This window comes from Chachezhania sediminis (genome assembly GCF_009765275.1).
Lineage (GTDB): Bacteria > Pseudomonadota > Alphaproteobacteria > Rhodobacterales > Rhodobacteraceae > Chachezhania > Chachezhania sediminis.
Map to the genome: position 1 here is coordinate 1 of NZ_VOPH01000006.1, position 57,671 is coordinate 57,671.

Annotated in this window: 46 protein-coding genes and 1 pseudogene (1 of these 47 running past the window's edge); 27 read left to right on the plus strand and 20 right to left on the minus strand. The window is 65.9% G+C overall.

Features of this window, described 5'->3' with window-relative positions; all coding sequences use genetic code 11:
- Positions 1-190 precede the first annotated feature (190 nt).
- The 5 genes and pseudogenes from FQK05_RS17595 to FQK05_RS17615 form a co-directional block, all read right to left on the minus strand.
- Positions 191-413 (minus strand): annotated as a pseudogene (locus FQK05_RS17595) (transposase); the annotation flags it as partial.
- 505 nt (positions 414-918) lie between these two features.
- On the minus strand, positions 919-1,659 hold the full coding sequence (locus FQK05_RS17600; RefSeq protein ID WP_158969280.1) for a LytR/AlgR family response regulator transcription factor: 741 nt from the start codon (positions 1,657-1,659) through the stop codon (positions 919-921).
- A complete protein-coding gene (locus FQK05_RS17605; protein ID WP_158969282.1) occupies positions 1,647-2,699 on the minus strand; it encodes a sensor histidine kinase in 1,053 nt (350 codons plus the stop codon). The genes FQK05_RS17600 and FQK05_RS17605 overlap by 13 nt, the downstream gene beginning before the upstream one ends.
- A 192-nt stretch (positions 2,700-2,891) precedes the next feature.
- Positions 2,892-9,773, minus strand: a complete 6,882-nt coding sequence (locus FQK05_RS17610) for an autotransporter outer membrane beta-barrel domain-containing protein (RefSeq protein WP_158969284.1) — start codon at positions 9,771-9,773, stop codon at positions 2,892-2,894.
- Between the two features lie 1,046 nt (positions 9,774-10,819).
- Entirely contained in the window at positions 10,820-11,740 is a 921-nt protein-coding gene (locus FQK05_RS17615) for an SMP-30/gluconolactonase/LRE family protein (protein WP_158969286.1), read from the minus strand.
- A 133-nt stretch (positions 11,741-11,873) separates the two neighbouring features.
- Between FQK05_RS17615 and FQK05_RS17620 the strand changes: the two genes are divergently transcribed.
- The 12 genes from FQK05_RS17620 to FQK05_RS17675 all read left to right on the plus strand — a co-directional run bounded on the left by FQK05_RS17620 (position 11,874) and on the right by FQK05_RS17675 (position 24,102).
- Entirely contained in the window at positions 11,874-12,638 is a 765-nt protein-coding gene (locus FQK05_RS17620; RefSeq protein WP_158969288.1) for an HpcH/HpaI aldolase family protein, read from the plus strand.
- Positions 12,635-13,114, plus strand: a complete 480-nt coding sequence (locus FQK05_RS17625) for a RidA family protein (protein ID WP_158969290.1) — start codon at positions 12,635-12,637, stop codon at positions 13,112-13,114. The genes FQK05_RS17620 and FQK05_RS17625 overlap by 4 nt, the downstream gene beginning before the upstream one ends.
- Complete coding sequence (locus tag FQK05_RS17630; protein WP_158969292.1) at positions 13,115-13,798, plus strand: GntR family transcriptional regulator; 684 nt, start codon at positions 13,115-13,117, stop codon at positions 13,796-13,798.
- 98 nt (positions 13,799-13,896) lie between these two features.
- Positions 13,897-14,838 (plus strand): ABC transporter permease, encoded by a 942-nt coding sequence (locus tag FQK05_RS17635; RefSeq protein ID WP_267902375.1) that lies wholly within the window; start codon positions 13,897-13,899, stop codon positions 14,836-14,838.
- Positions 14,838-15,734: an ABC transporter permease gene (locus tag FQK05_RS17640; RefSeq protein ID WP_158969294.1), complete on the plus strand. Its 897-nt coding sequence runs from the start codon at positions 14,838-14,840 to the stop codon at positions 15,732-15,734. The genes FQK05_RS17635 and FQK05_RS17640 overlap by 1 nt, the downstream gene beginning before the upstream one ends.
- Before the next feature lies 1 nt (position 15,735).
- Positions 15,736-16,713, plus strand: coding sequence for an ABC transporter ATP-binding protein (locus tag FQK05_RS17645; protein ID WP_158969296.1), 978 nt, complete (start codon positions 15,736-15,738; stop codon positions 16,711-16,713).
- The gene (locus FQK05_RS17650) at positions 16,710-17,684 is read left to right on the plus strand and encodes an ABC transporter ATP-binding protein (RefSeq protein WP_158969298.1); all 975 of its coding nucleotides are present in this window, start codon (positions 16,710-16,712) and stop codon (positions 17,682-17,684) included. The genes FQK05_RS17645 and FQK05_RS17650 overlap by 4 nt, the downstream gene beginning before the upstream one ends.
- 30 nt (positions 17,685-17,714) lie before the next feature.
- Entirely contained in the window at positions 17,715-19,301 is a 1,587-nt protein-coding gene (locus FQK05_RS17655) for an ABC transporter substrate-binding protein (protein WP_199252699.1), read from the plus strand.
- Positions 19,302-19,359: 58 nt separating this feature from the next.
- On the plus strand, positions 19,360-19,710 hold the full coding sequence (locus tag FQK05_RS17660; RefSeq protein WP_158969300.1) for a hypothetical protein: 351 nt from the start codon (positions 19,360-19,362) through the stop codon (positions 19,708-19,710).
- A 3-nt stretch (positions 19,711-19,713) separates the two neighbouring features.
- Positions 19,714-21,951, plus strand: coding sequence for a N,N-dimethylformamidase beta subunit family domain-containing protein (locus tag FQK05_RS17665; RefSeq protein ID WP_158969302.1), 2,238 nt, complete (start codon positions 19,714-19,716; stop codon positions 21,949-21,951).
- A 2-nt stretch (positions 21,952-21,953) separates the two neighbouring features.
- Positions 21,954-23,252: an amino acid deaminase gene (locus FQK05_RS17670; protein ID WP_158969304.1), complete on the plus strand. Its 1,299-nt coding sequence runs from the start codon at positions 21,954-21,956 to the stop codon at positions 23,250-23,252.
- A gap of 31 nt (positions 23,253-23,283) precedes the next feature.
- Entirely contained in the window at positions 23,284-24,102 is an 819-nt protein-coding gene (locus FQK05_RS17675) for an SDR family oxidoreductase (protein WP_158969306.1), read from the plus strand.
- On the opposite strand, the gene FQK05_RS17680 is transcribed toward FQK05_RS17675, so the two are convergent.
- From FQK05_RS17680 to poxB, 6 genes are all read right to left on the minus strand, one after another.
- On the minus strand, positions 24,099-24,818 hold the full coding sequence (locus tag FQK05_RS17680) for a GntR family transcriptional regulator (protein ID WP_158969308.1): 720 nt from the start codon (positions 24,816-24,818) through the stop codon (positions 24,099-24,101). The genes FQK05_RS17675 and FQK05_RS17680 overlap by 4 nt on opposite strands.
- Before the next feature lie 249 nt (positions 24,819-25,067).
- Entirely contained in the window at positions 25,068-26,555 is a 1,488-nt protein-coding gene (mqo, locus tag FQK05_RS17685; protein ID WP_158969310.1) for a malate dehydrogenase (quinone), read from the minus strand.
- 6 nt (positions 26,556-26,561) lie between these two features.
- A complete protein-coding gene (locus tag FQK05_RS17690; protein WP_199252700.1) occupies positions 26,562-26,948 on the minus strand; it encodes a cupin domain-containing protein in 387 nt (128 codons plus the stop codon).
- Positions 26,945-28,201 (minus strand): threonine/serine exporter family protein, encoded by a 1,257-nt coding sequence (locus FQK05_RS17695; RefSeq protein WP_158969312.1) that lies wholly within the window; start codon positions 28,199-28,201, stop codon positions 26,945-26,947. Before FQK05_RS17695 ends, FQK05_RS17690 begins: the two co-directional genes overlap by 4 nt.
- Positions 28,201-29,658: a class II fumarate hydratase gene (fumC, locus tag FQK05_RS17700; RefSeq protein ID WP_158969314.1), complete on the minus strand. Its 1,458-nt coding sequence runs from the start codon at positions 29,656-29,658 to the stop codon at positions 28,201-28,203. The genes FQK05_RS17695 and fumC overlap by 1 nt, the downstream gene beginning before the upstream one ends.
- 511 nt (positions 29,659-30,169) lie before the next feature.
- A complete protein-coding gene (gene poxB / locus FQK05_RS17705) occupies positions 30,170-31,915 on the minus strand; it encodes a ubiquinone-dependent pyruvate dehydrogenase (protein WP_158969316.1) in 1,746 nt (581 codons plus the stop codon).
- A gap of 431 nt (positions 31,916-32,346) precedes the next feature.
- On the opposite strand from poxB, the gene FQK05_RS17710 reads away from it, so the two are divergent.
- The 10 genes from FQK05_RS17710 (at position 32,347) to FQK05_RS17755 (ending at position 43,943) form a co-directional block, all read left to right on the plus strand.
- Entirely contained in the window at positions 32,347-33,741 is a 1,395-nt protein-coding gene (locus FQK05_RS17710) for a cytochrome ubiquinol oxidase subunit I (protein WP_158969318.1), read from the plus strand.
- 4 nt (positions 33,742-33,745) lie between these two features.
- The gene (gene cydB, locus FQK05_RS17715; protein ID WP_158969320.1) at positions 33,746-34,756 is read left to right on the plus strand and encodes a cytochrome d ubiquinol oxidase subunit II; all 1,011 of its coding nucleotides are present in this window, start codon (positions 33,746-33,748) and stop codon (positions 34,754-34,756) included.
- Between the two features lie 170 nt (positions 34,757-34,926).
- The gene (locus tag FQK05_RS17720) at positions 34,927-36,048 is read left to right on the plus strand and encodes a calcium:proton antiporter (RefSeq protein WP_158969322.1); all 1,122 of its coding nucleotides are present in this window, start codon (positions 34,927-34,929) and stop codon (positions 36,046-36,048) included.
- A gap of 128 nt (positions 36,049-36,176) precedes the next feature.
- Positions 36,177-37,205 carry a magnesium transporter gene (locus FQK05_RS17725; protein WP_158969324.1) on the plus strand — a complete coding sequence of 343 codons (1,029 nt, stop codon included), beginning with the start codon at positions 36,177-36,179 and terminating at the stop codon, positions 37,203-37,205.
- Positions 37,206-37,218: 13 nt separating this feature from the next.
- Complete coding sequence (locus FQK05_RS17730; protein ID WP_199252701.1) at positions 37,219-37,458, plus strand: YtcA family lipoprotein; 240 nt, start codon at positions 37,219-37,221, stop codon at positions 37,456-37,458.
- Between the two features lie 4 nt (positions 37,459-37,462).
- Positions 37,463-38,515, plus strand: coding sequence for a multidrug transporter subunit MdtN (gene mdtN, locus FQK05_RS17735; protein WP_158969326.1), 1,053 nt, complete (start codon positions 37,463-37,465; stop codon positions 38,513-38,515).
- Positions 38,502-40,283, plus strand: coding sequence for an FUSC family protein (locus tag FQK05_RS17740; RefSeq protein ID WP_158969328.1), 1,782 nt, complete (start codon positions 38,502-38,504; stop codon positions 40,281-40,283). The genes mdtN and FQK05_RS17740 overlap by 14 nt, the downstream gene beginning before the upstream one ends.
- Before the next feature lie 166 nt (positions 40,284-40,449).
- A complete protein-coding gene (locus tag FQK05_RS17745) occupies positions 40,450-41,565 on the plus strand; it encodes a linear amide C-N hydrolase (protein ID WP_158969330.1) in 1,116 nt (371 codons plus the stop codon).
- A 73-nt stretch (positions 41,566-41,638) separates the two neighbouring features.
- Positions 41,639-43,018 carry a glutamate decarboxylase gene (locus FQK05_RS17750; RefSeq protein ID WP_158969332.1) on the plus strand — a complete coding sequence of 460 codons (1,380 nt, stop codon included), beginning with the start codon at positions 41,639-41,641 and terminating at the stop codon, positions 43,016-43,018.
- Positions 43,019-43,076: 58 nt separating this feature from the next.
- The gene (locus FQK05_RS17755; RefSeq protein WP_233270559.1) at positions 43,077-43,943 is read left to right on the plus strand and encodes a hypothetical protein; all 867 of its coding nucleotides are present in this window, start codon (positions 43,077-43,079) and stop codon (positions 43,941-43,943) included.
- A 53-nt stretch (positions 43,944-43,996) separates the two neighbouring features.
- Here FQK05_RS17755 and FQK05_RS17760 read toward each other — a convergent pair whose 3' ends face one another.
- The 4 genes from FQK05_RS17760 to FQK05_RS17775 all read right to left on the minus strand — a co-directional run bounded on the left by FQK05_RS17760 (position 43,997) and on the right by FQK05_RS17775 (position 49,323).
- Entirely contained in the window at positions 43,997-45,334 is a 1,338-nt protein-coding gene (locus FQK05_RS17760) for a metal-dependent hydrolase family protein (protein WP_233270560.1), read from the minus strand.
- A 169-nt stretch (positions 45,335-45,503) separates the two neighbouring features.
- Positions 45,504-46,991 (minus strand): TolC family protein, encoded by a 1,488-nt coding sequence (locus FQK05_RS17765; RefSeq protein ID WP_158969336.1) that lies wholly within the window; start codon positions 46,989-46,991, stop codon positions 45,504-45,506.
- Between the two features lie 341 nt (positions 46,992-47,332).
- Entirely contained in the window at positions 47,333-48,667 is a 1,335-nt protein-coding gene (locus FQK05_RS17770; protein WP_158969338.1) for a sensor histidine kinase, read from the minus strand.
- Positions 48,664-49,323: a response regulator transcription factor gene (locus FQK05_RS17775; RefSeq protein ID WP_158969340.1), complete on the minus strand. Its 660-nt coding sequence runs from the start codon at positions 49,321-49,323 to the stop codon at positions 48,664-48,666. Before FQK05_RS17775 ends, FQK05_RS17770 begins: the two co-directional genes overlap by 4 nt.
- A gap of 147 nt (positions 49,324-49,470) precedes the next feature.
- Here FQK05_RS17775 and FQK05_RS17780 point away from each other — a divergent pair, with 147 nt between their 5' ends.
- The 5 genes from FQK05_RS17780 (at position 49,471) to FQK05_RS17800 (ending at position 54,083) form a co-directional block, all read left to right on the plus strand.
- A complete protein-coding gene (locus FQK05_RS17780; RefSeq protein WP_158969342.1) occupies positions 49,471-49,773 on the plus strand; it encodes a PepSY domain-containing protein in 303 nt (100 codons plus the stop codon).
- A 211-nt stretch (positions 49,774-49,984) separates the two neighbouring features.
- On the plus strand, positions 49,985-50,356 hold the full coding sequence (locus FQK05_RS17785; RefSeq protein WP_158969344.1) for a hypothetical protein: 372 nt from the start codon (positions 49,985-49,987) through the stop codon (positions 50,354-50,356).
- 67 nt (positions 50,357-50,423) lie between these two features.
- Entirely contained in the window at positions 50,424-50,894 is a 471-nt protein-coding gene (locus FQK05_RS17790) for a DUF2271 domain-containing protein (protein WP_158969346.1), read from the plus strand.
- Positions 50,895-50,905: 11 nt separating this feature from the next.
- Positions 50,906-53,113 (plus strand): PepSY domain-containing protein, encoded by a 2,208-nt coding sequence (locus tag FQK05_RS17795; protein WP_158969348.1) that lies wholly within the window; start codon positions 50,906-50,908, stop codon positions 53,111-53,113.
- On the plus strand, positions 53,094-54,083 hold the full coding sequence (locus FQK05_RS17800; RefSeq protein ID WP_158969350.1) for an FAD:protein FMN transferase: 990 nt from the start codon (positions 53,094-53,096) through the stop codon (positions 54,081-54,083). Before FQK05_RS17795 ends, FQK05_RS17800 begins: the two co-directional genes overlap by 20 nt.
- Before the next feature lie 327 nt (positions 54,084-54,410).
- Here FQK05_RS17800 and FQK05_RS17805 read toward each other — a convergent pair whose 3' ends face one another.
- The 5 genes from FQK05_RS17805 to FQK05_RS17825 all read right to left on the minus strand — a co-directional run.
- A complete protein-coding gene (locus FQK05_RS17805; RefSeq protein WP_158969352.1) occupies positions 54,411-55,274 on the minus strand; it encodes a transglutaminase family protein in 864 nt (287 codons plus the stop codon).
- Between the two features lie 9 nt (positions 55,275-55,283).
- Positions 55,284-55,496, minus strand: a complete 213-nt coding sequence (locus FQK05_RS17810; RefSeq protein ID WP_158969354.1) for a hypothetical protein — start codon at positions 55,494-55,496, stop codon at positions 55,284-55,286.
- The gene (locus tag FQK05_RS17815; RefSeq protein ID WP_158969356.1) at positions 55,493-55,921 is read right to left on the minus strand and encodes a hypothetical protein; all 429 of its coding nucleotides are present in this window, start codon (positions 55,919-55,921) and stop codon (positions 55,493-55,495) included. The genes FQK05_RS17810 and FQK05_RS17815 overlap by 4 nt, the downstream gene beginning before the upstream one ends.
- A 97-nt stretch (positions 55,922-56,018) precedes the next feature.
- On the minus strand, positions 56,019-56,855 hold the full coding sequence (locus tag FQK05_RS17820; RefSeq protein WP_158969358.1) for a transglutaminase-like domain-containing protein: 837 nt from the start codon (positions 56,853-56,855) through the stop codon (positions 56,019-56,021).
- Positions 56,856-56,927: 72 nt separating this feature from the next.
- Positions 56,928-57,671 carry the 3' portion of a hypothetical protein gene (locus FQK05_RS17825; protein WP_158969360.1) on the minus strand. The gene runs 51 nt beyond the window's last position, so only the last 744 of its 795 coding nucleotides appear in the window; the start codon falls outside the window, past its right edge — the gene reads right to left on this strand; the stop codon is at positions 56,928-56,930.

Sequence of the window (57,671 nt, forward strand, 5' to 3'; positions counted from 1 at the left end):
TGACCATCGCCCTGGGCTTCATCCTGCGCTTCGCCGTGGGCACGATCTGGGGCTATGAACCGCAGGTGCTGCAATCGCCCCTGAACTCGGGCGAGATCGACATCGGCAGCGCCGCGGTCGGCGTGATCGACCTGGCGATCATCGGGTCTACGCTGCTGCTGACCGGCATCTTCTACCTGTTCTTCCGCTTCACCCGGCTGCCGGAGCGCCATGCCGAACAGAACTTTCATGGACAGGCACGTCTGGACTGCCGCATCGCTGTAAGTCTTCTGGCGGCTACGCGTGCCGGTCGGCGCGGCTTCCCTGCTCATCTCGGGGTCGAACCAGATCGTCAGCGACCCCCGGAGTTTGAGCGCTTCGTTATAGGCCGGCCAGCTCCCGGTTTTGTAGTCCGGGGGAGTCGGCCTGCTGATGCAAACCAGCGACCACGCTGGATTCACGAGATGAATCCCCAACAGGATTTGTGCAACAAAGCGGCTCTCGACACCCAAGAAGTGAAGAGAGGGCTTTCTGTCCTGTCAGCCCGCAACCTGGCTGGAAGCACAGACGACATGGCGCATCAAAGCCCGAAGCACGGATGCGATATCCCACCACAAGCCCACCTCCGGGAGGCCTTGAACCTGATCGGCAGCGAGATTGAGAACCGGCCTCTCACAAGCTCGTTGTTCGCTCGGATCATGCGCGGTCGTATCATAGCAGCGATGCCGGGGGCGCGTGGTCGCGGCTTACCCGTGACGAACTTGTCCCATGATGCTTCCTTCCAAGCTTGGGAAGGGATCACACCATCAGACCGTGGGATCAAACACCTGTTCCGAGGGGCTGCATGAACCGCCGCGCTGAGGCGCCCGGGGCAATTCGGTGCGAGGCGGTTCAGACCTGGCCGTTTGGGGAAGGGCAGGGGGCGGGTCCGGTGTTCGGTCAGCCTATGCGCAGATGGGCAATCGCCTTTTTCAGCTTCTGGGTGGCCGCGCGCCCAAGGGAAACGGGATACCGGACGCCCCGAAGATGGACCTGCGAGCCGTCGCTGCCTTGTCCCTCGATCCGGACCATGTGGTCGAGGTTCAGGATGCACGACCGCCCCACCCGCATGAACGGCGGCGTGGGGAGGCGGTCCTCGAACTGGCCCAGCCGGCGGCAGACCAGGTGATCGCGTCCGTCGGTCCGCAGGATCCGGGTAAAGTCGCCGTCGGCGTCCAGCAGGCCGATCATGTCGAAAGGCACGATCGTGGTGTCCGACCCTTCGTGCACGAGAAGCCGGTTGGCCTCCACCTCGCCCGCGCCGGCAATGCGGCGCGGGCCTTGGCGCGCTGCCACATTGCGCACCCGCTCCATCGTCACGGCCAGGCGCTTGGGTTGGACGGGCTTGAGCAGGTAATCCAGGGCGCCGACCTCGAAGGCGCGAATGGCGTGGGACGGACAGCCCGTGACAAGGACCACCAACGGCGACGCGGCCGTATCTTTCAGCAGGTCGAACCCCAGCCCGTCGGTCAGGGCGACATCGAGGAAGACCAGATCAGGCTTCTGGTCGGCGATCAGGACCCTCGCTTCGCCAAGGCTTTCCGCGGTGCCGACCACCATGACATCGGGATAATCCGGCAGCAGCTGGCGCAGGCCCCGGATGGCGTGCGCTTCGTCGTCGACCAGGATCACGCGAAGCATGGGATGCCTTCGATCCGCAGGACGGCGACGACAAAACCGTCGCTGTGCCGGATCTCGAACCGGTGGCGGTCGGGGTAGTGGATATCGAGCCGTCGTTTCAGGTTGACCAGCCCAAGCCCCCCCGCCGGTGCGCCGGTCGTGCCGGGCTCTGGCCGCAGTCGGCCGCAATTCCTGACCGAGATCTCCAGCGCGTCGCCTACCAGCCGGGCCGAGAGATCGACCAGCAGACGCCCGTCGGCTCCGCGCTGCCCGTACTTTATGGCGTTCTCGACCAGTTCCTGAAGCATGAATCGCGGGACCTGCCTGTCCAACACCGCGTCGTCGCATTCCAGTCGGTAGTCCAGCCGCTTGTCATAGCGAAGGTATTGCAGCCGGAGGTAATCGCGCAGGTGGTCAATCTCGTCTGCCAGTGACCACAGGATCTGGCTGCCGTTGTACATCCTGTCCCGCAGGACATCCGCCGCGGCGTGGGTCATGTCGACGGCGGCACCTGCATCCTCTGGTATTTCGGTGGCAATCGCGTTCAGGGCGTTGAACAGGAAGTGCGGATCAAGCTGCGTCTGCAACCGCTGCAATTCTGCCCTAAGGGCAGCGGTCTGGGCTTCGGCGCTGCGCAGGCGTTCTGATTGTACGGCGGCATTTGCCGCCAGCCAGAAATAGGCGATGGTCCAGCCGGTGACGATCAGCCCGTAGAACAGGACCGTGGCGAACGGGACGTTGTATCCTTCGCGGTAAAAACTGTTGGTCACGACACGGACGATTTCGGCGGCCTGCATCTGGCCCAGGCCGGCGACAAGGCCGGCAATGCAGGCGATCAGCACGACGACCCAGATCCGTCCTGCGGGGATCGTCAACTTTTGGAAGCAAAGGTGCAGCACGCCGGTATAGGCATAGGCCAGCGTATCCAGGGTCAGGGTCAGGGCGACGATGGAATAGGGGGCTTCGTACAGGGCTGCACGCAGGGCCATGCCGAAAAGGCCAATGACCACCCAGACCACGGCGTTGTTCCGCCAGAACGCCGGAAACCTCGTGGAGTCCACGCGCAAGGTCATTGGTCAAATTCCCCCCGCGGCCTGCACAAAGCAGCAGCGGGTAATTCCCCAGCCCGCCGTTCTGCCGCTGCTTTCAGCTAGCCACGCCTTCAAGTCCTGTCAAGACTTCCGCGGCCACGGCGCTTTTACACGTCAGGCGAGCAATGCCCGGACTTGCAGACTGCCGGGGTCCGCGATCGGTCAGAAATTGTAGGCGATCCGCAACTCGATAGAATCCGACCGGTAATCCTGGCCGAAATCATGCTGATAGGTAAACTGTCCCTCGAAACGGTCCAGGCGGAGTACTTCCAGACCGAGTTCGAGCTGACCGATCAAATTCGGCACGTCGCTTTTCACCTGGAAGGATCCGGCATCGGCCGAAACGCCCTTGATGCGCGCTTGGGTTGTCCAGACATCATTGCTCATCCAGGCCATCCCGGCGCTTGCATAGGGCCGCAGCACCCAGTCGTCGGAATAGTTCACTCGGCCACCGACCTCGACCGCGGGCGCGAAACTCAGGATGGTTTCGGTCTGGTCGTCCACGGTCAGGGCCAGCCCGTCGGGGCCCTTTTCGCTGTAGCCGGGAATGCTGGTGCGGATCACGTCAAAATCCGCGCGGGGCCGCAGAAACCAGTTCGCGAAGGGCTGTTCGTATTGAAGCCGAAAACGCAGACCTGTCGTCGCCACATTGGTTTCGCTGCTCATGGTCTGGGTCTTGCCTAGGACGTTCACGGTCCGCAGATTGTCGTACTGGCCGTATCCGAAATGCGCGCCCAGGCCGAAATACCACTGGCCCTGCACCTTCTTCAGGGCGATGGCACCCTCCACCCGGTCCCCATGGCTGTTCGACAGTCCCGCATCGGGATGCACCGACGTGGTGACATAGGCGAGATTGGCCCCCAGGAACCAGTCGGGCGCGATTTCGCCCTGTCCGCCGATGCGATAGCCGTAATCCTTCAGGCTGTAGCCCTGGATCCCGTCGCGCGTGCCCTGCCGGGTGCTGCTGCCCTGCGCCTTGGCCCAGAAGCACGAAGTTTGCACGATCAAGGTACTGTCGCCTTCGAACACCGGGCAGCTGAAGGCGCTGTCCAGCCCCTTGCGCGCGGCCAGGGCCTGTTCCTGGGCCTGGAAGGCGGTCGTCTCGCCCGACAGCTGGGACAGGACCTGCTGGTAATCCGCGGCCGTTACGTCGGCGGCCGACAGTCCGCCATAAAGCGGTGCCAGCGCTCCTTCGCCGCCGCGGTCCCAGGTCAGCTGCAGATAATCCGCGACCGAAGCCTGGTTGGTGCTCAGCGTCGTGCCGGCCGGTTTGAAATCTGCATTGGGCGTTATCGCGACGGATGACTCTGCCGGGACGATGTCCCAGTCGAAGACGATCGAGCGTTCGACGGACAAGGCCCCCAGATTGTTGCCCGTCAATGTCCCGTCCTGGGCTTCGATGAACTTGTAGTCTCCGGGCATCAGCGCCGCGGCCAGGGGCGAGATCGTGCCGCCGAAGTCGACCTGCGCGTTCCCGTCCAGCCAGATCATGTCGGACGGTTGGTCCGTAAGCCGTGAGTCGATCTCGATGGCCAGGACGCTGTCGGCGTCAAGGATCAGGCCCTGCGCCCCCAGCGACAGGCTGGTGTAGGTCGGCGTTCCGGTCGTGTCTCCGATGGACCAGTACCCGCCATTCGTGAACGAGGCCGCCTGGATGTAGTTCCCGCTGAAAAGCTGACCGCTGCTTTCGTTGGTGAAATCGCCTTTCGGCCCCAGTTCGACCGATCCGCTCACGGTCCCGGAATTCACCAGGTCCACCGACCCGTCGGTCGCATAAATCGCCCGTCCGCCCACGCCGTCTTGGGTCGACACCAGGCCTCTGTCGCCGATCTTGATGATGTTGATTGGCGCGGCCGTCCCGTTCTGATCGTATCTCGTACCATCGGTGCCGCCCGACACCCAGAGGCCCGTCCCATCGGCCCCGGTCCCGCCGATGACGGTGCCATCGATCATCATCGAGATCTGGTTGGAATAGTCGATACCGCTGGCCGTGTCGGTGGCGACCGTGCTTTGGGCCAGAATACCAATGGAATTCATGCCATAAGTCACGATCCGGGACTCGGTGTTTTGCGTGACGAAGACGCTGCCGCCATACCCGGATGCCGATCCGGAGCCCTGGCTGCCCATGACCAGCTTGCCGTTGTTCTGGGTGAAACCGCTCCCCCCGGTGCCCGAGGACTGCGCGACCACGCCATGCGCATTGGTCCCGTATGTGGTGATGTCGCCATCGACGCCGATGGTCTGCGCACTGGGGACAGAGGGTGACTTCACTGCCGCGGTGGACAGTGCGCGGGACGCGACATTCTGCATATCGATATCCAGCGACGGGTCGCCGGCAAAGCCCCCGCCCGATGCGATGGACTGGGCCAGGATACCCCAGGCGCCGTCGCCGTGGGTCGTGATCGAGGCATCGGCTTTCAGGGCCAGCTCCAGCTCTTCCGTCGTGCTGGTGCCCGTGGTCGTCGTGGCGCTGCTGGACTGCAGGTTCTTGGAGCTGGCTGACATGAAGCCGCCGCTGCCGCCGATGGTCTGCGCCACGATCCCCATGGACCGGCTGCCGGTCGTCACGATGCTGCCGGCCGACTTTTCGACGATCACGGTGCCGCCACTGCCGCTTTCGGTCGACCCGGTGTTGCCGCCCAGGGTCACGGTGATGTCCGACAGGTCGGTCCAGTCCGCCACCGACACGCCGTTGTCCGTGGAACTGTCGCTGTCATCGCTGGACGACGTGTTGCCGTAGCAGGTGCTGGCCACGACATCGGTCGAGGCCGAGCTGGCCGAATTGGTGCATCCTGCGGTTCCCAGCCCGCCACCGCCGCCGATGCTCTGTGCAATGATCGCGGGGGCGTCGTCCCCCGCCGTCAGGATGGTCCCGGAATCCTGCACGTCCACGTTGCCGCCATTGCCGCGGTTGCCATCCGTCCCGTTGTCGACGACGCCGATATGGAACTTCGACGTGTTGTCCACCGTCCCTTCCGAGGCATAGCCGCCGCCGCCGCCGATGCTCTGCGCAAGGATTCCGAAGGCCCCGTAACCGGCGGTCGCGATCGTGCCGCCCTGGTTGTCGACGGTGACAGCTCCGCCGTTCGACCCGTTCCCGGCATCGCCGCCGATGGTGACATCGGCGCTTAGCGTGCCGGAGGATTTGTCGTCGTCTTTGCTGTCGCCGCCGTCATCGTCGTCGTCTTCGCCATCGTCTCCGTCCAGGGTAGAGGTAGCGGCCCCGGCATTGCCACCGCCGCCGCCGACGCTCTGCGCCTGGATCCCGATGGCCCGGTGCCCATAGGTCTGGATGCTGCCGGTGTTCGTGACCTCGACCGTTCCGCCGTCGGCGCCGTCGCCTCCGGACCCGCCGATGTTCAGCGTCGCCGAATAGCTGTAGTCGGACCAGCTTGAGCTGTCGGAGTCGTCCTTCGACGAGTCTTCGTCCTCATCGTCGTCATCGCTGCTGACCGCAGACGAGGCATCGGAGTCCCCGGCGATGCCGCCGCCGCCGCCGATGCTCTGTGCCAGAATGGCCACGGCATCGCTGCCGATGGTACGGTGCGTCCCGTCGGCATTTTCGACCACGCCGCCCGTCTGGATCGTCCCGGCATTGGTGATCGTCACAGTACCGCCCGTGTTCCCTGCTCCGCCGTCGCCACCCACGGTCATGTTCAGGCTGACCGCCAGGTTGTCGCCCTTGGCATCCGTCGTCCCGCCCGAGGCGAGGCCGCCGCCGCCGCCGATGGACTGGGCCAGGATCCCGAAAGAGGCAGAGCCCATCGTCACGATGCTGCTGCCGGCGCCGTTCGACAGGGTGATGCTGCCGCCGGACCCGCCGCCGCCGCCATTGCCGCCGACCGCGGCGGTCAGGCCGAAGGCCTTGCCGGCATCGTCGTTTTCTGACCCGCCGTTGACGGTCGCGTCGCCGGTCCCGCCGGTGCCGCCGCCCCCGCCTATGGATTGAAGCAGGATGCCCGTGGCGGTGTTACCGTAGGTGGCAATGACACCGGTGCAATCCGGGCATTCGTCCGAGATGCCGTTGGCGACGACGATGTCGCCGCCGTCGCCGGCCGCGCCGCCCGTGCCGCCGATGGCGACGCTGGCCTGGATCGTCGGCATCTCGCCGCTGACGGCATAGGAGGCGGCGGTGGAATCCCCGGCATTGCCGCCGCCTGCGCCGATCGACTGGGCCATCATGCCATGCGAGGTATCGCCCGCCGTCGCCACGGTGCCGTAGTTGTTCAGGGTGATCGCGCCGCCACTGCCGCCGTCGCCGCCGCTGCCGCCCGAAGCATAGTCGATGGTGATCGTGGGGATGTCCTCGGCCGGCAGCCCCAGCGTCTTGGACGCCGCCGATCCGCCGGATCCGCCACCGCCGCCGATGCTTTGCGCCAGGATACCGACGGAATCCGCCCCATCCAGGGCCGTACCCTTGTAGGCAAGGCTGCAACTCTCGGCACTGTCGCAGCCGGTCAGGATGGTGTTGTGGTTGTCGACTTCGACGCTGCTGCCGTCACCGCCTTTGCCGCCGCTGCCGCCCATCGACATGGCGATGGAAATCACGCTGGCCGAAAAGCCCTGCGCGGCCCCGCCGGTGCCGCCGCCGCCGCCGATGCTCTGCGCCACCACACCCCAGGACTGGTTACCCTGGGTGACGATGGCGTTGTCGATCAGGGCGGTGACCTTGCCGCCATCGCCGCCATCGCCGCCGCTGCCGCCCATGGCGCTGCTGATCGTCACCCCGAAGGATTTTCCGAAACCGCCGTTGCCGCCGCCGCCGCCGATGCTCTGCGCGACGGTCCCGGCGGCAAAGTCTCCGGCTGTCAGGATCGACCCGTCCGGGCTTTGATCCGTTGAGCCAACATCGCCCAGGTTGACCGTGACGTCGCCAGCATTGCCGCCGTAGCCTCCCGCGCCGCCGACCGCGGCCACGATGCCCCAGGTGTTGCCGGCCTGACCGCCGCCGCCGCCGATGGACTGGGCCAGGATACCGATGGATTGATCGTCTGCGGTCGAAACGCTGCTTGCCGCCTTCGTCACCACCGAAACCGTACCACCGTCGCCGCCGCCGGTGCCGCCCTTGGCGCCGATGATGCCGACCCCCTGGGCCGCGCCGCCGCCGCCGCCGATGGATTGCGCCACGATGCCGATCGAAACCTCGCCGGAGTTCAGATCGTCGGGCTTGCCCGTGATGACGGTGCCCGCGTTCACGACGCTGACGGTGCCGCCATTGCCACCGGCGGCCGTGTCGTCGGTCGACTGCGTCACGGTTCCCAGGACAACCTGGCTGCCTTCTTCCACGGCATTCAGCAGCCCGCCGCCACCGCCGACCGATTGCGCCAGCAGGCCGTGGGCCGAGGTGCCGTAGGTCGTGACAGTGCCGGTATTCGTGATGGTGGCTGCCGCTCCGCCATAATCGGCCGCGACGGAGCCGCCGTCATTGCCCAGCGTGTTGCCAGAGCCCGACCCGTTGGTGACGATGCTCGACCCGCCGATGCTGAGCGCCGCGATGCCCACGCTCAGGCTGCCGGTCGTGGCGATGGTGCCGGCATTGTTCACCGTCGCCGCGCCGGCATAGCCGGAATGGGCCAGGCTGACTGGCTGCACCATGGACGGCGCCACCTGCCCGATGGACCCGGCGCTGACCGCAAGCACCCCGAAGGACAGCGAGTCGTTCGTGGCCGTGGTGTCCACCGTCGCGTCCTGGTTGATGGCGACGCCTGCCGTCCCGCCGGTCCCGACACCGTTGTTGTTGGCCTGGCCGCCGGCGCTGAAGGCCAGGACCCCGATCCCGTGACCGCCACCGACGGTTACCGTGCTGCCCTTGCCCAGGGACACGCTGACCGTGCCGCCGTTGCCGGCCCACGAGGAATCGTCGTTCGCGGTCAGGATGTCCGTGAAGAAATTCGTGCTGCCCCCGAAGGAGTTGGCCGATATCCCGATGGCGGCCGGCCCCCAGACCGAGATGTCGCCGCCGTTGTTGGCAGAAACGTCGCCGCCATTGCCGGCGCCGGCGACCTTCCAGGTGGTCCGGTTGGATCCGATGCCGCCCATGGACAGGGCAAAGAGCCCGTTCGTGATCACGGGCTTGGAGTCGACAATCTGCGTGGTGGTCGACGTGTTGCGCAGGACGATCGTGCCGGTGTTGGCAAGCGTCACGCTGCCGCCGTCGCCGCCGGTGCCGGCGTGGTCGATATTGTGGTTCTTGTCGGCAATGCCGTCGCCGCCCAGCGAATAGCCGGCCACCGCATTCAGGGCGACGGGGATCTGCACGACCGGATTGACCGTCGCTTCGACGTCATACTGATAGTAGGTATAGGTGCCGTCGCCGGTCAGGTTCAGCGTTCCGAACTGGTCGATCTCGACATCGCCGCCCTGGCCGCCGTCATAGTTCAGGTCGGACGTGCTCTTGGTGCCGTAGACATAGCCCTGCGCGCCCTGCGAATAGGCCATGATGGCGCCGCCGCCCTTGGCCACATAGGTGAATTGGTCGCCGCTGGTTTCGCCCTGCGCGTTGACGGCCGGGTTCGCGATCACCTCGATATTGCTGGCCAGCATGCCGCTGACGGTCAGGTCGGCCTGGTTGGTCAGCGTGACCGGACCGCCATTCACAAAGCCCGGGATATCGCTGGTGTCGTCGTCGTCGACCGGCGCGTGGTATTCGTCATTGGCGCGCTGCCCGAAGCCTGCCGCGGAAAAGACCGACGGTGTCGCCGAAAAATCGGACGGGCCGGCGAAGGTCGCGGTGCCATCCAGCGTCACGGTCAGCCCATAGGCATCGACGATGGACGGGCTCTGACCGTTCGAGACCGTGGCTATCGCGGGTTCGAGGCCGGTCATGGAAAACCCGCACGAGAAGGTTTCCGACGCCAGAAGCCCACAACCCGTATCGGCCAGCCCGGACGGAAAGGTGGTCAGTTGCGGTTCGAGTTCGACCGAAGCGACGTCGGCGTGCGCGGGAAAGGCGTACAGCATGAAGACCGGGGCCACCGCGATGATGGGCCCCGTCCAGCAGATGGGCTTGCCGAGCCTGACAGAGAGGTTTCGCACCGTTTTCATCGCCGTCGTCTTTCCTGACCAGGCATCGCCGAAACGTCCGGTGCGCTGGACTGACCCCGCCGGGCAAAGCCGGGAAGATCCAATCCAAAGCGAAAAGAAGGGCGCGGCAACAGCCAGTTTTCGTCCGGAAAATCATGTGGCGTGCCGCCGCGGGCACGCAAGTTGGACTCGACGAACGTGTCAATCCACTCGACAAAGCCGTGCCTGGGGGCTGCCCTCCGGGACGCAGGTGGGCTGGACGCAGGGCCGGCCCTGTCATGTCGCTTGGCGCAGCCGCACGCCACCGGTTCATGTTTCGCGCATCCGAACGGCTTCCGCTCTGTCGAACGGACCCTGTGGCGGACCTCGCATGGACCGCGCTCTCGGCGATGAAAGTCATCAGATCGGACGCCACCGAACGGCCCGACCGAGGGCGTGACTGCCTTGCGCATGTCAGACGGAGCGATCCGAAACCGGGGCCGAGACAAAATGTGCTTGATCCTCTCCGATCCGGCTGGCGAAGCAATGTGAAGACAGGACGCGGCCGTCGCGCGTTTCCCGGGGTGCATCCGGCATCCAACCCCGGTTCGATCAAAACGTCGCCTGCATCGAGGCACGGCGGATAGCTCTGAAGTATGACAAGACCGCTATTTTCCGCGCCGCGGCCTAGGTGCGGAAAGCAGTGGACCGTGTCATGGGGTGTTCCGGCCGGAAGGAGATGGCCGCTTGGGCTGCCGTTTCCTGTCGCGGTGCCATCATGCCATTCGGCACAGCTGGCGGCCAGCTACGGGACGCTCGGCACGACGGCCCTTTGTCGCCATTGACCCGGGCGACCAGTCGCTTCACCGCGGCCTGTCGGACCGGCGGTGCGCCGCGTGTACAAGATCGGAAGTCGCCTCAACGTCAGGAGAGCGGGCCCTTCCCGCCTTTCGCGGCCGTGGGACGCCAGGCGCGCCTGGCGCGGTGGAAGACCCGCGTGCCGTCGGGCTGGCGGAGCGTAGCACTCGGGGCCAGGCAATCTGACAAAGCCTGCGTGTCAGGTCACATAGATTCAGCATGACCCTTCGCTATCCGGCGATCGGTCCGTCTGCAGCCTGAACAATGCCCCCAACCAGCGGTTGACCGAACCGGGCAACCGGAACACCCCGGACAGGCACATGGGCCGACATCAACCGTCCCTCCGATCGTTTGCCACCAGCGTCGCGCGTCAGTCCGGTCAGGAATAGCGTTTGTCCGTCCGCTCCACCGAAGCACGGCATGGTGGGGGCGTCCATCCCGGCCGGGATCCGGTCCAGCAGGCGCCCGTCCGGCGCGTAGACGTGGACGCACCCCCCTGTCACGCCTGCAATCCAATAGTTGCCGTCCGTATCGACAGCCGCACCGTCTGGCAGGCCTTCGGCCTCGGTCGGCGCGGCGAAGGGCTGCGGGTTGCCGATATCTCCCGTCAATGAATCGAAGGCCCAGGCGGTGACGGACGGCGCGCGGCTGTCGGCGTGGTACATCACCTTGTGGTCGGGGCTCCACGCCAGCCCGTTCGACACATGCACGTCGTCTATCATCAACCGGCATCCGCCGTCCGGTGTCACGCGGTAGAGCGCCGCCGTCGGCTGCGCGGGGCGTGTGGCGTGCATCGATCCGATCCACAGCGCGCCATCCGGGCCGATCTTGCCATCGTTCAGACGGTTCATCGGGCGGTTGGGTTCGGGCGTCACCAGCGTGTCCAGTACTCCGGTCGTGGGATCGAAGAAGCAGACCGATTTCCTGAGCGAGATCAGCAACCGGTCATCCCCAGTCAGGCTGACCGAGGTGATGAGGTCCGGCATCTCGTAGCGGTCAAGCCGCGCCGTGGCCGGGCACCAGGACAAAAGGGCCGGGGCCAATATGTCGACCAGCCACAGGAGGTTCCGGCGGTCATCCCAGACCGGACCTTCGCCCAGCAGGGTCTCGGTCTCGCAACAGGGCGTGAAGGTCAGGGCGGCATAATCCATGGCGGTCTCCAGCACGTTTATTTGGCATATCGAACCACCAGAACTATCGCGACGTTTCGCGGCCGATCCGGTGGGTTCTTGCCTCATCTGCAAATTCTAAATATCATATATCAAAAGCACCCCGGAGAAGACGATGCAAGGATCATTACGGCAGCACATGGCCGCGGGCGGGCCGATCATCAACGGTTGGCTGTCGATGCCATCGGCCTACGGCGCCGAACTCATGGCCCGCGCCGGTTGGGACAGCCTGACCGTCGATCTGCAGCACGGCGTGCAGGACTATTCCTCGATGGTGCAATGCTTTCTTGGCGCCAGCGCGTCGGGCACACCGATGCTGGCGCGCGTGCCGTCGCTGGAGCCCGGGATCGTCGGCAAGGTGCTGGATGCGGGCGCCTGGGGCGTCATCTGCCCGATGGTGAACGATGCCAGAAGTGCAGCGGCCCTTGTCGAGGCATGCCTCTATCCGCCTCTGGGTCAACGTTCGAACGGGCCCAACCGTGCCGCGGCATTCGGACGACCTGGCAAGCCCTACCAGAGTATTGTCAATGACGAGGTGCTGGTCCTGCCGATGATCGAGACCGCGACGGCGATGGCGGCGCTGGACGACATTCTCGACGTGCCGGGCGTCGGCGGTGTCTATGTCGGCCCGACGGATCTTGCCTTCTCGATGGGCCTTCCCCCGGTCTTTGACAGCGAGGACCCGCGGATTCTGGACGCCTTCGCACGGGTTGTCGAGGCCACGCAGGCCCGCGGGATCGTGGCGGGCGTCCATTGCGGGTCGCCCGACTTTGCCGCGCGGATGATCGCGATGGGCTTTGGACTGGTGACAGTGGGCAGCGACGCGAGCCTTCTGGCTGGCGCCGCGCGGGATGCCGTGGCGCGGGTGCGGGCGGCATGACCGAGCGACCGTCGCAGCGCCTGTCGGCCCTTGGGCTGGTCTTGCCGCCCCTTCGCACCCCCGCCGGGCATTTCGCCTTTGCCCGCCGCCATGGCGACCTGCTGTTCCTGTCGGGTCAGGGTCCCGGAACGCCGGACATGGCCTCGCCCACAGGTCGGGTCGGTGCCGATGTCAGTGTCGAGGACGCCTATGGTCATGCCCGTCTTGTGACGCTGAACCTGCTTGCGGCAGCCGCGGCAGAGCTGGGCAGCATCGATAGAATATCCTGCATCATCAAGGTTCTGGGCTTCGTGAACGCCGTGCCCGATTTCGACCGCCACCCGGCGGTGATCAACGGCTGTTCCGACCTGCTTCTGGAGATCTTCGGCCCGGATGCCGGTCGTCATGCGCGGTCGGCCATCGGCGCGGGCAGTCTGCCCGGACAGATCACGGTCGAGATCGAGATGATCGTCGCCATAGCAGACGAGCCCCGGTGAATGGAGACCCCGACCGGCACGTTCCGGCCCAATGCCTCCAGCCTGTCGCAGCAGATCTACCAGCAGCTTCGCGCGCGGTTGATGGCCGGGCGTTATCCCCAGGGCACGCGGCTGGCGATTTCGGCGCTGGCGGGAGAATTCGGGACCTCTGCCACGCCGGTGCGCGAGGCGATCTTCCAGCTTGTCCGCGAACGTGCACTGGAGTTCAGGGCAGGGCATCAGCCCCGCGTGCCGGTGCTGGAAGTCTGGCAATACATGGAGTTGCGCGAGGTTCGGATACCGCTGGAACGCCTTGCGGCGGAGCTGGCGGCCGGCAACATGACGCCGGAACAGATCGACGACCTGGCGGCCGCGCATCTGTCCTATGTGGACTGCGAGACCCGCCAGGACTGGATCGGCGCGCTGGCCGCGAACCAGACCTTCCACTTCGCCGTCTACCGCGGCAGCGGCAACCCGGTTCTGGCCACGGCGCTGGAAAACTACTGGCTGGTCTCGGGCCCGTTCGTTGCCCGCCAGTACCCCGCGATCCTGAATTCGCAGCAGGATCCGCACCCTCACAACTTGCTGGTCGATGCCCTGCGCGCCCGGGATTCCGCCGCAGCCGGGGCCGCGCTGGTGCGCGATATCCTCGAGGGGTCCCGCGATCTGCTCGACTGGATCGCCCGAAATCCCGCTCAAGCCTGACCTACAAACAACCGGATCGAACCATCCGCCCCAGAAAACTGTTGCGACTCGTTTTTTGATAGATCATATATACTATATCAAAATGAGGTATTTGCCCCGTGCTGAAGCTGGCGTTCAAACGCATCCTGATGACCGTCCCGGTGATGTTCCTTGTGGCGTTGCTGGTCTTCAGCCTTCTCTACCTCGCGCCCGGGGACCCGGCCGTCGTCTTTGCCGGCGACCAGGCGACACCGGAACAGATCGAGATGACGCGGCAGCGGATGGGGCTTGACCAGCCCTTCGTGCAGCGCTTCGGGACCTGGCTCCTGAACCTCGCGCAGGGGGATCTGGGCACGTCGCTCATCAGCAACGTCCCGGTCGCCAAGCTGATCGGGCAGCGGCTGGAGCCGACGCTGTCGCTGACACTCCTGACGCTGGTCTGGTCGGCGCTGGTGGCAATCCCCCTGGCAATCCTTGCCGCGTGGAAACGCGGGTCGCTGATCGACCGAGGCGTGATGCTGCTGGGGGTCGCGGGCTTCTCGATCCCGATCTTCGTGCTGGCCTACATCCTCAGCTACGTCTTCGCGCTGGAGCTTCGCTGGCTGCCGGTGCAGGGCTACAAGCCCCTGTCGGACGGGCTCTGGCCATGGTTCCGCAGCCTGATCATGCCGGCGGCGGCCCTGGGGGCAGGCTATGTCGCGCTGATCTCGCGCATCGGGCGGACCGCGCTGGTCGAGATCATGCAGCAGGACTACATCCGGACCGCGAAATCCAAGGGCGCTAATCCGCGGATCGTCCTTTTCCGCCATGCGCTGAAGAACGCGGCCGTGCCGATTTCGACGGTGATCGGCCTGGGCGTCGGCCTGCTGATCGGCGGCGCAGTGGTGACAGAAACGGTGTTTGCCCTGCCGGGTGTCGGACGCCTGACCGCCGACGCGATCCTGCGGCGCGACTACCCGGTGATCCAGGGCGTCGTGCTGCTGTTCTCTTTCTCCTACATGCTGATCAACCTCGCCGTCGATCTGCTCTATCCGATCTTCGACCCGAGGATCCGCTACTGATGACCCTCCGCAATCCCCCCATCGCCGAAGCCCTTCCCCCGGTCTTCGAAGAGCGCACGCCCCGCACCGGCCTGGCCGCGCTGATCCTTGGCAACCTGTCGACCTCCATCGGCCTGTTCGTCCTGTTCCTGCTGCTGCTGATCGCGATCTTCGCGCCCTGGCTGGGGACCGTCGATCCGTTGGCGATCGATCCCACGTTGCGCACCCGTCCGCCATCGGCCGACCATTTCTTCGGCACCGACAAGCTGGGCCGCGACCTGTGGAGCCGGGTGCTGTTCGGGACCCGCGTGTCCCTGATCGTGGGCTTCGCCGTGGCCGTTGCGGCGACCCTGCTGGGCGTCCTCCTGGGGATGGTGTCGGGCTATGTGCGGGTGCTGGACGGGCTTCTGATGCGGGCGATGGACGCCGTGATGTCGATCCCGTCGATCCTGCTGGCCATCGCGCTGGTCGCCCTGACCCGGCCATCGGTCCTGAACGTCATCATCGCGATCACGGTGGCCGAAATCCCCCGCGTCGCGCGCCTTGTCCGGTCCGTCGTGCTGTCGCTCAGGGATCTGCCCTACGTCGAGGCGGGCGTCGTCTCGGGCTCGTCGTCCGCGAAGATCCTGCGGCGTCACATCCTGCCCAACGCCATCGCCCCGATCATCGTGCAGGCCACCTATATCTGCGCCTCGGCCATGATCATCGAGGCGACGCTGTCGTTCATCGGTGCGGGCACCCCGGCGTCGATCCCCAGCTGGGGCAACATCATGGCCGAAGGCAAGGCGCTCTGGCAGGTGAAGCCGATGATCGTGCTGATCCCTGCGGCCTTCCTGTCGGTCACCGTGCTGGCCGTGAACATGGTCGGCGACGGTCTGCGCGACGCGCTCGACAGCCGGCTGGTGAAGGATGTCTGAAATGTCGCTTCTGGATGTTCGCAACCTGCAGACGCATTTCCGCACCAGGGGCGGCGTGAACCGCGCGGTGGAAGGTGTCAGCTTCCATGTCGACGCGGGCGAGACGCTGGCCATCGTCGGCGAAAGCGGCTGCGGCAAGTCCGTCACGTCGATGTCGATCATGCGGCTGCTGCCCGAAAACGCGGCCCGCAGCGCCGGAGAGATCCTGCTCAATGGCCGCAACTTGCTGGACCTGTCCGAGGCCCAGATGCGCGACGTCCGCGGGAACGAGATCGGCATGATCTTCCAAGAGCCGATGACCAGCCTGAACCCGGTCCTGACCGTCGGCGCGCAAGTGAAGGAGACGGTCGCGCTCCACCAGTCCATTCCGTCGGCCGACGTGCATGACCGCGCGCTGCGAATGCTGGAACTGGTGGGCATTCCCGATGCCGCGCGGCGGATGACGGAATACCCGCACCAGCTGTCAGGCGGCATGCGACAGCGGATCATGATCGCGCTGGCGCTGGTCTGCCAGCCGAAGCTCTTGATCGCGGACGAGCCCACCACGGCGCTGGACGTCACGATCCAGGCCCAGATCCTCGAACTCCTGCGGGACATCCAGCGGGAACAGGGGACCTCGATCATCCTGATCACTCACGACCTGGGCGTAGTGGCCGAGGCGACGGATCGCACCGTTGTGATGTATGCCGGCCGCAAGATCGAGGAAGCGCCGACCGCCACGCTGCTGGCCGCTCCGCGCCATCCCTATACCCAGGGCCTGCTGGCTGCCGTCCCCCGGCTGGGCGGCGACGGCTCGGGTCGTCTGGCAGAGATCCCGGGACAGGTCCCCGATATGCGCAAACCCATGACCGGATGCGCCTTTGCCAACCGCTGCGCGCAGGCGACCGATTTCTGCCGTGCCCATGCCCCCGCGCTGGAACGGAAGGCCCCCGGCCACATCGCCGCCTGCCACCTAGCCGAACCGGAGATCCTGGCATGACACCTCTTCTCAGCGTCCGGGGCCTGTCCAAGGAATACGAGGTCGGCCGCAGTCTTTTCGGCAAGACCACGAAGACCGTGAAGGCTGTGCAGGACGTCAGCTTCGACATCGCCAAGGGGGAAACCCTGTCGCTGGTGGGCGAAAGCGGCTGCGGCAAGTCCACCGTTGGCCGGGCCATTGCGGGCCTGCACGCCGCGACCGTCGGAGAGGTCCTGCTGGACGGCAGGTCCATCGCCGACACGCCCTCTGCCGGCTGGCACAGCCGGGTGCAGGTCGTCTTCCAGGATCCGTTCTCCAGCCTGAACCCGCGGATGCGGGTCCGGGACATCATCGCCGAACCGCTGACCAATTTCGGCAGCACGCGTGCGAAAACCGAGGCCCGCGTCAAGGAACTGATCGACCTTGTCCGCCTGCCCCGCGACGCGGGCGACCGGTTCCCGCACGAATTCTCGGGCGGTCAGCGCCAGCGGATCGGCATCGCCCGGGCGCTGGCGCCGAAACCGGAACTGGTGATCTGCGACGAGGCGGTCAGCGCGCTCGACGTTTCGGTCAAGGCGCAGATCGTGAACCTGCTGGCCGACCTGCGCGCCGAGCTTGGGCTGGCGCTGCTGTTCATCAGCCATGATCTGGCCATCGTCGATCACATCACCGACCGCGTCGCCGTCATGTACCTGGGCCGGATCGTCGAGATCGGGACGCGAGACGATCTTTTCGGTGCGCCGGTCCATCCCTACACGCGCGCGCTCTTGTCGGCGGTTCCGGTCGTCGACCCGGGCCAGCGGCGCGACCGGATCGTACTTCAGGGCGAACTGCCTTCGCCGCTGTCGCCGCCATCGGGCTGCGCCTTCCGCACCCGCTGTCCGCTGGCAGAGCCGGGCTGTGCTGGGAATGTCCCGGCGCTGACGGATGTCGGCCCGGGCCGGCAGGTTGCCTGCCCGGTCGTGACCCGAACGACCGCAGACGTGAACTGAACAAGAAGCACATCCAACAGGAGAAACGCCATGATGCGCAGAAGGCAATTTCTGAAAGGAACCGTGGGGGCTCTGGGCGCGATGGCTGCGCTGGGGGTCAGTGCGGCCGGTGCCCAGGACAAAAAGGTCCTGAAATTCGTGCCGCAGGCCGACCTGGCCGTGATCGACCCGCACGGCACGCCCGCCTATGTCACCCGCAACCACGCCATGATGGTCTATGACACGCTGTGGGGCGTCGATTCCGCCAACGTGCCGCAACCGCAGATGGTGGAAAGCGCCGAAACCTCGGGCGACGGGCTGACCTGGACAGTGACGCTGCGTGACGGTCTGATGTTCCACGACGACACGCCTGTGCGTGGCGCAGACGTGGCGGCCAGCCTGAAACGCTGGATGGCCAAGGACGGGTTCGGCAAGGCCCTGGCCGACGTCCTGACCGACCTGTCCGCGCCCGACGACAAGACCGTCGTCTTCAGCCTGTCCAAACCCTTCCCGCTGCTGCCGGACCTGCTGGGCAAGACCGCGTCCTATTCGACCGGCATCATGCCCGAACGGCTGGCCGTGACCGATCCAAACACGCCCGTGGCGGAAATCGTCGGCTCCGGCCCTTACCGCTATGTCGCGGAGGAGCGGATCCCCGGGTCGCTGAACGTCTACGAGAAGTTCGAAGGCTACGTCCCCCGCAGCGAACCGGCCGACAACATCGCGGGCGGCAAGGTCGCGCATTTCGACCGGGTGGAATGGTACACGATCCCCGATCCCGCCACCGCTGCCGCGGCGCTGCAGACGGGCGAGGTCGACTGGTGGGAACAGCCCACGCCCGACCTGATCCCGATCTTCGAAGGCACGGACGTGGACGTGAAGGTCAAGGACCGCAGTGGCAACCTGGGGCTTCTGCGGATGAACTTCCTGCAGCCGCCCTTCGACAATGCCGCCATCCGCGAGGTGGTGCTGAAGGCCGTGAACCAGACCAACTTCATGCTGGCGGCCGTGGGCGACAACGAGGAACTGTGGTCCGTCCCGCAGGGCATCTTCAATCCGGCCTCGGCCCTGGCCAGCACCGAGGGGTTGGAGACCTTCGTAGAGGAAAAGGACTATGAGGCGCTGAAGCAGGAACTGGTCGATGCCGGCTATAAAGGCGAAACCATCGTCCTGATGTCGACGACCGACTACCCGGCGATCCAGGCCTTCGGCGAAGTGGCCGCGGACATGATGCGCAAGATCGGCATGAACGTAGACCTGCAGGTGCAGGACTGGGCGACCATGGCCAGCCGGATGAAGAACAAGGGCGACATCGCCTCGGGCGGATACCACGCCTTCGGCAACTTCTCGGCCGGGGCTGGGGCGATGAACACCATGGCCCACACGTTCCTGCGTTCGGGTGCCACCGCCTTCGATGGCTGGCCGGACATCCCGGAAATCGAGGACCTGCGCATGGCCTGGCTGTCGGCAGAAACGACCGAAGAACAGGCCGAGATCGGCCGAAAGATCCAGGAGATCGCCCTGAAGCAGGTGCCCTTCGTGCCGCTGGGTCTGTTCTACTTCCCGACCGCCTACAAGGCGAACCTGGAAGGCATCCTGGAGACTCTCCCCGTCTTCTGGAACGTCGACCGCGTGTGACGCCCCCGCCGGTCCGGGTGTCCTCCCCGGACCGGCCCACTTTGCAGGACCCATCCCGATGCTTCGAACCGATCCGACGACGGCGCATTATCCCGTCGATCCCGCCCGGCTGGACCTGGCCCGGGAATTCCGCGCCGCCCCGAAGGGCCCGCACGGCCCCGAACTGCGGAAGCTGGTTCACCGCTTCCGCTGGTCCGGCATCGGCGGCCGCTGGTGCCTGATCACGGTCGAGGCCGGCGCCCGCTGGATGCTGGCCCTGCTGCCCGACATTCGTGGAGAGGAGATCCGGACTTTTCCGGACACTACATTCACCTCGCTCGAAGATGCCGAATGGCACGTCTTCCGCATCCGCTGGAAGGCGCACACGGGGCAGGACCTGCCCGAAGATTTCTCTGACACGGACGCCTGAGCCATGATCGATTCCACCAAGGTCGTGGGCTATGCCAGCCCGTGGAGCGTCGCCCCCGGCGATACCGTCCGCTTTCACCTGTCGTCCGAAGTGCTGGACCGAGCGCAAGCCCGGATCGTCCGCATTCGCTGCGCCGACAGTGACCGGAACGGGCCGGGCAAGAAGGTCGAACACGTCCTCTCGCCGCTGGATGGCGAGATCGCGCTGACCGATTGCCCGACATACAACGGCAGCTGGGGCAGGGTGCCCCCGTCGCCGACCCTGCGGGGCCTGAAGGAATTCAGCCTTGGCCTGTGGCTGTTCCCCACGCGCGTCACCGGTGCCGACCAGTCGGTCATGGCCCGCTTCGACGCCGCAACCGGCCACGGCTGGCGACTGTTCCTCGATTCCACCGGCCGCCTTGCGTTCCAGGTCGCGGCGGACGGCGAAAGCACCACCCTCACCACCGCCGAGCCCGTCTGCATCCGCGAATGGATCTTCGTTTCGGCAAGCTTCTCGGCCCCGGGCGGGCGGCTGGTGCTGGCGACCGAAAGCCTGGCCCCCGACGGTGGCCGCGCCAAGGCCGAAACACTGGAGGTTGAAATGCGGGTCCCCGCGCTCTGGCCCGATGACCTGGCGCTCAGCTTCGCCGCCTGCCTGTCGGGCCAGCCGGACGGGCCTGAAACGGTCCAGCATTTCAATGGCAAGATCGACCGGCCGCGCCTGCACGCGACGGCACTTGCACCGGCCGCGATCCGTGCCCTGGTCGAAACGGCCCACCCCGCCATTGGCGATCCCGACCTTCTGGGCGCCTGGGACTTTTCGCAGGACATTCCCGGGGACCGGATTGTCGACCTGTCGGCCCATGCGCTGCATGGGCACGTCCACCGCCTGCCCATGCGCGGCGTGACCGGCGCCAACTGGGACGGCACCCGCCGCAGCTGGACCGAGGCACCGGCCCAATATGGCGCGATCCATTTCCACGACGACGACATCGATGACGCGGCCTGGCCCGTCGCGGCGGAGTGGACGGTGCCCGAAGGCACGCGGTCGGGCTTCTACACGCTGGAAGCCAGCGCCGACCACGATGGCATCCGCACCGAAAGCCACATGATCTTCTTCGTCCGTCCGCCCCGGGGCACGACCACGGCCAAGGTCTGTGTCATTGCCCCCACGGCGACATACCTGGCCTATGCCAACAACCGGTCCCGGATCGACCAGACCCATTTTGAAGTCATGGCCGACGGCCTCATGGTCTTTGCCCCCGACGACATCTACGGGCAGAAACACCGGGAATACGGCAGTTCCGTCTACGACACGCACATGGACGACAGCGGGGTTTGCTATTCTTCGGCCCATCGTCCGATCCTGAACGGGCGGCCGTCGAACTATACCTTCAACTACGTCAACGACACGCACCTGCTGGACTGGCTGGAAGAGCAGGACATCGCCTACGACGTCGTGACGGACGAGGACCTGCACCGCGAAGGCGCAGGCCTGCTGGCGCCCTATCCGGTCGTCCTGACGATGACCCATCCGGAATACACGTCGAAACAGATGCTGGACGGGCTTCAGGCCTACCAGAACGGCGGCGGCCGGCACATGTACCTGGGCGGCAACGGCTTTTACTGGCGGATCGCCTTCCATCCGACGCGGCCGGGCATCATCGAACTGCGCCGCGGCATCACCGGCCTGCGCAGCTGGGAGGCCGAGGCGGGCGAGGATTGCCTGTCCTTTACTGGCGAGCCCTCCGGCCTCTGGCGCTCCGTGGGGCGTGCGCCGCAGCGGCTCACAGGTGTGGGCTTCTCGGCCCAGGTTTTCGACCGCTCGACTTTCTACCGCCGCCTGCCCGACAGCGATCTGCCCCGTGCCTCCTTCGTCATGGAAGGCGTGGATCCCGACGAACGGATCGGCGATTTCGGCCTGCGCATGGGCGGGGCCGCTGGTTTGGAGATCGACCGCGCCGACCCCGATCTGGGCACCTCGCCCGACGCGATGATCCTGGCCACTGCCGACCGCACCGGCCCCGGAGGCATCCCCGCGCCCGAGGAACTGCCGGCACTCTACCGCGGCTTTTCGGGCGAGGAGAGCAGCATCTCCCGCGCCGATATCGTTCTGACGCCGACGGCACGGGGCGGGGCCGTCTTTTCGGTGGGCTCCATCGCGTGGTGCTGTTCGCTGTCCCACAACGGCTATGACAACAACGTCTCGCGCATCACCGGCAACGTGCTGCGCCGTTTCCTCGATCCGGAGCCCGTCTGACAATGACCCCCTTTTCCCCCCGCCCGTGGGAAGCACCGCTTACCGCGCTCGACAAGGGTATTCCCTTGTTAGCGGCCCCCCTGCCGCTGGATCGGGTCGCCGCGCAGGGTTGGTCGCTGGCGGCCGAGGATCTGCCCTTGCCGGCGGCCCTCCTGCGCAGCTCGGCACTGGAAAACAACAGCGCCTGGATGCGCAGGTATCTTGACCGGACCGGAGCCTCAATCGCGCCACATGGCAAGACGTCGATGGCGCCGGCACTCTTCGACCTGCAGATGCGGGACGGTGCCTGGGCGATCACAGTCTCGACCCCCCAGCATGTCGCGGTGGCGCTGGCCTGCGGCTATGACCGTATCTTCATGGCCAACCAGTTGGTCGGGCGCCGCGGCATCGCCGATGTCCTGTCCGGGCTGAAGGCGCATCCCGAGGCTGACTTCTTCTGTCTTGTCGACGACCCGGCCAATGTCCGCGCGCTGGCACAGGCGGTGCGGGACATCCAGCCGGGACGGCCGCTGAAGGTGCTGGTGGAACTGGGCTATGACGGCGGGCGCACCGGCTGCCGCAGCGTGGTGCAAGCGCTGGACCTGGCGCGGCTGGTCCATGCCCAGACTGGAATGCTGGAGCTGGCGGGGATCGAAGGCTTCGAAGGCCTTCTGAAGAACGACGGCACGCCCGAGGTCCTGGCCCAGGTGGAACAGTTGCTGTCCGGCATGGTCGACCTGGCCCGCATGGCCGATGCCGAAGACCTGTACTCCGGGCCCGAGGTACTGCTGTCGGCCGGGGGATCGTCCTATTACGACATCGTGGCGGCGCGGCTTTCGGCGGCGAACCTGTCGCGTCCGGCCCGGGTGCTGATACGGTCGGGCTGCTACATCACCCATGACAGCCACATGTATGTCCGCGCCCGCAATGCGCTGGCCCGGCGAGATCCGGACCTGGCCTCGACCGGAGACCTGCAACCGGCACTGGAGGTGTGGGCCCTTGTCCAGTCCCGACCCGAACCCGGCAAGGCGATCGTGGCATTCGGCAAGCGCGACAGTTCCCACGACGACATGCCGATACCGCTGAAATGGCTTCGGCCGGGGCTGCACGACCAGCCGGTCCCGGCGCCGCCCGGCGCACGGGTCGACCGGCTGAACGACCAGCACTGCCACCTGATCATTCCACCCGACAGCCCGCTGCAAGTGGGCGACATGCTGGGGTTCGGCATCTCGCATCCCTGCCTGACCTTCGACAAGTGGCGCGTGTTGCTGCTGGTCGACGATGCCTACCGGGTCACCGGCGCGATCAGGACATATTTTTAAGGGCCCCGACGCGGGCGAAGGAAGGAAGACCATGACGGAACGACAGGTGGTGATGATCACCGGCGGGGCCAGCGGCATCGGCGCCGCGACCGCTGCACAGCTTGTGGCGCAGGGTGCGCGGGTGATCATCGCCGACATCGACGCCGACCGCGCCGCCGCGACGGCCGCACAGCTGGGATCGTCGGCCCGGGCCCGGACGCTCGACATTACGTCCGAAGCCAGCTGGACCGCCGCGCTGGACGAGATCTGGGCGACCGAAGGCCGGCTGGACGTGCTGGTGAACAACGCGGCCATCGTGCACCCTGGCTGGGCGCGGGACCTTTCGGTCCGGCAACACATGCAGACGATGCAGACGAACTGCATGGGAGCAATGACCGGCATGATGCTAGCCCTGCCGCGGATGACGGCACAGGGCTTCGGCCATTTCGTTACGGTGGCCAGCATGGTGGCCTTCCTGCCCTATCCGGGCCTGTCCAGCTACGCCGCGGCCAAGCATGCGCTGCGCGCCTTCCATGTCGCCCTGGCGCTGGAAGAACGCGACAGCCCGCTGGATTTCACGCTGGTTTACCCGGGATCCACCGAAACGCCGATGCTGGATAAGGAGTCGCACTTCGACGCTCTCGCCCTGGCCTTCGCGGGCACGCCCAGCCTGCCCGAGGTCGTAGCCGAAGAAATCGTGACCGCAATCCAAACCCGCCCGGCCGAGGTCTATCTGCCGCCCGAACGCGGCGCGCAGGTGCGCAGCCTGGGGACCGACATCGCCGCGCTGGACCGCTATGTCACGGACTCGGTCGCCGTAGGGATGCAGAAACTGCAAGACCGTCGCCGACGGACGAGTATCGCGCCCTAGACGGCGTCGCGCTTGCGCCCCTTGCGCGCCTCGTCCCGGGCGCGCAGGTGATTCAGGATCCGGTTCGACCCTTCCATCAGGTCCTGCACCAGCTGTTCGCCCGCCTCGGACGGGGATCGGCGGCGCAGCGCGTCGATGATCTGAAGATGCGGGTTCGCCGCGGAAGATGCCTGCCGGATCGCCGGGTACTGTGCGTTCACGACGGGACCGGCCAGCAGCCACAGCGTTTCGATGGTGCGGACCAGAACGTCGTTCTGGGTGGCAGTGTAGATCGCGAAGTGGAAGTTCTGGTTGGCAATCAGCGCCGCGCGCCAGTTCTCGTCTCGCTCGCCCGCCTGGAAACGGTCGTGGAAGGCTTCCAGTTCCGCCAGCTTGTCCTCGGCGATCCGCGCCGCGGCCAGTTCGCCCGCCAGCCGTTCCAGCGGGATCCGGGTCTGGCGGATCTGCAGGTAGCGCTCAACGTCGATCTCGGGCACGCGCGGCTGGTACCCGGTCCGCAGTTCCAGCGCACCTTCGCGGACCAGCTGGAACACCGCCTCGCGCACCGGAGTGGCCGAGATGTCGAGACTGGCCGCCAGCTTGCGGATGGACAGCTTCGTGCCGGGTGCATGCAGCCCGGACATGAGCTCCAGCCGGAGATGCCCGTAGACCTGTTCCGACAGGCTGTCCCTGCTGAGGTCGAGTACAACCTTCGGCGCATCCGGTTCGTTTGTCACAGAAGATACGTCGGCCTTTGGTCCGGGTGATTTAGGTATCCCGAACTTATATCAGCCATGCAGGGCAGGACAAACCAAAGATGCTACCAGCCCGTCATCGTGAAACAGCCGGGAAATTCCAGCTTCCGGTGGCCCAACGTTGGGGAGCAGGGCAGTCATCGGTCGGTGTGCTGGCCCCGGCTTGAAGTGGATGTCGCGGGGCAATCGCGGGTCCGGACCGGGGGCAAGTACCCCGGCCCGGTTCCTGCATCAGACGTAGTGAAGGTTCAGCACCTTGGCCGTTGCACTCCGGCTTGCGCGGCAGGCATCGGCGTCCTGCTTCAGATCGATGCCATAGGTGGGAATGATGGTCTTCAGCTTTGCGGCCCAGCCGTCATGGGCCAGCTTGTCGTCAAAGCATTTCTGCAGGACTTCCATCGCGATGAAGGCCGCAGTCGATGCGCCGGGCGAGGCGCCCAGAAGCGCCACGAAGGACTTGTCGGCACTGGCCACGATCTCGGTCCCGAATTCCAGCTTGCCGGTGTGCTGGGGGTCGGGCTTGATGATCTGGACCCGCTGACCGGCCACCGCCTCGGTCCAGTCTTCGCGCTCGGCCTGCGGGAAGAAGTCCTGCAGCACCGCGAACTGGTGGGCCGAGGTCTGAAGCACCTGGCCGACCAGGTATTCGCTCAGCTCCACATTGTCGCGGGCGACGGCCAGCATTGGCAGGATGTTCCCGGGACGCACGGATTCGAACAGGTCGGCATAGGACCCGTGCTTCAGGAACTTCGTCGAAAACCCGGCGTAGGGTCCGAACAGGATCGACCGCTTGCCGTCGACGATGCGGGTGTCCAGGTGCGGGACGGACATGGGCGGGGACCCGTGCGCGGCCATGCCATAGACCTTGGCGTGGTGGCGTTCGCTGACGGCATCGACATCGCAGCGCAGCCAGATGCCGCTGACCGGAAAGCCGCCATAGCCCTTGCCTTCCGGGATGCGGGATTTCTGAAGGATCTCCAGCGCGCCGCCGCCGGCCCCGACGAAGACGAAGCCGGCCGTGATTTCCTTCAGGGTGCCGTCGGCGCGGTCCTTGACCTTGATCATCCAGTCCTTGTCGCCCTGCCTTTCGACATGGACGACGTGGTGCTTGTAGTTCACCGAAACGCCCGGCTGCTTTTCCAGGTCCGCCATCAGCAGGCGGGTCAGCGAGCCATAGGACACGTCCGCCCCGGTGATCATCCGTGTCGCCGCCATCGGTTCCGACGTGTCGCGTCCTTCGATGATCAGGGGCGCCCATTCGGCGATCTGGGCCGGGTCTTCGCTGTATTCCATGCCGTGATAGCAGTGATGTGCCGACATCTCTGCATGCCGGGCCTTCAGGAAGGCCACCCGGTCGGCGCCGTGCACAAAGCTCATGTGCGGGCAGGCATGCAGGAATTCCTGCGGATCGGGGATCGCGCCCTTGGTCACAAGATAGGCCCACAACTGGCGGGACAGGTCGAATTCGGTGTTCACTTCCAGCGCTTCCGAGATGTCGATGCTGCCATCGGCGCGCTGGGGCGTATAGTTCAGTTCGCAATTCGCAGCGTGGCCGGTGCCGGCATTGTTCCAGCTGGCTGAACTTTCCTGCGCGCAGTCGGCCAGGCTTTCATAGATGCCGATGTCCAGCGACGGCTCCAGTTCCTTCAGGACGGTGGCCAGGGTTGCGGTCATGATGCCCGCGCCGATCATGACAATGTCGTGGGTGTCGGATGCCATCAGGAATCACTCCGCCGGTTTGAATTGCAGGTCGACGCCGTCTTCATAGACGACATAGGCGCGCCGCCAGGGTTCGTCGCCGATCAGCTTCCAGGTATGGCCGCTGCCGCCGTTGTCCTGTGCCAGAAGGATGTCGCCCGGCTTGATGATGAAGGTCGCGCCCGACTTCACCTGGAATTCCAGCGTGCCGGACAGCGTGATGACGAAGCGCGGCACCGGGTCCTGGTGCCATTCGAAGGACCCGCCGGAACTGGTTTCCTGAAACGATACTTCCTTGGCCGGGACAGGCAGGCCCACGGCGTCGCCGCGCATGCCATCCTTCATGTCGATGAAGCCTTCCTCGAACAGCGAGTTTCCGTCCTCGCCCGTCCACATGCGCACGCAACGTATCATTCCGAACCTCTTTTGTGACCTGGAAACAGATGGGATGGCAGGGCCAGCGCCATGCAGAGGCCGATGGCGATACCTGCGGTGACAAGGATCGCGGTGACCATCAGCGACGCGGTTTCCGCGACCAGCGGCAGGGGCGCGTCGGCCCCGGCCTTCATGATCGCCAGCCCGCCGATGCCGGCGCGGAACCCGAAGGCACCGGGGATCATCGCCACGACGCCCGGGAAGGCAAAGGCCACGGGCGGCATGTCGAAATGGCTGCCCGCGGCCCTGGCCAGCAGGCTGGCGGCGAAAGACCCCACCAGCGAGGCCGCGGCCAGGTCCAGCCCGTAATGCAGGACCAGCGTCCTGAGGCCATGGCCTACCATCGCGGCCAGCACGCAGGCCCAGGCGGCCCTGAGCGGCACGTTGAACAAAAGCGCAAAACCCACGCCGGCCAGGGCGGAGAACAGGAAATCCTCTGCCACCGGCAGCAGGGTCAGGGTGCCGCCCACGGGGATCTGGTCGCCCGCCAGGCTGGCGGCCAGGAACAGGCCGAAGGCGATGGCCAGGATGGTGGCCGCCCCCATGGTCAGGCGGGACAGGCCAAGCGCCACGTGGTTGTCGAACAGATCGCGGACCCCGTTGATCAGCGGCGCGCCGGGCACAAGGATCATGCCCGCGGCCACCAGGACCAGCGTCGGCGCTGCTTCGGGAAAGGCGCGCATCGCCAGCGCGCCGGTCAGCCCGCCGCCGAAGGCCGCGATCGCCGACATGGCCAGCGGATGCGTCCCGCGGCCGTTCATCCACTGGCGCAGGAACTGTGTGACGACGCCCACCAGGACCGAGACCGTCACCACCGCCCAGTCCGCCCCGAAAAGGCGGGCCAGTGCGGCCGCCGTCAGCCCCATGCCGGCCATGACCAAAAGCCGCGGATAGTGGTGCCCGTGGTTTTCCACCCGGTCGAAGGCGGCATCCAGCGCCCGAAGGTCCGGCCCGTCGGGCCAGGGGGCGCGGCGGATGTGCTGAAGTTCGGCCAGCACGCCCATGTTCACGGCCATGCCCTTCAGGTGATGGCCCATCCGCGTGTGAAAACCTTCGGGACCTTCCACCGTCAGGATCAGGCCTTCGGCGGTGACCATCACCCGGCAGTCCTGCCCAAGGCGTCGGGCAAAGACCGTGACCGCGTCCTGCACGCGTTCTGCCCCTGCGCCATTGGCCAGCATCAGCCGGCCCAGGCGCAGGGCAAGGTGGGCGATCTGGCCCTGCCGGTCCATCAGGCGCCCGCCAGGCCCTTGCCCACCATGCCCAGCGGATTGACCGTCTTGTCGAACAGTTCCTCGTCCACGTGACCGGATGCCAGCGCCGCCTGTTTCAGGGTCAGCCCTTCGGCAATCGCGGTTTCGGCGATATGGGCCGCGTTCTGGTAGCCGATGACCGGCGACAGCGCGGTGACCAGCATCACGCTGCCGTCGACATAGGCCTGGATCTTGTCGCGGTTCAGCTCGGTCCCTTCGACCGAGTATTCGCGGAACTTCTCGCACCCGTCCGCAAGGATCCGGGCGGAATGCAGGAAGTTGTTGATGATGACGGGACGCATCGCATTCAGTTCGAAATTGCCCTGGCTGCCGGAAATGGCGACGGTGCTGTCGTTGCCCATGACCTGGATGCAGATCATCACCATCGCTTCGCATTGCGTGGGATTGACCTTGCCCGGCATGATCGATGACCCGGGTTCGTTGCTGGGCAGCAGCAGTTCGGCAAAGCCGCAGCGCGGGCCCGAGGCCAGCCAGCGCATATCGTTGGCGATCTTCATCAGCGCCACGGCCAGGTTCCGAAGCGCGCCATGGGCCCGGACCATCGCGTCGAGCGAACCCTGCGCCGTGAACTTGTTTGGCGCGGTGATGAAGGGCTTGCCTGTCAGCGTCGCGATTTCGGCCGCGACATCGGCGGCAAAGCCCGCGGGCGCGTTCAGGCCGGTGCCGACCGCCGTGCCGCCGACCGCCAGCTTGTAAAGGCCCCCTCGGCTCGCCTCGATCTCTGCGATGGCATCACGGATCTGGCCGGCCCAGCCGTGCCATTCCTGCCCCACGGTCAGGGGCACGGCGTCCTCCAGATGGGTGCGGCCGATCTTGACCACGTCCATCCAGCCATCGGCCTTCTTCTCGATGCACTCGACCAGCGCGGTGACCTGCGGGATCAGCACCGCGTCGATCTGGTCGACGGCGGCGATGTGCATGGCGGTGGGGAAGGTGTCGTTCGACGACTGGCCCATGTTCACGTCGTCATTGGGGCCCACGGGATTTTGCGTGCCCAATGTTCCCCCCAGCAGCTGAATCGCCCGGTTGGAGATCACCTCGTTCACGTTCATGTTGCTTTGCGTGCCGGACCCGGTCTGCCAGACGTACAGCGGATAATGATCGTCCAGATCGCCCCTGATGGTTTCGTCCGCCGCCCGGATGATCGCGTCGCGCTTCCAGTCGGGCAGGCGGCCGGCCTTGGCGTTGACCAGCGCGCAGGCCTTCTTGACATAGCCATAGGCGTGATAGACCGCCTTGGGCATCTTGTCGTCGCCGATGGAAAAGTGCTGCAGCGACCGTTGGGTCTGTGCGCCCCAGTAGCGGTCGGCGGGGACTTCCACGTCGCCCATGCTGTCGAATTCGCGGCGTTTGCCTTCGGCGGACAGGCCGACAGGCAGGTCCAGCAGGGCAGGGGTATCCGAAGTGTCCGTCATGTCGTCCCTTTCCAGTGCATCGGGCGGCAAAATCTGCCGGTGACCGTGACCAGCGGCGCTAGGCATCGGCGCGGCCGGTCCATTCCGTTCAGCGAAGGACAATCCGGCGCAAGGCCGGACCGCGTGATCTGTTCCCTGTCATCTGTGCCTGTGTCCTCCCATGTGCCGTGTGTCTTCGGTCCGGATCATGGATTTGCCTGAACCAGAACCGGCCGTGACCCTTTTCTGACATGCACGCTATAGAAGCACCGGGCGGCGCGCCAGTAAGGCGAACATACAAACCTATGCTTTTTCCCGAAATCGGGGAATGCCATGAAGTCAACGGGATAGGCCTTGCGCGGGCGGTCTCCATGCCCTTTTCCGGCAAGGCGTTGGCGGGGGCGAAAGGCCGGGGTCACGGCCATCCCCCGGCCTGCTGCCGCAGTTTCGACCACGCGACATGATCGCGTGGCCAGGCCAGCATCCCGCGCCCCTGCCGTCGCGGGCTGCAGCAGGGATGACAGGGCAACGATCACCGTTTCCCGAACAGCCCCGTCTGCCGCAGGTTGGTGCGCGCGATCTCGACCAGTTCGTCGCCCCGGCCGCTCATCACCGCCTTCAGCGCGAACAGGCTGAAGCCCTTGGCCTGTTCCATTTTGATCGACGGCGGCATCGACAGTTCCTGCTTGGCGGTGCGGACATCCAGCAGCACCGGCCCGTCATGGGCCATCGTGTCCTTGACCGCCTGTTCCAGCGCGTCGGGGTGTTCGACCCGGATGCCCTTGATCCCGATCGCCTCGGCCATGGCGGCGAAGTTCGGGTTGTCGAGATCGGTATTGGCGTCGAGATAGCCCGAGGCCTTCATCTCCATCGCGACGAAGCCCAGTGTGCCGTTGTTGTATACCACCAGCTTCACCGGCAGTTTCAGCTGGCGCAGCGACAGCACGTCGCCCATCAGCATGGTGAAACCGCCGTCGCCCGACATAGACACGACCTGCCGGTCGGGAAAGGCCGCCTGCGCGCCGAGGGCCTGCGGCATCGCATTGGCCATGGAACCATGGTTGAACGATCCCAGCAGCCGGCGCTTGCCGTTCATCTTCAGGTATCGCGCGGCCCAGACCGTGGGCGTGCCCACATCCGCGGTAAAGATCGCGTCCTCGGCCGCGTGCTCGCTCAGCAGCCGGGTCAGGTGCTGGGGGTGGATCAGCGGGTCGTCCTTGCCGGCATAGGCCAGGTCGTCCAGGCCTTTGCGCGCCTTGGCATAGTGCGCCTTGGCATTGTCCAGGAAGGTCCGGTCGTCCTTGCGCTTCAACCTTGGCATCAGCGCGGTCAGGGTCGACTTCACGTCGCCCACCAGCCCAACATCCACGGCACGGCGGCGGCCGATGGCCTCGGGCCGGATATCGATCTGGGCGACCTTGGCCTTTTCCGGATAGAAGGGCCGGTAGGGGAAATCGGTCCCCAGCATCAGCAGCGTGTCGCAGTTTTCCATGGCGTGATAGCCGGAGGAAAAGCCGATGAGCCCAGTCATGCCGACATCGAAGGGATTGTCCCATTCGATATGTTCCTTGCCGCGCAGCGCATGGACCGAGGGCGCGCCCAGAAGGTCGGCCAGGGCCACCACCTCGTCATGTGCGCCGGCGGTGCCGCTGCCGCACAGAAGGGTCACGGCACCCGCATCGTTCAGCAGATCGGCCAGCAGGTCCAGGTCGGTATCGGCCGGGACGATCCGGGGCGGCTTGGCGAAATTGATCTTCGCGGGTTTCGACGGGGCGGGCTTCAGCGATACGTCGCCCGGCAGCACGATAACCGCCACGCCCTTCTTGTCGACCGCGGTGCGGATCGCGGTCTCCAGGACGCGCGGCAGCTGCGCCGGATTCGACACCAGTTCCACGTAATGACTGCACTCGCGGAACAGCTCCTGCGGGTGGGTTTCCTGGAAATACTGCAGGCCGATCTCGGTTGAGGGGATGTGCGAGGCGATGGCCAGCACAGGCACGTGGTTCCGCTGGCAGTCGAACAGACCGTTGATCAGATGCAGGTTGCCCGGACCGCAGCTGCCGGCGCAGACCGCCAGCTTGCCGGTCACCGCGGCCTCGGCCCCGGCGGCAAAGGCGCCCGCCTCCTCGTGACGGACATGCATGAACTCGATCTTGCCTTGCCGCAGCAGGCTGTCGTTGATCCCGTTAAGGCTGTCGCCCGTCACGCCCCACATGCGGGTGACGCCGATCTGGGCAAGAACGTCGGTGATGTAGTCTGAACAGCTGGTTCCGGCCATCGCGGGCTCCGTTCTCTGGTGTTGTGGACCCGCGGGCGGCGGCGCCGTCCGGATCCGGTTGTCTGCCTTGGGTCCCGGGCCCGCACCGGCACGGCCTGCTGCCATCGCGAAGCGGGCCGTACGGAACCGGCTGATTTCCTAGATACGCGCCGCAAGTGTTTAGACAAAGTGAAAGACGGCATGCGCCGCGTGCATGGTGCACGGTAGGCGCCCAATAGTGACCGGCCGGCCGTGGGGGCCCCGCGCCGGTCCGCGACGGGCGTGGGTATTCCCCGGCCGTACTGTTCCCGGTCGCGTCCGGTGCCGAAAGCCTTGCTTCGGAATGAGATTTGCGGGCACAAAGGGTTATCAGAAGACATCCGCGCGGCCCTTTTCCCGACAATAGATTTCACGTTGTCGCCGGTCTTGAACAAAGAAATTTCGGAGGATCCGTGGAATTCGATCCTGTCATCCTGTCGAGACTGCAATTCGCATTCGTCGTCAGCTTTCACATCATCTTTCCCGCTTTCACCATCGGCCTTGCCGCCTGGCTTTCGACCATCGAAGGCATGCGGTTCTTCACGGGCAAGCCGGTCTATCGCCGGGTCTTCGATTTCTGGCTGCGGATCTTTGCGGTCAGTTTCGCCATGGGGGTCGTGACGGGGATCGTCATGGCCTTCCAGTTCGGCACGAACTGGAGCGTTCTGGCCGAAAAGACCGGATCCATCCAGGGCCCGCTTCTGGGTTATGAATCCTTCACCGCCTTCATGCTGGAGGCGACATTCTTCGGCGTGATGCTGGTCGGCCGCCAACGCGTCTCGCCCGGGTTCTACCTGTTCGCCTGCTGCATGGTGACGCTGGGCACGATGTTTTCGTCCTTCTGGATCCTGGCCAACAACACCTGGATGCAGGTACCCGTGGGCTACGAGATCGTGGACGGCAGGATCATCCCCACCGATTGGAAGGAAATCGTGCTGGGATCGATCATGATGATCCGCTGGCCCCACATGCTGCTGGGGGCCTTCCTGACCACCGCCATGTGCGTGGCCGCGACCGGCGCTTGGTACGTCCTGCGCAATGTCCACCGCGAGGAAGCGCGCGTCATGCTGCACTGGGGCCTGGGTCTGGCCGCGGTGCTGATCCCGGTCCAGATGTTCTTTGGCCACCTTGCGGGTCTCTACGTCTACGAGCACCAGCCTGAAAAATTCGCCGCGATCGAGGCACGCTGGGAGGACGAGACCCCGGGCAGCGAGGTCTGGATCGCCTGGCCCGACCGCGAACAGAAGCGCAACCTGTTCGCCATCCAGACCCCCGGCATCGGCAGCCTGATCGCCACCGGCAGCTGGGACGCGCCCATGAAGGGCCTGGAATCCTTCCCCGAGGAGGACTGGCCCCCGGTGGTCATCCCGTTCTTCGGCTTCCGCATCATGGTGGGGATGGGTCTTCTGATGCTGGGCATCTCGTGGCTGGGGAACCTCCTGCGCCTGCGGGGACGGCTGGAAAGCAACCGGCTGTTCCTGTGGGGCACCTTCCTGGCCTTTCCCAGCGGATTCATCGCCGTCCTGACAGGCTGGTACACGGCCGAAGTCGGCCGCCAGCCTTGGGTCGTCTACGGCCTGCTGCGAACCAGCGACGCGGTCACGCCGTCGCTGACGACAGGGGATGTCGTGATCTCGCTGATCCTCTACATCTTGGTCTATTTCATCTTCGTCAGCTTCGGGATCTGGTACATCTACAAGCTCTTGCGGGCAGGGCCGATGGGGCCGGTCCAGCCGGTCGATGGTGCACCGGGCGCGCGCCCGCTGGCCTTTGCCGGCGATGCGGACCGGCGGCAGGGAAGGGACTGAGACCATGGAAGCCAGCACCCTCGCCCTGGTCTGGGCCGGCGTCATCGCCTTTTCGATCCTGGCCTATGTCATCCTGGACGGGTTCGACCTTGGGGTCGGGATTCTGTTCGGCACCACCCGCGACAAGGAGATGCGCCACCGCATGATCGGCAGCATTGCCCCGGTCTGGGACGGGAACGAAACCTGGCTGGTCGTCGTCGGCGCCAGCCTGTTTGCGGCTTTCCCGGCGGTCTATGCGGTTTTCCTGGGTGCCTTCTACCTTCCGGTCCTTCTGATGCTGATCGGCCTGATCTTCCGCGGCATCGCGTTCGAGTTCCGCGAACAGGGCGACGAACCGGGTGGCCTGTGGGACGTTGGCTTCTTCCTGGGATCGGTCGTCGTGGCCTTCGTGCAAGGCGCTGCGGTGGGCGCGCTGATGCGGGGTCTGCCGGTCACGGACGGCCAGTTTTCCGGCACCAGCCTGACCTGGCTGCATCCGTTCCCGGTGCTGACCGGCGTGGGCCTTGTGATCGGCTATGCGCTGCTGGGCGCGGGCTGGCTGCGGATCAAGTGTCCGGGCGCCCTGCGCATCTGGGCGACCGAGCGGATCCGCTGGCTGGGCATCGCCCTGTTCGTCGTGCTGGGCGCTGCAACCGTTGCAGCGATGACCGTCGATTTCAGCGACGGTCTGCGCGACACTGCCGCCCGCTTCAACGCATTGCACGCCGTTCTGCTCCTGATCGCCGTGGGCGCACTGGCGGGCGCGATCTACAGCACGCGGGCGCTCCGGACATGGCTCCCCTTCGCGCTGACCGCGCTGCTGTTTCTGGCGGCCTTCGCGACGCTGGGCACGATGATGTGGCCCTACATGATCCCCTACCAGCTGACCGTGGCCGAAGCCGCGGCGCCCGAAGCTTCGCTGAAGTTCCTGGTCTGGGCCGGGGTCATCGCCCTGCCGCTGATCCTGGCCTACACGATTGCGGTCTACTGGATCTTCGCGCGCGATACGGAAACGTCCTACCACAGCGGCGATTGAGGGGCTGAAGGGAGGCGGCGGCGGTCGAGGCTGCCGCACCTGCACAATCTGGGGCTGCTCAAGGGTTCTTGTTCTTGAAACTTGGCGGCAAGTTCTTCATGGCCAATAGTGTGGCCCCAAACGATCCGGCTGCGCGTACGTTCAGGTTCCAATCTCGGCGGAGTTTCATCATGGCCCACTCCACTGCAAGATCTGCACAGCACACCGAAGGTCTCAAGCCGTCGTTGGTGCCGCTTCTCGCCCCGATAGGCGGGCTGGTCGTCTGGGGGTTGGTGGAAACCGTCTTCCATGCCGATACGCCGACGATCCTGTATCTGTTTGCCGTCCCGCTGCTGTTCGTTTCGGTCTTCGTCGCGGTCCACCATGCCGAGGTTCTGGCCCACCGGATCGGCCAACCCTTCGGGTCCTTCCTTCTGGCCCTGTCGGTCACCCTGATCGAGGTATCGCTGATCGTGTCGATGCTGCTGTCCGATACGGATGGCGACAGTGCCGTGGCGCGGGACACGGTCTTTGCTGCGATCATGATCGTGCTGAACGGGATCGTCGGGCTGTGCCTGCTGATCGGCGGCCTGCGCTATCACATGCAGGAATTCCGTGGCCACAGCGCCACCGCCGCCCTGGGCGTGCTGGGCACGCTGGCGGCCCTGGGCCTGATCCTGCCGAACTTTACCCAGGCCGTGGCGGGCCCGGTCTATGCACCGGGGCAGCTGATCTTCGTCGCGATCGTGTCGATCCTGCTTTATGGCCTGTTCCTGTTCGTGCAGATGTACTCGCACAAGGCCGATTTCCTGGAACAGGACGATGTCGATCCACAGGCCCACGCGGCTCCGGCCAGAGGCAAAGCGCTGGTCCTGTCGATCGTGGCGCTGCCGCTGTCGCTGCTGGCCGTCGTCCTTCTGGCCGAGATGCTGGCCGACCCGATGCGCGACAGCATTGCCGCCATCGGCCTGCCCGAGGCGCTGGTCGGCGTCGTCATCGCGCTGGTCGTCCTGATGCCCGAGGGCATCGCCTCGATCAGGGCGGCGATGAACAATCACATCCAGACCAGCCTCAACCTGGCGCTGGGGTCGGTGCTGGCCTCTCTCTGCCTGACGATTCCGGTCGTGGCGCTGCTGTCGGTGGCGCTTGGCCAGACGCTGATCCTTGGGCTGGAGGGCGAGCATATCGTGCTGCTGGTCCTGTCGGTTCTGATGAGCACCCTGTCCCTGGCCATGGGGCGTACCACAGTCCTGCAGGGGGGCATTCACCTTGTGATCTTCGGGGCTTTCCTGACGATTTCGGCCCTTCCCTGACGCCGGACGGCGCCCTGCGACAACGGAACACGTCAGAAACCGGGTCTGGGGGCACTTTCGGCATGTGCCCGACATCGCAATGACAAGTTCCTGTTCCACTGGCCATGCGGACAGACCGGAGTATCTTCATGACCAGTACAGAGACCGACCAGCCCCTGCCGGATACGGCCCTGGAACTTGCCCTGCCGCAGCCGCGCACCGTTCCGATCGGGGCCACCTGTGCGGAGGCGACCGCGTTGATGTCCGAGGGCAGCGCCGGCGAGCCGACCGTGATCTGCGTTCTGGCGGAAGACGGGCGGCTGGTCGGGATTGCTACGTTGCGCGACTGCCTGAAGGCCCCGGCAGACGCACCCGTAGACCGGGCGATGACGGCTCGGCCGCCCGTGGCCCGCGCCGACTGGGATGCCGAGGACGCAGCCCGACTGATGCTGGACCGGGATCTGTCCCTGCTGCCCGTCGTGGACGGTGCGGGCAAGCTTCTGGGCGTGGTGACGCCCCGCCGGGCCTATCGCCACCTGCTGGGTCAGGCCGAGGACGACGCACAGGATTTTGCCGGTGTCATTCCGATTGTCGAAGACGACTATGGCGCGATGTCGATCACGGCCGACTTCCTGCGCCGCGCACCCTGGGTTCTTGTCCTGGCGGTTGCCGGACTGGCTGCGGGCTATGTGGTGCATGTCTACGAGGACGCGCTGGATGCGCTGGTAATCCTGGCGCTTTACATGCCGATGGTCGCCGATACCGGTGGCAACGTGGGCACACAATCCTCCAGCCTCGTGACGCGGGCCATCGGCAGTGGCATCGTGGATATGCGCGGCTGGGCAAGGGTCCTGTGGCGCGAGGCGCGGGTATCGCTGATGATGGCGGCGGCGCTGTTCCTGTTCGCCTACCTCAAGGTCCTGCTGATCTCGAACCCCCAGGATGTGCCGATGGGCCTGACCATAGGCCAGATCGCGATTGCCATCGGCACGGCACTGGCGGTGCAGGTGGTCAGCGCGACGATGATCGGGGCGATCCTTCCATTGGGCGCGGTCGCCGCGCGGCTGGATCCTGCGGTGGTCTCCGGTCCCGCCCTGACCACGATCGTCGATCTGACCGGACTGATGCTTTATTTCTTCATCACCACGCATATGCTTGGCCTGTACGCAGGTTTTTGACGAGAGGATCCCGATGACGCTGCCCCTGTTCCTGACCGCGGGATACGCTGCCGCGCCGTCGCTGGCGCTGTTCGGCAGCTATTTCCCGGCCTGGCTGATCAGCCTTGGCGCGGCAATCGTTCTGACCGTCCTGATCCGCGTGGTCTTCGTTCTGACCCGCGTGGACGATATCCTGCGCTGGCGCGTGCCGGCCTATTTTGCGCTGGCGCTGGCGCTGACCTACCTGATCCTTTCCCTTTTCTTCGGACGCTGAGCTCATGCCATCCAAGACCGTTACCCGCGTTGCGGCCGTTGCCGGTGCCGTGCTCAGCCTTGGCATCATCGCCGGTGCCGTGGTGCTGGGCATACGCAACTATCGCCATTCCCAGATGAACCCCTTGTCCGACGACGCCTCTATCGGCGCCGAGGTGATCCAGATCTCGACCTCCGTCCCGGGGCGGGTCAAGGTGCTGAACGTGCGGGAAAACGGCATGGTCCGGCAGGGCGACGTGCTGATCGAGCTGGACGATGCTGCCTATGTGCTGGCGGTCGAGCAGGCCCGCGCGGACCTGGAGATCGCCTTGGCCGCGGGCAGCGACCAGGCCCGCAACATAGAGGCCGAGCGTGCCAATGCCGACATCGCCGCCGAACAGGTGGAACGGGCGCAGGCCAACCTGGAACTGGCGACCCAGTCGCTGGATCGTCTTCTGCCGATGGAACAGAAGGGATTTGTGTCGACCCAGCAGGTCGACGACGCCCGTACCCTGAAGCGCGGGGCCGAGGTCAGCCTGCGCGAGGCGCTACGCCAGCAGGATGCGGCGCAGGCACTGGTCGGCGACGAACAGGGTGCCGACGCGCTGATCCGCGCACGGCAGGCGGCGCTGGCCATTGCCGAACACGAATTGGAACAGACCGTGCTGCGGGCGCCGCGGGACGGCTATGTCGTGGGGGTGACCGTGGCGCCGGGCAACGTTGTGCTGGCGGCGGCGCCGCTGTTCACGCTGATCCCGGACGACGACTGGCATGTCGACGCGAACTATACCGAAACCATCCTGCCGCAGATCACGGCCGGCAACTGCGCCACGGTCTTCGTGCTGTCGGACCGCCGGCGGCTGATCCGCGGCAAGGTCGAAAGCATCGGCTGGGGCGTCAGTTCGAAGGACCTGATCAACCTGCCCATGGCCCTGCCCATCGTGCCGAAATCGCTGGAATGGGTGCGGGTGCAACAGCGATTCCCGGTGCGGGTGTCGCTTATCGATCCGCCGGCCGACCTTATGCGGGTCGGCGCCTCGGCCGTGGTGACCGTGCACCAGACCGATGACGACTGCTAGCGCGCGGTCCGCGACGTCGCCGCTGCAGCGGTTGCTGGAACAGGCCTGGGCCGATCTGCAACCCTTCGAAGGGCGCATGGGCCAGACCTGGCGGGTGGCGCTGCTGTGCGCGCTCGTGACCGGCACGGCGATGATCTATCACATCCCGGAAGCGTCGATCAGCTGTTACCTGATCATCTTCCTGATGAAGCCGGATGCGGTGATGAACTGCCTGATGGGCGTCGGTCTGATCGGTCTCGCGTCCACCGTCGTGCTGCTGATGATCCCGGTGATCAACTTCAGCATCGACAGCCCCGTGTTGCGGCTGGCGATCATGTTCGGCGCCTCCTATGTCTTCATCTTCCTCAGTTCGACAACGCCCCTGGGCGAACAGGCAGCTATCGTCGGCCTGATCGTGGCCTTCATCATGACGCTGGTCACCGACGTGCCAATTGGCGAGATCGCCGACAAGGGCCTGATGGCGGCGTGGAAGATGGCCTGCATGCCGATGGCGCTGATGGTGCTGTTCAACCTGTTCCTGGGCATCCCCGCGCATACCCATGTGCGCTCCCTGATCGCCACACGGCTGGACGCGGCGGCGGCCGAGGTCGAGGCGCCGGGGTCGTCGCACGCGATGCCGGAGCTTCTGGCCCAGGGCAATGACCCGTCGCTGCAACAGATGCTGCTGGTCCGCCTGCTGCATCTTGTCCCCCGCGCGCAATCGCGCTGGCTGAACGGTGCGCTGGAGAGCAGCTATCGCCTGATCCTGGCCGTGCAGGTCCCGCCGGGCGCGATGGACGCGGACAAGCGGACGGCGTTGGCGCCACAGATCCGGGACTACGCCGCGCAGGTCCGCCGCAAGGAAGTGCCAGCGGCGGTTACGCTGGACGAAGCCCTGCCGGGCCCGATCCGCGACGCGCTGACCGGACTGACGCAGGACGACGGCGGGGCCGATCCAAAGCCCGCGGCGCAGGTTCTGTTCGCGCACGATGCCTTCACCAACCCACGCCACCAGCGCTATGCGCTGAAAACCTCGGTGGCGGCGATGCTGTGCTATCTGATCTATACCGGCATCCAGTGGGACGGGATCCATACCGCGCTGATCACCTGCTATGTTGCGGCTCTGGGCACCACGGGCGAGACGGTGAGGAAACTGACCTTGCGGATCGTCGGCTGCCTGGTCGGCGCGGCCATGGGCTGTGCGGCGCTGCTGTTCGTCATGCCCTGGCTGACCTCGGTCGGCGGGCTGATGATCCTGGTCTTCCTGGCGGTCATGGTCGGCGCCTGGGTCGCGTCGGGCAGCGAGCGGATTTCCTATGCCGGTGTGCAGATCGCGCTAGCCTTCCTGCTGACCACGTTGAATGGCTTCGGTCCCAGCTTCGACTTCTCGCAGGCCGGCAACCGGATCATGGGGATCCTGCTGGGCATCGTTGTGATCTATGTCATCTTCACCCAGTTCTGGCCGGCCAGCATCGCGGGCGAAATCCGCGAGAAGCTGGCGGACACCATCGCGCAGCTGAAAGGGCTGGCAACCCGGCCCGCCACGGAACGCGAGACCGACATCGATATCTCGGCCGAGGTCTACAAGACCATGGCCGAGCTGGAGGAGAAGCTGTCGATGGCCGCCTTCGAACCCCGCCACCAGCGCGCCGATGCCGCAACGCTGCAGCGGTACGACACGATGCGGGCCGACCTGGGCCGGCTGTGCCGCGAGATCCGTTTGGATCGTCGGGTGCAGCCGGAGGTGGTCCAGAGGCTGTCGGACATGGAACGAGAGATTTCCACCTGAAGGTGACCATGCCTTTGCGACAGGAATTTGTGCCGCAGGTACACGCAAGGGAATCGAAGGTGCCGCATGCCTTGCCAAGGGTGGCTTTCACAAAACCGCTGCTATACTAATTCTGCCAGTGATTGCTAAACGATAGGCAGTTTTTCCGGAATTAAGGGGAAGTGGAATGTGTACCTCGCTTGTCTATTTGGACACGTCGAACAAGGTCTATTTCGGCAGAACGCTGGAGTTGACTTCGGACCTGCCTTATCAGCTTGTCTACTATCCGGCGGGCCTTCCCTTTGCCTCGCATCTCGAAGGTCATGCGCCAACTGAATACAAGTCCGTTCACGGAATCCTGGCGGTGACCATGCCGGGCCGGATGCCCACGGCCGAAGCGCCGCTGGGCTATCAGGACCTGAAGGTGCTGGAAGGCATGAACGATCAGGGCCTGACCTTCAGCCTCTTGTCCTATCCGGCCGCCGGCGGCAGCCAGGCCAAGGTTGAGACGACGCAGGCGGTGCTGTCGGCATCCGACCTGGGCACCTGGGCCCTGGGCCAGTTCGCCACCGTGGCCGAGGTCAAGGACGCGCTGGCCGCCCAGCCCGTCCTTCTGGAGGCGCTGAAGCTGCTGGGCGGTGTCGAATCCCCGTTCCACTATGTCGTCCACGATGCGTCGGGCGCGTGTTTCGTCATCGAGTTCAACAAGGGCACGATGATGACCTACGACAACCCGGTCGGCGTTATGACCAACGGACCGGAATTCCCGTGGCACCTGACCAACCTCGACAACTACACCTTCCTGACGAATGTGGATCAGTCGAGCGGTACTTTCGGCAGCTACAAGGCCTCGCAACCCGATTCCGGGATCGCGACGGCGGGCCTGCCCGCATCGAATACCTCGGTCGGGCGGTTCGTGCGGGCGGCATACTATGCGCATTACACCGAAAAGGCGGATACGCCGGACATGGCGGTGCTGACGCTGGCGCACATCATGAACAATTTCGACCGCCCCCGCGGTGCGACCATCGACTATCCGACCGAAGGCGGCGGGCACCTGGAAGTCGCGGGCCTGTCGCAGGGTGCGGACGAACCCTATGCCACCGAATATACCTGCTGGACCAACCTGTCGGACCTGGACCGCAAGCGGTTCTACCTGCGCACCTATCGCAGCCTGAACTATGCCAGCTTCGATCTGGCCCAACTGGCTGCGGCCAAGGGCCTGTTCGTCCTGCCGGTTACGCATCTGGACAACCTGTCCGGCGATGCAACCGAAATTCTGAAACAGGCCAAGGCCGCCTGATCCAGAGCTGACGCCGCGATGCCCACCGGCGCCGGTGGGCGCCAGTCAACCCTTCCCATCATCGAGAGGCCCCATGACCGATATCTCCGCAAGCGAAGACGACGAAGTCTACGGCTCGTCCACACTGTCCCGTGCCCTGCCGAAATCCCGGTTCCCCGCAGCCGAAAGCAATCCGCGCCGCGTCTTCACCGCCGTCAAGGACGAGTTGATGCTGGACGGGAACGCGCGCCAGAACCTGGCCACCTTCTGCCAGACCTGGGAAGAGCCCGAGATCCACGAGTTGATGGATGCGTGCATCGACAAGAACATGATCGACAAGGACGAGTATCCGCAGACCGCCGAGATCGAGGCGCGCTGCGTGCGGATGCTGGCCGACCTGTGGAACGCACCCGAAGGCCCGGCAACGGGCTGTTCGACCACCGGATCAAGCGAGGCGGCGATGCTGGGCGGCCTGGCGATGAAGCGCCGCTGGGAGGCCAGGCGCAAGGCCGAGGGCAAGCCCATCGACAAGCCGAACCTGGTCACCGGCCCGGTGCAGGTCTGCTGGCACAAGTTTACCCGCTACTGGGACATCGAACACCGCGAGATCCCGATGGACGATGGCCGTCTGCTGATGACGCCGGAAGAGGCGCTGAAGTACTGCGACGAGAACACAATCGGCGTTGTGCCGACGCTGGGCGTGACCTTCACCGGTGAATTCGAGCCGGTGAAGGCGGTCAGCGATGCGCTGGACCAGCTGGAAAAGGACACCGGTCTGGACATCCCGATCCATGTAGACGGGGCTTCGGGCGGGTTCCTGGCGCCATTCTGCGCGCCCGACCTGGAATGGGATTTCCGCCTGCCGCGCGTCCGGTCGATCAACGCCTCGGGCCACAAGTTCGGCCTGGCGCCGCTGGGTGTGGGCTGGGTCATGTGGCGGGAAGAGAAAGACCTGCCGGAAAGCATGATCTTCTGGGTCAACTACCTGGGCGGCAACATGAAGGACATTGCGCTGAACTTCTCGCGTCCCGGCGGGCAGATCGTGTGCCAGTACTACAACTTCCTGCGGCTGGGCCGGGAAGGCTATGAAAAGGTGCACGGCGCCTGCTATGACACGGCCACCTTCTTGGCGAACGAGATCGCGGCCATGGGCCCGTTCGAGATCGTCTTCGATGGTGACCGGGCCCGCGGCATCCCGGCCGTGTCCTGGAAAATCAAGGACGGCACCGATCCGGGCTTCACTCTCTTCGATCTGGCCGACCGGCTGCGGGTGCGCGGCTGGCAGGTGCCTGCCTATACCTTGCCGGCAAACTGCCAGGACCGCGCGATCCAGAGGATCCTGGTGCGGAACGGGGTCAGCCAGGACCTGTGCGCCCTGCTGGTCGAGGATATGAAGGCTGCCCTTGATCATGTCGCGGCCCATCCGCGCAAGGAACCCCTGTCCGAGGCCGATGCTTCCGGCTTCCACCACTGACGCACGAAACGGAATGGGGCGGCGACCGGTATCCAGCCGGCCCCGTCCCGGCGCAGTCATGATGCACATGAAGACCATGGGCGCGGGGCGGTTCGTCACCTTCCGCAGCTATCACCGGGATGGCCGGCACGTGTTCTGGCGCGCGCGCCAGCACCGCAAGGGGCTGTTGCGCCATCCAGGCCAGAGGGTGGTGCCGTTCTGGCAGCTGCCGGCGTACAACTGGTGGACCGGCCTGTCCTTTTCGATCGGGTCATGCCTCTTCGCGCTGGGATCGATCCTGTCGCTGGTGCCGAACCCGCTCAGCGCGTTCCAGATCGCCATCGTCTTCTTCATGGGATCGATCCCCTTCACCACCGCCGGGTTCCTGCAGAACTTCCAGGCGGCGAACGGCACCGATTTCTCGCCCGATCCGGCAACGCCGCCGAAGCGGCTGCGGATCCTGGGCTGGCGGCCGCATGAGCTGGGCTGGTTGTCGACCGTCACCCAGTTCGCGGGCACCGTGGCCTTCAACTTCAACACCGGCGACGCCATCCACCCGGCGTCGGAATGGTACATGCAGGACCTGACGATCTGGGTGCCCGGCATGATCGGATCGGTGCTGTTCCTTGTCTCTGGCTATCTGGCCTTCGTCGAGACCAGCCATGGCTGGTGGTCATGGAAGCCCCGCGATCTGGACTGGAACATCGTTTTCATCAACTTCCTGGGCTGCGTCTTCTTCATGGTCGCCGGGATCGCGGCCTTTGTGCCGAAGGGCAAGGAACCCGGCTGGATCCCGGACCTGGCGAATTTCCACCTGCTTCTGGGTGCGGTCTGCTTCCTGATCGGGGCGGTGCTGATGATGGTGGAAAGCCGCCGGACCGAGATCCTGGGCCAGCAGCCGCAACCGGCCGGGACCGTGCCGGACCCGGTCTCAAATCGGGCCTGACGTCCGGCACGGGACCAAGGGCGCGCGGCCCCGAAGGGCGGGGGCTTGCTCGGTTACAGCTGATTCCGGACGACCGCGCCGTCCTTCATGATCAGCGCCAGCGAGGACGCCGGATCGCCCAGCCAGTCCAGCCCGGTTTCCGGGTCGCCGTCGACCACCAGCATGTCCGCCATCGCGCCGGGCCGGATCACGCCCAGCCGCCCGGGATAGGGCGCGCGTTCGCCCGACATCGCCAGCAGTTCGCCCGCATTGCCGGTGGCCATGCGCAGCGCCTCCAGCGGCGACATGAAGCGGGTCAACTTCGACAACTGCCGCCCCTGCGAGGCCGTGCCGGCCGGGTTCAGCAGGATGTCGGTCCCGAAGGCCATCTTGACGTTGTACTGCCGGCCCATCTCGAAGGCTGTTACCGTGCCGGCCTGTACCAGCTCCTGTTTTGCCCGGGCGGACGGCTCGGTCTTGGGGTTCGCGTCCTCGTCGTTCAGGAAGGGCTGGATGCTCCACCACACGCCGGCATCGGCCATCATGCGAACGGTTTCCTCGTCCGCCAGCTGACCGTGTTCGATCGACCGGACACCGGCCCGCAGGCAGCGCTGGATGCCTTCGGACGTATAGACATGGGCACAAACATAGGTGCCCCAGTCGGCTGCGGCCTTCACGGCGGTGCGCATCTCGTCCTCGAAGAACTGCACGCTGTCCAGCGGATCGTAAAGCGAGGTCACGCCGCCCCCGGCCATGATCTTGACCTGGCTGGCGCCCTTCATGAGCTGCTCGCGCGTCTTGCGCAGGACCATCGCATCGCCATCGGCGATCAGGGCCACGCCTTCCTTTTCGAACCGGTCGGCGGGGGTGTCGGGCATCCGGGGGAGGGCGCTGAGCAGGCGGAAATCGCCATGCCCGCCGGTCTGGGTCAGCATTGCGCCGGACGGGAAGATCCGCGGCCCCCGGATCACGCCGCGGTCGATGGCCATCTTCAGCCCGAAGGCCGGGCCGCCCACGTCCCGCACGGTGGTAAAGCCACGCAGCAGCGTCGCGCCCGCCTGCTGTCCCGCGACCAGCTGGACGAAGTTGATGTCACCCATCAGCGCCGCCTGTTCGGTCACGCCGCACAGCGTCGCGTGCCAGTGCGCGTCGATCAGGCCCGGAATGACGGTGCGTCCGCCGCAATCGATGACGGTCGCGCCCTCGACGATGTCGCCCGCGGGGATCAGTGCCTCGATCCGGTTGCCCTGGACCAGGATGTTGCGACCGGCCTGGATCTCCAGCGTCTCGCCGTCGAAAAAGCGCAGGTTGGTCAGAACGACGGGGGGCTGTGCGCCCTGTGCGCGGACCTCGCCCGGGGCCAGGCCGAAACCGGCGAACATGGCCATGACGGCCGCTGTTCCACCCAGCATCTGACGTCTGCTCAGGTCGGCCTCGACACGGCGGAAGGCGGCCTGAGTCTGGGGCGCGCCGCACAGACAGGGGGAAAGTCCGACCTTGGGGTCAATCGCGTGGGCGTTGCTGCAGATCTGGCACATCTTGGGTCCCTCGGTACGGTGAGCGTATTGCTTTGGTAAAAGTTTACTGGATGGCCCGGGCCGGCGAGGCGCGAGAGGTCATGTTCCCCAGCGAAAAGGCCAGGGTCGATGCCGCGATGAGTGCGGCGGTATGGGCATCGACCTGCGCCAGCCGCGCGTCCAGCAGACCGTTTTCGGCGGCCGAGACGTCGGTCAGCGTGCCCAGCCCGTTGCCATAGGCCTCGAACGCGGCATCATAGGTCGTCTGGGCGGCGGCCCGCAGTGCGGTCGCCGCCTCGTAGGAGGCCAGCGAGGACTGCAGCGAATTGGACGCCACGATGATTTCCCGCGTGGCGGCATTGACGGTCTGCTCGTGGGCGGCGCTTGCGGCCGCGGTGGCGGCCTGCGCCTGCTTGCGGCGGTTTTCGCGGATGCGGCCGTCATAGATCGGGATCGAGGCACCCACGACCACACCTGTGGTCGTCGACTGGAATTCTGCCCCGGGCAGGGTCCCTGTCTGGATCTGGCCGTTGTTCGCCGCCGCTACCGCACCCAGATAGACCTTGGGCCGGAACGCGGCTTCGGCCGCGACCTCGTTCGCCTCGCTGGCTTTCACGCCGGCATAGCTGGCCAGCACGTCGGGTCTGCGCGACAGTGCCTGTTCGATCAGCTGGTCCGTGGGCAGTGCCCGTGCACGTGGCAGGCGGCGCGCGGCACTGTTGTCCACCTTCAGCTGCGACCGTGGTGACACGCCGACGGCGCCCAGCAGGTCCTGATAGCTGTCGCTTTCGCCGTCGCGCGCGGCGACCAGCCGGAACCGCGCCTGCGCGACGATCTGCTTGGCCTGCGCCACCTCGATCGACGTCCCCAGACCGTTGGCATAGCGTGTTTCGGCCGCCTCCAGCAGCTTCTGGCTGTTGCTCAGGTTCTGCCCGGCGATGGACAGGTTCTGCTGGGCTGCGCCGTATTCGTAATAGGCGCGCGAGATGTTGTAGATCAGCGTCTGGTGCGTGCCGTTGAAGGCGACGTTGGCGGCAAAGGCATTCTGCTTGGCGGCAGTGCGCCAGGCCTGTCGTTCGCCGAAGTCGAACAGCAGCCATTGCAGCGCGATGTTCGGCACCACGGCATTCGAATGGGTGCTGATATAGTCGGTCCCGCCTTGCAGGTTGGTGATCGGGGTCACCAGATCCTGGTAACCGCCGATGACGTTGGCGGTGATCAACGGCAGGAAGGTGCCTTCGACCATGCCCTGCGCCGCCGCGGCCTGCCGCGCCTCTTCCCAGGCGATGCGGGTCGCGGGGTGGCTGCGCTGGCCCAGGTCGATCAGCTGCTGCAGGTCCAGCGCCTTGCCCGAACGGACCAGTTCGTCCGGGCTGGGCGTCCCGATCTCGCCCGAGACGGCGAAATTGTTGCCGCCCTGACCGCCGGGCCCCCAGGCCTGGTCGGGCGAGGAGGACACTGCCGGACCCTTGTCTTCGGAGCAACCCGCAAGGAACAGGGCCACGCCGGCCGCAATCGCGATCTTCACGGTTCCCGTGCGGGGTCGTTCCATTCCGGCCGCGGTCATCTCGGGGGCACTCGTTCCATCAGGCGGGAAATCCATCAATTTAAAATCGTTTTTACTTCAATACCCTTATGCAAGATCGCTTGGTGCGAATGCAAGATTCGGGGAACCTATCGTTCCGGTTGACCTTGGGGCCCGGTTCCCCGCGTGCGGGCCTCGGTTGCAGGTGGGCGCATGTCCGGGCAAGACCCGGCTGCCATCCCGTGCGGCGGGCAAGGGGGACAGACCGCAGCGGTCCCGTCGCAATGGCGTGTCGTCGCGCGGGCGGAACGCAGTCTTCCCAAGATCGGTCCTGTACCATTCCCCGTGTCCTGGGGCGTGCGGCAGTGCTATCCGGAATACAAGGGCAGGCTGACCGCTGCTTGGAACCCGGCATCCATTCCCGGCCTTGGGGACGCGAAAGTCAGGGTTCCGCCCGCCCTTTCGGCTATCGCCGCGACGATCGCCAGGCCCAGGCCGCTGCCCTTGGCGGTCGATGCGGCCCGTTCGAAGCGATGTGTCAGCCTGTCGAGCAGGTCCGGGGGCAGGGCCACGCCGTCGTTGGCGACGACAAGGCGGCCACCCGCGGTCAGAGTGACCTCGACCTTTCCGTCCGCAGTGCCGTGGCGCAGGGCATTCTCGACCAGGTTCCGGCAGATGATCCCGAAGGCATCCGGGTCGAGCAGCGACAGGACCGGTGCATCGGGCAGCGACAGGGCAATACGGTCGGCGTGACCCGCCCGCCGGATATCGTCGATCACCAGCCGGGCGATGGGACACAGGTCCTGCGGCATGTCGGTGGTCATCCGCCCGCCCTCGGCGCGGGCCAGCTGCATCAGCCGTTCGGACAGGCGGGTCAGTCGCTTCAGGGTCGTCTCGATGTCGGCGGCCCGTGCCCGTGCGCTGTCGTCGGCGGTTTCGGACTGCAGTCGCTGCGCCTGTGCGATGGCCCCTGCAAGGGGTGTGCGCAGTTCGTGCGCGGCATTGGCGGCAAAACTCCGTTCCGCCTCGAAGGCTTCGCGCAGTCGATCCAGCAGATCGTTCAGTGTGGCGGCTACAGGGGAGATTTCGGACGGAAGGTCATCGGTCGGTAAAGGCGAGAGATCGCGCACCCCCCGGCTCTGGATCCGCTGGCGAAAATGACGCAGGGCCTTCAGGCTGTTGCGGACTGCCACCGCGATCGCGACAAGCGCTAGCGGAAGAAGGATCAGAAGTGGAAGGCCCAGGGCGAATTGCACCTCCCTAGCGACGGACCGGCGATGCGCCAGCGGTTCCGCGACGGTGATCCGGACCGTGCCCTGCAGCGCCTCGTCGCTGTAAAGCCGGTGCGTCGCCGTTTCTTGGAATCCAGGCCCGTCCCAGGGGGGGAAGACCCCGGAATCCGCGGCATGAGATTCGACCAGCACACGGCCCATGTCGTCGCGGACCACATAGGTGAAGAATTCGTCATGGGCCCGGATCGGGGACAGTCTCTGGGTGATGCCTTCCTCTTCCCGGTCGATGATGTCCGCGACCGCAAGGGGCAGGATCCGCTCGGCCGTCTCGCGCAGGGCGGAATCGAAGACCTCGTCCAGTTCGCGTCGCACAAGAAAGGCCGTCGTGCTGGCTGCGGCGATCCAGAGCACCGCCAAAACGAAGCCGACCGACAGGGCGACCCGCGACTGAAGGCTGCGCGGCAGGGTCATCCGTTGCCGAGCCGATAGCCCATGCCGCGTTCCGTCACGATGACCTGGGCCCCCAGTTTCTTGCGCAGGCGGCTGACATGGACCTCGATCGTGTTGCTCTCGATCTCGGTATCGAAGGCATAGAGCTTCTCCTCCAGCTGGGCCTTGGACAGAAGCTGGCCGGGGCGTGACAGGAAGGCTTCGAAAAGCGCCCATTCCCGCGCCGTCAGCTGCACCGGCCGGCCGTCGCGGCGGATGCTGCGCGCGGCAAGATCCACGGACAGGGTGCCATGGGTCACGATCGGGTTCGGGTTGCCGCTGTAGCGCCGTGCGACCGACCCGATCCGCGCCGAGAGTTCGGCCAGGTCGAAGGGCTTGACCAGATAGTCGTCGGCGCCTGCGTTCAGCCCCTCGATCCGGTCCGACACCTGGTCGAGCGCGGTCAGGATGATGACAGGGGTGACGCTTCCGCGCCCGCGCAGGGATTTCAGGAAGGGAATGCCGCGGCCGTCGGGCAGCATCAGGTCCAGCAGGATCAGGTCATAGGACGCCCCGCGTTCCGCGTCGGTCGCCATATCCAGCCGCTGCACCCAGTCGACGGAATGGCCGTCCGCGGCGATCTGGTCCCGGACCGCCGCACCCAGAACCGTGTCGTCCTCGATCAGAAGGATGCGCATGATGAAGTCCGTTCCGCTGCAACTTGGCCACAATGTGATCGACTTGGCTGACGACAGGCTGAAGACCGGCCCCAAACCGCTTCAGGCTGCTGTCAGCTTTGACCTTTAAGGATGGTGGCCACCAAGCCGCTGCAGGGAGTTTGGCCGATGAAGAAGGCATTGACAACGATCGGGTTTCTGGCGGTTTTCCCCGCCGGCGCTGCGATGGCCGGCGACGATTGCTTTGTCCCGATGGCCGACTGGAAACCGCGCGGCGCGGTCGAGCAGATGGCGGGGCAGAACGGCTGGACCATCCGGCGGATCAAGATCGACGACGGCTGTTACGAAATCAAAGGCCGCGATGCACAGGGCCGCCGGATCGAGGTCAAGGTCGATCCCGGCACACTGGACATCATCAAGATCGAATACGAGGACGGGCACGGCAAACGCGAAGGGCGCGACGACGACTGATGCAGCGCCCGGACAGCCTCCGGTCCACCCGTCCCATGCGCCTTGTTCCCCGGATTTCGCCCGGCCGCCTGTGCCCCGCGCCCCGCCTTGCCCCGCCCCGTGGCGGGGTCATTCTTTCCTGACGCAAAGCTGAAGCGGAAAGTGGCGGCCCGTCAGGAAGCGCTCAGGTCCGGTCTCCAGATTGATCGCAGCAGATGAAAGGAGACCTGCAATGAAGAAGACCCTGACCTTTCTCTTGGTGTCCACGACCCTGACTGCCGCCGTCGGCGTCCCGTCCTGGGCGGCCGTGCAGTCGATGGCGACGTCCCGAGAGCACGACCCGAACGCATTGGCGGATGACGCGGTTGCAGGCGGGTCCCTGATCCTTGCCAGCGCAGATGAAGACGAAGACGACGATCATGGGCGCGGGTTCTTGTCGAAGTTCCGGATGGGGCATGACGACGATGACGAGGATGACGACGATGATGATGATGATGATGACAGCTATGGCAGCGCCCAGAGCCCCGCACCTGCGGGCTCCGTCGCCCCGCCGCAGAACGGGCTGTTCGGCAACGGCGCCCCGCCCAAGGTTCAGATGAACTGATCGACGCTGCGCTGCCGCGGACCCCATCACGGCGCGCGCATGACCATACCCGGCACGGAGAACTTCGATGAAACCGCTTTTGGCTGCCCTTGCCCTTGGCACCGCCCTGACGGCCCCCGCTCTGGCGCTGGCCCGCCCGGTGACCATGACAACCACCCTGAACACCTACGGAGGCGACGGGGCCTATCTTGCCCTCTACGTCACGGACCAGTCCGGTGCCTATGCCGGCAGTCTTTGGATGGCAGGGGGAAAGTCGAAATACTACAAGCACCTGAGCGGCTGGTATCGGGCCACCGGCGGTGACACTTCCCAGGTCGACGGCATCACCGGGGCCAGCGTAGGGCAGGGCCGCACGCTCGAAATCACGCTGGACCTGGCGGATGCGCTGTTCGACGCGGGCTATACCCTGCACATCGACGCGGCGGTCGAAGACATGCGCGACAGCCCGAACGAGATTGCCGTGCCGCTGACAACCGGGAACTCCGGTACGCCGGTTGCGGGGCGCCGCTACATCTCTTCCTTCGTCTACGACATGTAAGGGGCCTGGGGATGATCCGTGCGCTTCACCGCTGGCCGGGGCTGATCGCGCTGGCGCTGGTCACCGTGCTGGCCCTGAGCGGCGCGGTCCTGTCCATCTTTCCCGCGGCCGAGCGCCTGTCGGCTCCGCAGGCCGATCCCGGGCTTTCGGTGGCTGCGTTGGCCGAGAGGATACAGATCGCCTATCCGGGTGTGGAACAGATCCGCCGCGCACCGTCGGGCCGGATCACGGCCTACTGGTTCGATGCGGGCACGCCCGGGTCGGCGGTCATCGACCCGGCGACCGGCCGGGGCGTTGCGGATGTCGATCCGAACCGCTTCAGGCGCTGGATGACGGTCCTGCACCGGTCGCTGTTCCTGGGCGACGGTGGGCGCATCGCCATGGCGGGCGGGGCGGCGGCGATGCTTGTCCTTGCGATCTCCGGCGTGGCGCTTGTGGCACGGCGGACCGGCGGCCTGCGCTTCTGGTTCACCCGGCTGCGCGGTCCGCTGGCCGGGCGATTGCACGTGGAAATCGCAAGAGTCGCCATTGCCGGGCTTGCGTTTTCGTCGGTCACTGCGTTGTGGATGACCGCGTCGACATTCGGCCTCCTGCCGGATACCCGCGGCGGCCCCGCCTTTCCGGAAGAGGTCAGCGGATTGACCGGGGTGTCCCCGAGCGGCGTCGCCCTGCTGTCGGAGACGCTGGTCCCGGATCTGCGCGAACTGAATTATCCCTATCCGGGGGACGCCACGGATGTCTTCACGCTTCAGACCGACCGGGGCACCGGGTACTTCGATCAAGGCACGGGGGATCTGCTGGCCTGGGCCGACCTGTCGGGCTGGGACCGGATCTCGGAAACGATCTACATGCTTCACACCGGTGAAGGCGCGGCACCGGTCGCGATCGTGCTTGGGCTGATGGCGCTTGGCGTGCCGGCATTGGGCGCAACCGGCATCGCGATCTGGCTGGCCGGACGGCGCGGGCGCCTCCGGATCCGGGGTAACCATCCGGCCTCTGCCGCCGAAACCATCGTGCTTGTCGGCAGCGAGGGCGGCAGCACCTGGGGTTTCGCAGCAACGCTTCATGCCGCGCTGACAAAGGCGGGACAGACCGTGCATGTCGGGCCCATGTCGGCCTTCGACCCCGGACGCTATCGCAAGGCGGCCCGGATCATCCTGTTGGTGGCCACCTATGGCGACGGTGCCGCGCCGGCGTCGGCCCGGGGGTTCCGCGACCGGCTTGCCGGGCTCGGTGCACCCCCCGGCGTTCCGCTTGCCGTTCTGGGGTTCGGCGACCGAAGCTTCCCGGCCTTCTGCGCCTATGCCGAAGACGTCGCCAGGGCCGCGCGCGACGGGGGATGGGCCGAATGCGTGACCTACGACACCGTCGACCGCCAGTCGCCACAGGATTTTGCACGCTGGGGCCGGTCCCTTGGGCAGGCCATGGGAATAGAACTGGAGCTTTCGCACCGGCCGGTCGCACCCGGGACCGTGGATCTGACCCTGGTGTCCCGCCGCGACTATGGGGCTGGGGTTCAGGCCCCGACCGCGATCCTGCGCTTTGCCCTGCCGACCCGGACGGTCTGGCAGCGGCTGACCGGGGCAGGGTTCGCCCGGTTCGTCGCGGGGGACTTGCTGGGCGTCCTGCCGGAAGGCTCGGCTGTTCCGCGTCTTTATTCGTTGGCCTCTGGCCGCCGGGACGGGTTCGTGGAGATCGTGGTCAGGAAACAGCCGGGTGGCCTGTGTTCGGGCCAGCTGACGGGGCTTCGACCGGGCGATACCGTGCCGGCCTTCCTGCGCCGCAACCCGTCCTTCAGGCCGGGACGGGGCACCGCGCCGCTGATCCTGATCGGTGCCGGCACCGGAATCGGGCCGCTTGCAGGCATGATCCGGGCCAATGCGCAGCACCGCCCCCTGTACCTTTTCTTTGGAATGCGGCACCCCGACAGCGATTTCCTTTATGGCGAGGACATGCCTGGCTGGCGATCCTCCGGCCGTCTGACGCGCCTTGTTACCGCTGTCTCGCGCGGGGCCAAGCCGCTTTACGTGCAGGACGCGCTGCGGGCAGAAGCGGCCGAAGTGGCACGTCTGATCCGCGACGGCGCGCGGGTGATGGTCTGCGGCGGGCGGGGGATGGCCGCCGGCGTGGCCGAGGCCCTGACAGAAATCCTGCGCCCCTTGGACCTGACGCCGGCCAGCCTGAAAGCCGAGGGACGTTATGTCGAAGATGTCTACTGACCTGAACCGGCACGCCCTGAACGGACCGACCATGGGCACACGCTGGTCGGCCCTGTTCTTCATGCCGCCGGGTTTCGACCCGGAACCGGTGCGCCTGGCCCTGCAGGCCGCCGTCGAGGAGGTCGATGCCCAGATGTCGACATGGCGGCCGGACAGCGCCCTGATGCGCCTCAACGCCGCGCCGGTCGGCGACAGGGTCGCGTGCGCGTCCGGCCTGATCGGGGTTCTGAGGCTTGGCGTCATGATCGGACAGGCGTCGGCCGGGGCCTTCGACATCGGATTGGGGGATGCGGTGACTGCCTGGGGTTTCGGTCCCGATGCCGCCACGCCGGACGGTATCCGGCGCGCCATGTCGGCGACCCGCCGCCCGGCCAGCGAAACGCTTGTCTTCGGCGAAACCGAGGTCTGCAAGACCGCCCCGATCGCGTTGGACCTTAACGGCATTGCCAAGGGCCATGGCGTCGACCGGCTGGCCGAGACGTTGCGCGACCACGGCATCACACAGGCCCTGGTCGGGATCGACGGCGAAATGCGCGCTCTGGGTCTGCGCCCGGACGGCACGCCCTGGTCCATCGCGGTCGAGGCACCCGATGCCGGCCGTCGCAGCGTCCATTCGGTCGTAACGCTCGAGGATGCGGCCATCGCGACCTCCGGTGATTATCGCCACTGGGTCGAGATCGGGGGAAAGCGCCTGTCGCACACGATGGACCCCGCCCGCGGCGCACCGCTGGTCGCGTCGCCCGCGTCGGTCACCGTGGTTGCCGCGACCTGCGCCACAGCCGATGCCTGGGCCACCGCGCTGATGGTTCTGGGGGTCGACAAAGGTACCGCCAAGGCGCGCGCGCACGGGCTCGACGCCCTGTTTCTGGTGCGCAAGGGCGACGGCACGGTCGAAAGCATCGGGACGGGCCCGCTTTTCGGCGATGCCGCTGTGGGGGCGGCGCTCTGGGATCAGGGACCGGCGGCCTGATCGGACCCGGGGCCATTTCGGGGCGGGCAGGTCATCTGCACCGTCCGGCTGGTTCCCCCGCACGCCCACGATTCGGACCGTTCATGAACCGTTCGGGGAACGACCTTGATCAGGCTGTTGCCAACAGGTTTTTGACCAGCTTGGGACTGTACGGACCGGATCCGGCATCTGCAGGGGTTACAGAGAAGCGCGCCGGGATATGTCCGAGTCCACCGGGCGTTCCGGCATCCAAAATGCAGGCTTGCGCGGAACGGGATGCTGTCGCCCGCGGGTCTTGTACGGCGGCATCGGCCCGGACATGAAGGCGCCCGTGACAGGCGGGGCAGGTCAGCTCGACACGTCCACCACGACGTCCATCTCGTGCAATCCGCCGTCTGTTCCGAAATAGCTGCCGGTCACGGGGGCGGCCTGTTCGATCCGTCGCGCCACGGCGACCGGGACCAGATTGGCAGAACCGACAGAGCGATTGGTCGGATCGAAGGGGATCCAGCCGGCGCCGGGAACGAAGACCTCGGCCCAGGCATGGGTCGAACCGGACCCGGCCGAACCAAGGTGGCTGCTGTTCGGATCGTAGAGATAGCCCGAAACCAGGCGCGCGCCGAAACCAAGGGTGCGCACGGCCTCGGTGAAGAGAACGGCAAAGTCGCGGCAGGAGCCCCAGCCGCGATCCAGCGTTTCCAGCGGACCCTGCGTGCCCTCTGTCTCGCGGCTTTGATAGTAGACGGCGCTGCTGACTCCGTTGGCGATGTCCTTCAGCAGCGACAGCGTGTCCGTCGGCCGGGACAGGATGAAACCGTCGGCCCAGCGGGCCAGCCGGCCGGCGACATCGGCATATTGCGGCAGGGTCAGCAGACCCAGATCGGCCAGATCGTCGGAGGAGTAGCGGAACGGAAACTCGGTCGCCGAGGCCGCGATGGAAAAGACAGGCCAGGTCGGTGCCGTCAGGTCGACGATCATCCGCGATTGGATGACCAGCGTATCGGTGGGATAGGCGAAGGTCGCAGTTGCCACCGCATTGCCCGCGACATCGTGGGACCAGACGACCTCTGCCGCGGGCGAGATGTCGAGATCGAAAGCGATAAGGCGCAGATCGCGGGTTTCACGCGGGCGCAGCATCATCCGGTGCGTCCGCAATGTGACGGCCGCTCCGTAGCGATAGGCCGTCCGGTGGCGGATCTCGATCCTGGGCATGTGCCGAACCTAGGACGCGCCGCCGGAGACGCGGCGGCGATCCATGCCGAACCCGGACGGTGCCGCGCTGCGCCAGACGGACGATCCCTTGCAACGTGCGCAGATCCGTTGCCCGAAGCCGTCGCTGGCAAACGACGACTGGCAGCGCAGGCAGGTCCGCTGTGCCGGGATGTCCTTCTTTGCCTTGTCCCGCTCCGGGAAGGTTTCGTTTTCCCTGGTCATGCGCAGGCTCCCCCGGTGATGGCGGGGCTGCCGTAATGTGTGCCGCTGCCATCGTAGAGCATGCGGATTTCGGCCTCCGAGACGCCGTCGGCCGCCATGACCAGCCGGATCAGAGGATCGGTCAGCATTTCGTTCAGGAAAGTCTTCGTCTCGGCGTTCCGGGCACGCTCGCCGCGCGGGGGGTCCTGTTCCTGCCCTTTCAGCGGATCGGTCTGGATAGGCGACGGACCTGGTTGAGATTGGACCGGGTGTGATTGGCGTGGAGGAACGTTCATCCGGACCGGCGGTAGCAGGCCCGTGTGCAGGCCCGCGCTGGCCGGTGGGCGAACCTCGATCCGGTAGCGACCCTGGGGCCGAATCTTCAGGGCGCTGTTCAGCTTGAGGGGCTGCTGAAACACTCGGCTGGTCTTGGTCGGTGCGGTCATTGTCGGTCCTCCCGGACAGTGTTTCGGATGCCGGACCCCCGGTGGGATCCTGGGCAATATGTGCGATGCCGCAGGTCCCTGATGGCCGCGGCAGAGATCAGCCCGGTGTGCCGTGGTCCGGCGAAAGCGGCGGTGCCTCGTCCGTCCAGACATCAAATGCGGTCAGGGTATTGGGGCCGAAAGTCTGGGTCAGGGCGACGTCCGCCGCATCCCGGCCCCGGGCCATCAGGATCCGGGCCGTCCGCCGGGCATTGTTGCGCGGGTCGAAGACCCACCACTGGCCGTCCAGGAAGACTTCCATCCAGGCCGCGAAATCCCCCGGCGGATGCGGTTCCGGCAGGCCGATATCGCTCAGGTATCCGGTGCAATAGCGGGCGGGGATGTTCACGCAGCGGCAGAACGCGATGGCAAGGTGGGCGAAATCGCGACAGACGCCCCGACCCCCGGACAGGGTTTGAGACGCCGTCCGCGTGGCATCGGCCTGCATGTAGTCGAAAGCGATGGCCCCGTGCACGAAATCGCATATGGCCTGCACCCGCGCCCAGCCGGTCAAGGTTTCCCCGAACAGTCGCCAGGCCTGGTCCGACAGGATGTCCGTGTCGCAATACCGGCTTCCCTGCAGGAAGATCAGAGTATCGAACGGCAGTTCCTCGACCGGATGCTGCGCAGCGCCCGGCGCCACCGGATCAAGCTCGCCGGAATCGCGGATCACTCCGTCCGTCGACAGGGTGAAGTCCCCGGCCGGCGCGACCATCCGCGTGCACCAGTTGCCATAGCTGTCGCGATAGCTTTCCAGCGGCACGCTGGGCGATGCGACCAGATGGTCTGCGCGTTCCAGGTCGCCAAAGCGCGAATAGTGGACGTTCAGCATCGCGATCAGCGGCGTCGGCTGCGAGAAGCTGTAGTTCAGGCGGCAGCCGATGCTTACGCGCATGTCGGTCTCCTTGTGCGTTTTCCAAATCGTGGCCCTGTCGGGTTTTTGTCGCGACGATCCATCAACGGGCCGTCACCGTGCCAGCACACAGCGGGCGCCGTCCTGGCGAAAGCCGGAATCGCAGCGCCAGCCGTTACCGCTTCGGTCGAAATGCGCATTGTCGGGCAGGGCGACGGCAACACATTCGCCGCGCCTGGCGTCGAAGCCGCGGTTGCAGCGCCATCCGGGCCCGAACGAGTCGCTGGTCAGATAGGCGTTTTCCGGCACGACGACCGGGTCACATCGGTCGCCTGCCTTCAGGAACCCGCGTTCGCAGGCCCAGGCCGGGCCATAGCTAGCATTGGTCAGATAGCCGTTTTCCGGAACCTCGATCCTGCTGCACATGTCGCCGTCGACAAAGAAGCCGCGGTCGCATTCCCAGCCCGACCCGCTGTCGGAATCGGACAGGAAGGCACGATCCGGCAGAACGATCACGTCGCAGGTGTCGCGATTGCGCCTGTAGCCGCGGTCACAGCGCCAGGAATAACCGGTTTCCTCCAGATACGCGTTCTCGGGCATCCGGATCGGGGCACAGATGTCACCCTTGGCCTGTTCGAATCCCCGCTTGCATTCCCAGCCAGAACCATAGGATCGACCCGTCGGATAGGCGTTGTCGGGCAGGGCGATCGGAACACATTCCCGGTCCTTTTCGCGATAACCCCGATCGCAGTCCCACCCGCTGCCATAGCGCTGCGGCTGGGCATTTGCGGGCGGCGTTCCGGTCCCGTCCTGGGCCGAAGCGGGCAGCGCCAGCGCCGCGGCAAGCAGCAAGGCGGC

Excerpts from the sequence above, each read along its gene's own strand:
- FQK05_RS17620 (WP_158969288.1), top strand. The coding sequence starts at position 11,874 with ATGCAAGGATCATTACGGCAGCACATGGCCGCGGGCGGGCCGATCATC.
- FQK05_RS17785 (WP_158969344.1), top strand. The coding sequence starts at position 49,985 with ATGAAGAAGACCCTGACCTTTCTCTTGGTGTCCACGACCCTGACTGCC.
- FQK05_RS17695 (WP_158969312.1), bottom strand. The coding sequence starts at position 28,201 with ATGGACCGGCAGGGCCAGATCGCCCACCTTGCCCTGCGCCTGGGCCGG.
- FQK05_RS17795 (WP_158969348.1), top strand. The coding sequence starts at position 50,906 with ATGATCCGTGCGCTTCACCGCTGGCCGGGGCTGATCGCGCTGGCGCTG.
- FQK05_RS17650 (WP_158969298.1), top strand. The coding sequence starts at position 16,710 with ATGACACCTCTTCTCAGCGTCCGGGGCCTGTCCAAGGAATACGAGGTC.
- FQK05_RS17750 (WP_158969332.1), top strand. The coding sequence starts at position 41,639 with ATGACCGATATCTCCGCAAGCGAAGACGACGAAGTCTACGGCTCGTCC.
- FQK05_RS17660 (WP_158969300.1), top strand. The coding sequence starts at position 19,360 with ATGCTTCGAACCGATCCGACGACGGCGCATTATCCCGTCGATCCCGCC.
- FQK05_RS17610 (WP_158969284.1), bottom strand. The coding sequence starts at position 9,773 with ATGAAAACGGTGCGAAACCTCTCTGTCAGGCTCGGCAAGCCCATCTGC.
- FQK05_RS17745 (WP_158969330.1), top strand. The coding sequence starts at position 40,450 with ATGTGTACCTCGCTTGTCTATTTGGACACGTCGAACAAGGTCTATTTC.
- mqo (WP_158969310.1), bottom strand. The coding sequence starts at position 26,555 with ATGGCATCCGACACCCACGACATTGTCATGATCGGCGCGGGCATCATG.
- FQK05_RS17665 (WP_158969302.1), top strand. The coding sequence starts at position 19,714 with ATGATCGATTCCACCAAGGTCGTGGGCTATGCCAGCCCGTGGAGCGTC.
- FQK05_RS17805 (WP_158969352.1), bottom strand. The coding sequence starts at position 55,274 with ATGCCCAGGATCGAGATCCGCCACCGGACGGCCTATCGCTACGGAGCG.
- FQK05_RS17810 (WP_158969354.1), bottom strand. The coding sequence starts at position 55,496 with ATGACCAGGGAAAACGAAACCTTCCCGGAGCGGGACAAGGCAAAGAAG.
- FQK05_RS17770 (WP_158969338.1), bottom strand. The coding sequence starts at position 48,667 with ATGACCCTGCCGCGCAGCCTTCAGTCGCGGGTCGCCCTGTCGGTCGGC.
- FQK05_RS17655 (WP_199252699.1), top strand. The coding sequence starts at position 17,715 with ATGATGCGCAGAAGGCAATTTCTGAAAGGAACCGTGGGGGCTCTGGGC.
- FQK05_RS17615 (WP_158969286.1), bottom strand. The coding sequence starts at position 11,740 with ATGGATTATGCCGCCCTGACCTTCACGCCCTGTTGCGAGACCGAGACC.
- FQK05_RS17820 (WP_158969358.1), bottom strand. The coding sequence starts at position 56,855 with ATGCGCGTAAGCATCGGCTGCCGCCTGAACTACAGCTTCTCGCAGCCG.
- FQK05_RS17690 (WP_199252700.1), bottom strand. The coding sequence starts at position 26,948 with ATGATACGTTGCGTGCGCATGTGGACGGGCGAGGACGGAAACTCGCTG.
- FQK05_RS17600 (WP_158969280.1), bottom strand. The coding sequence starts at position 1,659 with ATGCTTCGCGTGATCCTGGTCGACGACGAAGCGCACGCCATCCGGGGC.
- FQK05_RS17645 (WP_158969296.1), top strand. The coding sequence starts at position 15,736 with ATGTCGCTTCTGGATGTTCGCAACCTGCAGACGCATTTCCGCACCAGG.
- FQK05_RS17780 (WP_158969342.1), top strand. The coding sequence starts at position 49,471 with ATGAAGAAGGCATTGACAACGATCGGGTTTCTGGCGGTTTTCCCCGCC.
- FQK05_RS17625 (WP_158969290.1), top strand. The coding sequence starts at position 12,635 with ATGACCGAGCGACCGTCGCAGCGCCTGTCGGCCCTTGGGCTGGTCTTG.
- FQK05_RS17670 (WP_158969304.1), top strand. The coding sequence starts at position 21,954 with ATGACCCCCTTTTCCCCCCGCCCGTGGGAAGCACCGCTTACCGCGCTC.
- FQK05_RS17760 (WP_233270560.1), bottom strand. The coding sequence starts at position 45,334 with ATGCTGGGTGGAACAGCGGCCGTCATGGCCATGTTCGCCGGTTTCGGC.
- poxB (WP_158969316.1), bottom strand. The coding sequence starts at position 31,915 with ATGGCCGGAACCAGCTGTTCAGACTACATCACCGACGTTCTTGCCCAG.
- FQK05_RS17765 (WP_158969336.1), bottom strand. The coding sequence starts at position 46,991 with ATGGAACGACCCCGCACGGGAACCGTGAAGATCGCGATTGCGGCCGGC.
- FQK05_RS17675 (WP_158969306.1), top strand. The coding sequence starts at position 23,284 with ATGACGGAACGACAGGTGGTGATGATCACCGGCGGGGCCAGCGGCATC.
- FQK05_RS17815 (WP_158969356.1), bottom strand. The coding sequence starts at position 55,921 with ATGACCGCACCGACCAAGACCAGCCGAGTGTTTCAGCAGCCCCTCAAG.
- FQK05_RS17640 (WP_158969294.1), top strand. The coding sequence starts at position 14,838 with ATGACCCTCCGCAATCCCCCCATCGCCGAAGCCCTTCCCCCGGTCTTC.
- FQK05_RS17740 (WP_158969328.1), top strand. The coding sequence starts at position 38,502 with ATGACGACTGCTAGCGCGCGGTCCGCGACGTCGCCGCTGCAGCGGTTG.
- FQK05_RS17725 (WP_158969324.1), top strand. The coding sequence starts at position 36,177 with ATGACCAGTACAGAGACCGACCAGCCCCTGCCGGATACGGCCCTGGAA.
- FQK05_RS17775 (WP_158969340.1), bottom strand. The coding sequence starts at position 49,323 with ATGCGCATCCTTCTGATCGAGGACGACACGGTTCTGGGTGCGGCGGTC.
- fumC (WP_158969314.1), bottom strand. The coding sequence starts at position 29,658 with ATGACGGACACTTCGGATACCCCTGCCCTGCTGGACCTGCCTGTCGGC.
- FQK05_RS17755 (WP_233270559.1), top strand. The coding sequence starts at position 43,077 with ATGATGCACATGAAGACCATGGGCGCGGGGCGGTTCGTCACCTTCCGC.
- FQK05_RS17800 (WP_158969350.1), top strand. The coding sequence starts at position 53,094 with ATGTCGAAGATGTCTACTGACCTGAACCGGCACGCCCTGAACGGACCG.
- FQK05_RS17790 (WP_158969346.1), top strand. The coding sequence starts at position 50,424 with ATGAAACCGCTTTTGGCTGCCCTTGCCCTTGGCACCGCCCTGACGGCC.
- FQK05_RS17630 (WP_158969292.1), top strand. The coding sequence starts at position 13,115 with ATGGAGACCCCGACCGGCACGTTCCGGCCCAATGCCTCCAGCCTGTCG.
- mdtN (WP_158969326.1), top strand. The coding sequence starts at position 37,463 with ATGCCATCCAAGACCGTTACCCGCGTTGCGGCCGTTGCCGGTGCCGTG.
- FQK05_RS17720 (WP_158969322.1), top strand. The coding sequence starts at position 34,927 with ATGGCCCACTCCACTGCAAGATCTGCACAGCACACCGAAGGTCTCAAG.
- cydB (WP_158969320.1), top strand. The coding sequence starts at position 33,746 with ATGGAAGCCAGCACCCTCGCCCTGGTCTGGGCCGGCGTCATCGCCTTT.
- FQK05_RS17730 (WP_199252701.1), top strand. The coding sequence starts at position 37,219 with ATGACGCTGCCCCTGTTCCTGACCGCGGGATACGCTGCCGCGCCGTCG.